The organism is Actinoplanes sp. NPDC051859, assembly GCF_044452725.1.
In the GTDB taxonomy this organism is placed as follows: domain Bacteria; phylum Actinomycetota; class Actinomycetes; order Mycobacteriales; family Micromonosporaceae; genus Actinoplanes.
This window is the reverse complement of the sequence record NZ_JBITBX010000002.1, coordinates 1-57,671: the sequence shown is the minus strand read 5'-3', so window position 1 is coordinate 57,671 and position 57,671 is coordinate 1. Positions and strand designations below refer to the sequence as shown.

45 protein-coding genes, 1 rRNA gene and 1 pseudogene (1 of these 47 running past the window's edge) are annotated in these 57,671 nt (G+C 70.1%); 14 read left to right on the top strand and 33 right to left on the bottom strand.

The annotated features are described in order from the left end of the window. Positions 1-265, top strand: partial view of a DUF4870 domain-containing protein gene (locus ACIA1L_RS04120; protein WP_396071047.1) — the final stretch only. It extends 401 nt beyond the left edge of the window; only the last 265 of its 666 coding nucleotides appear in the window; its start codon lies beyond the left edge, outside the window; the stop codon is at positions 263-265. Between the two features lie 21 nt (positions 266-286). On the opposite strand, the gene ACIA1L_RS04115 is transcribed toward ACIA1L_RS04120, so the two are convergent. Both ACIA1L_RS04115 and hemW read right to left on the bottom strand, forming a co-directional pair. Then, entirely contained in the window at positions 287-2,104 is a 1,818-nt protein-coding gene (locus ACIA1L_RS04115; RefSeq protein ID WP_396071046.1) for a S8 family serine peptidase, read from the bottom strand. Between the two features lie 70 nt (positions 2,105-2,174). Further along, entirely contained in the window at positions 2,175-3,374 is a 1,200-nt protein-coding gene (gene hemW, locus ACIA1L_RS04110; RefSeq protein ID WP_396071045.1) for a radical SAM family heme chaperone HemW, read from the bottom strand. A gap of 36 nt (positions 3,375-3,410) precedes the next feature. On the opposite strand from hemW, the gene ACIA1L_RS04105 reads away from it, so the two are divergent. The 3 genes from ACIA1L_RS04105 to ACIA1L_RS04095 all read left to right on the top strand — a co-directional run bounded on the left by ACIA1L_RS04105 (position 3,411) and on the right by ACIA1L_RS04095 (position 6,832). Beyond that, on the top strand, positions 3,411-4,181 hold the full coding sequence (locus tag ACIA1L_RS04105; protein WP_396071044.1) for an enoyl-CoA hydratase-related protein: 771 nt from the start codon (positions 3,411-3,413) through the stop codon (positions 4,179-4,181). A 51-nt stretch (positions 4,182-4,232) separates the two neighbouring features. Then, positions 4,233-5,069: a hypothetical protein gene (locus ACIA1L_RS04100; protein ID WP_396071043.1), complete on the top strand. Its 837-nt coding sequence runs from the start codon at positions 4,233-4,235 to the stop codon at positions 5,067-5,069. 128 nt (positions 5,070-5,197) lie between these two features. Then, positions 5,198-6,832, top strand: coding sequence for a PAS domain-containing protein (locus ACIA1L_RS04095; RefSeq protein WP_396071042.1), 1,635 nt, complete (start codon positions 5,198-5,200; stop codon positions 6,830-6,832). Positions 6,833-7,026: 194 nt separating this feature from the next. On the opposite strand, the gene ACIA1L_RS04090 is transcribed toward ACIA1L_RS04095, so the two are convergent. From ACIA1L_RS04090 to ACIA1L_RS04075, 4 genes are all read right to left on the bottom strand, one after another. After that, entirely contained in the window at positions 7,027-7,305 is a 279-nt protein-coding gene (locus ACIA1L_RS04090) for a GlsB/YeaQ/YmgE family stress response membrane protein (RefSeq protein ID WP_396071041.1), read from the bottom strand. A gap of 285 nt (positions 7,306-7,590) precedes the next feature. Then, positions 7,591-9,471 (bottom strand): translation elongation factor 4, encoded by a 1,881-nt coding sequence (lepA, locus tag ACIA1L_RS04085; protein ID WP_396071040.1) that lies wholly within the window; start codon positions 9,469-9,471, stop codon positions 7,591-7,593. Positions 9,472-9,682: 211 nt separating this feature from the next. Beyond that, on the bottom strand, positions 9,683-10,564 hold the full coding sequence (locus ACIA1L_RS04080; RefSeq protein ID WP_396071039.1) for an MOSC domain-containing protein: 882 nt from the start codon (positions 10,562-10,564) through the stop codon (positions 9,683-9,685). A gap of 244 nt (positions 10,565-10,808) precedes the next feature. Next, positions 10,809-11,342 (bottom strand): DUF4240 domain-containing protein, encoded by a 534-nt coding sequence (locus ACIA1L_RS04075; protein ID WP_396071038.1) that lies wholly within the window; start codon positions 11,340-11,342, stop codon positions 10,809-10,811. 52 nt (positions 11,343-11,394) lie between these two features. Here ACIA1L_RS04075 and ACIA1L_RS04070 point away from each other — a divergent pair, with 52 nt between their 5' ends. The 5 genes from ACIA1L_RS04070 (at position 11,395) to ACIA1L_RS04050 (ending at position 15,967) form a co-directional block, all read left to right on the top strand. Further along, on the top strand, positions 11,395-12,357 hold the full coding sequence (locus tag ACIA1L_RS04070) for a phosphotransferase family protein (protein ID WP_396071037.1): 963 nt from the start codon (positions 11,395-11,397) through the stop codon (positions 12,355-12,357). 180 nt (positions 12,358-12,537) lie between these two features. Next, positions 12,538-12,804, top strand: a complete 267-nt coding sequence (rpsT, locus tag ACIA1L_RS04065) for a 30S ribosomal protein S20 (RefSeq protein ID WP_071810155.1) — start codon at positions 12,538-12,540, stop codon at positions 12,802-12,804. 551 nt (positions 12,805-13,355) lie between these two features. Further along, positions 13,356-14,330: a DNA polymerase III subunit delta gene (gene holA, locus ACIA1L_RS04060; RefSeq protein WP_396071036.1), complete on the top strand. Its 975-nt coding sequence runs from the start codon at positions 13,356-13,358 to the stop codon at positions 14,328-14,330. Continuing rightward, positions 14,327-15,016, top strand: coding sequence for a hypothetical protein (locus tag ACIA1L_RS04055; RefSeq protein WP_396071035.1), 690 nt, complete (start codon positions 14,327-14,329; stop codon positions 15,014-15,016). Before holA ends, ACIA1L_RS04055 begins: the two co-directional genes overlap by 4 nt. 66 nt (positions 15,017-15,082) lie before the next feature. Continuing rightward, the gene (locus tag ACIA1L_RS04050) at positions 15,083-15,967 is read left to right on the top strand and encodes a RimK family alpha-L-glutamate ligase (protein ID WP_396071034.1); all 885 of its coding nucleotides are present in this window, start codon (positions 15,083-15,085) and stop codon (positions 15,965-15,967) included. 99 nt (positions 15,968-16,066) lie between these two features. On the opposite strand, the gene ACIA1L_RS04045 is transcribed toward ACIA1L_RS04050, so the two are convergent. From ACIA1L_RS04045 to ACIA1L_RS04035, 3 genes and pseudogenes are all read right to left on the bottom strand, one after another. After that, positions 16,067-16,801, bottom strand: coding sequence for an SDR family oxidoreductase (locus ACIA1L_RS04045; protein ID WP_396071033.1), 735 nt, complete (start codon positions 16,799-16,801; stop codon positions 16,067-16,069). A 91-nt stretch (positions 16,802-16,892) separates the two neighbouring features. Then, positions 16,893-19,301 carry a ComEC/Rec2 family competence protein gene (locus ACIA1L_RS04040; protein WP_396071032.1) on the bottom strand — a complete coding sequence of 803 codons (2,409 nt, stop codon included), beginning with the start codon at positions 19,299-19,301 and terminating at the stop codon, positions 16,893-16,895. Further along, positions 19,298-19,936: pseudogene (locus ACIA1L_RS04035) on the bottom strand (ComEA family DNA-binding protein); the annotation flags it as partial. The pseudogene ACIA1L_RS04035 and the gene ACIA1L_RS04040, both read right to left, overlap by 4 nt. Positions 19,937-20,691: 755 nt before the next feature. Here ACIA1L_RS04035 and ACIA1L_RS04030 point away from each other — a divergent pair. Together ACIA1L_RS04030 and ACIA1L_RS04025 are read left to right on the top strand one after the other, a co-directional pair. Beyond that, positions 20,692-21,480 (top strand): putative protein N(5)-glutamine methyltransferase, encoded by a 789-nt coding sequence (locus ACIA1L_RS04030; RefSeq protein WP_396071031.1) that lies wholly within the window; start codon positions 20,692-20,694, stop codon positions 21,478-21,480. 57 nt (positions 21,481-21,537) lie between these two features. Further along, a complete protein-coding gene (locus tag ACIA1L_RS04025; protein ID WP_396071030.1) occupies positions 21,538-22,542 on the top strand; it encodes a hypothetical protein in 1,005 nt (334 codons plus the stop codon). On the opposite strand, the gene ACIA1L_RS04020 is transcribed toward ACIA1L_RS04025, so the two are convergent. From ACIA1L_RS04020 to ACIA1L_RS03940, 17 genes are all read right to left on the bottom strand, one after another. Beyond that, positions 22,539-23,390, bottom strand: a complete 852-nt coding sequence (locus tag ACIA1L_RS04020; protein WP_396071029.1) for a DegV family protein — start codon at positions 23,388-23,390, stop codon at positions 22,539-22,541. The two genes, ACIA1L_RS04025 and ACIA1L_RS04020, sit on opposite strands and share 4 nt — an antisense overlap. 24 nt (positions 23,391-23,414) lie before the next feature. Continuing rightward, the gene (locus tag ACIA1L_RS04015) at positions 23,415-23,837 is read right to left on the bottom strand and encodes a hypothetical protein (RefSeq protein WP_396071028.1); all 423 of its coding nucleotides are present in this window, start codon (positions 23,835-23,837) and stop codon (positions 23,415-23,417) included. A 63-nt stretch (positions 23,838-23,900) separates the two neighbouring features. Continuing rightward, positions 23,901-24,539 carry a histidine phosphatase family protein gene (locus ACIA1L_RS04010; protein WP_396071027.1) on the bottom strand — a complete coding sequence of 213 codons (639 nt, stop codon included), beginning with the start codon at positions 24,537-24,539 and terminating at the stop codon, positions 23,901-23,903. Beyond that, complete coding sequence (gene rsfS, locus ACIA1L_RS04005; RefSeq protein WP_396071026.1) at positions 24,536-24,934, bottom strand: ribosome silencing factor; 399 nt, start codon at positions 24,932-24,934, stop codon at positions 24,536-24,538. The genes ACIA1L_RS04010 and rsfS overlap by 4 nt, the downstream gene beginning before the upstream one ends. Positions 24,935-25,022: 88 nt before the next feature. Then, on the bottom strand, positions 25,023-25,607 hold the full coding sequence (gene nadD, locus ACIA1L_RS04000; RefSeq protein ID WP_396071025.1) for a nicotinate-nucleotide adenylyltransferase: 585 nt from the start codon (positions 25,605-25,607) through the stop codon (positions 25,023-25,025). A 26-nt stretch (positions 25,608-25,633) separates the two neighbouring features. Then, positions 25,634-27,121, bottom strand: coding sequence for an ATP-binding protein (locus ACIA1L_RS03995; RefSeq protein WP_396071024.1), 1,488 nt, complete (start codon positions 27,119-27,121; stop codon positions 25,634-25,636). 41 nt (positions 27,122-27,162) lie between these two features. After that, complete coding sequence (gene pepN, locus ACIA1L_RS03990; RefSeq protein WP_396071023.1) at positions 27,163-29,676, bottom strand: aminopeptidase N; 2,514 nt, start codon at positions 29,674-29,676, stop codon at positions 27,163-27,165. 30 nt (positions 29,677-29,706) lie between these two features. Next, positions 29,707-31,209: a GTPase ObgE gene (gene obgE / locus ACIA1L_RS03985; protein ID WP_396071022.1), complete on the bottom strand. Its 1,503-nt coding sequence runs from the start codon at positions 31,207-31,209 to the stop codon at positions 29,707-29,709. A gap of 96 nt (positions 31,210-31,305) precedes the next feature. After that, positions 31,306-31,572 carry a 50S ribosomal protein L27 gene (gene rpmA / locus ACIA1L_RS03980; RefSeq protein ID WP_015619591.1) on the bottom strand — a complete coding sequence of 89 codons (267 nt, stop codon included), beginning with the start codon at positions 31,570-31,572 and terminating at the stop codon, positions 31,306-31,308. 12 nt (positions 31,573-31,584) lie between these two features. Beyond that, positions 31,585-31,899 carry a 50S ribosomal protein L21 gene (gene rplU / locus ACIA1L_RS03975; protein WP_396071021.1) on the bottom strand — a complete coding sequence of 105 codons (315 nt, stop codon included), beginning with the start codon at positions 31,897-31,899 and terminating at the stop codon, positions 31,585-31,587. Positions 31,900-32,064: 165 nt separating this feature from the next. Then, the gene (locus ACIA1L_RS03970; RefSeq protein WP_396071020.1) at positions 32,065-32,586 is read right to left on the bottom strand and encodes a hypothetical protein; all 522 of its coding nucleotides are present in this window, start codon (positions 32,584-32,586) and stop codon (positions 32,065-32,067) included. Positions 32,587-32,686: 100 nt separating this feature from the next. Continuing rightward, positions 32,687-35,812, bottom strand: coding sequence for an Rne/Rng family ribonuclease (locus tag ACIA1L_RS03965; RefSeq protein ID WP_396071019.1), 3,126 nt, complete (start codon positions 35,810-35,812; stop codon positions 32,687-32,689). Between the two features lie 135 nt (positions 35,813-35,947). Continuing rightward, on the bottom strand, positions 35,948-36,682 hold the full coding sequence (locus tag ACIA1L_RS03960; RefSeq protein ID WP_396071018.1) for a TIGR03936 family radical SAM-associated protein: 735 nt from the start codon (positions 36,680-36,682) through the stop codon (positions 35,948-35,950). Positions 36,683-36,733: 51 nt separating this feature from the next. After that, positions 36,734-38,722 carry a TIGR03960 family B12-binding radical SAM protein gene (locus ACIA1L_RS03955; protein WP_396071017.1) on the bottom strand — a complete coding sequence of 663 codons (1,989 nt, stop codon included), beginning with the start codon at positions 38,720-38,722 and terminating at the stop codon, positions 36,734-36,736. A gap of 20 nt (positions 38,723-38,742) precedes the next feature. After that, on the bottom strand, positions 38,743-39,087 hold the full coding sequence (locus ACIA1L_RS03950) for an STAS domain-containing protein (RefSeq protein ID WP_396071016.1): 345 nt from the start codon (positions 39,085-39,087) through the stop codon (positions 38,743-38,745). Then, positions 39,087-41,588, bottom strand: coding sequence for a SpoIIE family protein phosphatase (locus tag ACIA1L_RS03945; RefSeq protein WP_396071015.1), 2,502 nt, complete (start codon positions 41,586-41,588; stop codon positions 39,087-39,089). Before ACIA1L_RS03945 ends, ACIA1L_RS03950 begins: the two co-directional genes overlap by 1 nt. 5 nt (positions 41,589-41,593) lie before the next feature. Further along, on the bottom strand, positions 41,594-42,385 hold the full coding sequence (locus ACIA1L_RS03940) for an alpha/beta fold hydrolase (RefSeq protein ID WP_396071014.1): 792 nt from the start codon (positions 42,383-42,385) through the stop codon (positions 41,594-41,596). A 1,670-nt stretch (positions 42,386-44,055) separates the two neighbouring features. Between ACIA1L_RS03940 and ACIA1L_RS03935 the strand changes: the two genes are divergently transcribed. Next, positions 44,056-44,586 carry a hypothetical protein gene (locus ACIA1L_RS03935; protein WP_396071013.1) on the top strand — a complete coding sequence of 177 codons (531 nt, stop codon included), beginning with the start codon at positions 44,056-44,058 and terminating at the stop codon, positions 44,584-44,586. On the opposite strand, the gene ACIA1L_RS03930 is transcribed toward ACIA1L_RS03935, so the two are convergent. From ACIA1L_RS03930 to ndk, 3 genes are all read right to left on the bottom strand, one after another. Continuing rightward, a complete protein-coding gene (locus ACIA1L_RS03930) occupies positions 44,583-45,260 on the bottom strand; it encodes a lysophospholipid acyltransferase family protein (RefSeq protein ID WP_396071754.1) in 678 nt (225 codons plus the stop codon). The genes ACIA1L_RS03935 and ACIA1L_RS03930 overlap by 4 nt on opposite strands. A 145-nt stretch (positions 45,261-45,405) precedes the next feature. Then, complete coding sequence (gene ileS, locus ACIA1L_RS03925; RefSeq protein WP_396071012.1) at positions 45,406-48,519, bottom strand: isoleucine--tRNA ligase; 3,114 nt, start codon at positions 48,517-48,519, stop codon at positions 45,406-45,408. A 308-nt stretch (positions 48,520-48,827) separates the two neighbouring features. Beyond that, complete coding sequence (gene ndk / locus ACIA1L_RS03920; protein ID WP_396071011.1) at positions 48,828-49,247, bottom strand: nucleoside-diphosphate kinase; 420 nt, start codon at positions 49,245-49,247, stop codon at positions 48,828-48,830. 226 nt (positions 49,248-49,473) lie between these two features. Here ndk and ACIA1L_RS03915 point away from each other — a divergent pair, with 226 nt between their 5' ends. Further along, positions 49,474-51,990 carry a VOC family protein gene (locus ACIA1L_RS03915; protein ID WP_396071010.1) on the top strand — a complete coding sequence of 839 codons (2,517 nt, stop codon included), beginning with the start codon at positions 49,474-49,476 and terminating at the stop codon, positions 51,988-51,990. Positions 51,991-52,317: 327 nt separating this feature from the next. Here the strand turns inward: ACIA1L_RS03915 and ACIA1L_RS03910 are convergent, their stop codons facing one another. The 3 genes from ACIA1L_RS03910 to ACIA1L_RS03900 are packed head-to-tail and all read right to left on the bottom strand — an operon-like array spanning position 52,318 to position 56,706. Further along, on the bottom strand, positions 52,318-52,692 hold the full coding sequence (locus ACIA1L_RS03910; protein WP_396071753.1) for a DUF4233 domain-containing protein: 375 nt from the start codon (positions 52,690-52,692) through the stop codon (positions 52,318-52,320). Positions 52,693-52,718: 26 nt separating this feature from the next. Continuing rightward, positions 52,719-54,044 carry a bifunctional folylpolyglutamate synthase/dihydrofolate synthase gene (locus tag ACIA1L_RS03905; protein WP_396071009.1) on the bottom strand — a complete coding sequence of 442 codons (1,326 nt, stop codon included), beginning with the start codon at positions 54,042-54,044 and terminating at the stop codon, positions 52,719-52,721. A gap of 22 nt (positions 54,045-54,066) precedes the next feature. Next, a complete protein-coding gene (locus tag ACIA1L_RS03900; protein ID WP_396071008.1) occupies positions 54,067-56,706 on the bottom strand; it encodes a valine--tRNA ligase in 2,640 nt (879 codons plus the stop codon). A gap of 79 nt (positions 56,707-56,785) precedes the next feature. Between ACIA1L_RS03900 and ACIA1L_RS03895 the strand changes: the two genes are divergently transcribed. Then, a complete protein-coding gene (locus tag ACIA1L_RS03895; RefSeq protein ID WP_396071007.1) occupies positions 56,786-57,454 on the top strand; it encodes a hypothetical protein in 669 nt (222 codons plus the stop codon). A gap of 123 nt (positions 57,455-57,577) precedes the next feature. Here the strand turns inward: ACIA1L_RS03895 and rrf are convergent. After that, a 5S ribosomal RNA gene (gene rrf, locus ACIA1L_RS03890) occupies positions 57,578-57,671 on the bottom strand; the annotation flags it as partial.

The following is a 57,671-nucleotide window of genomic DNA, read 5'->3' as shown; positions in this document are numbered from 1 at the left end:
CGGCTGGATCGCGCCGCTGATTGCCCTGCTGGCGCGCGGCAACCAGTCGCCGTACGTGCGGGCCGAGGCGGTCAAGGCGCTGAACTTCCAGATCCTCTGGTCGATCATCGCGCTGGTCGGCTGGATCCTCGTCTGCATCGTGATCGGCGTCTTCATCGGCATCGCGGCCTGGCTGGTCGCCACGATCGTCGGCGTGATCGCCGGGGTGAAGGCGAACAACAACGAGCCGTACAACTACCCGATGACGATCTCGATCATCAAGTAGCGCGGCGTCGGGCGGTCCGGTTCAGTCGAGCCGGATCGCCCGACTCAGCTGGACCGCCCGGCCGTCGTGGTCGGTGCCCTGAACCAGGATCGTGCCCGTCCGCGCGGACTGCACCGGCAGCACCGCCACCGACACGTCGTCGCCGACGGTCACTTTCACGGTCGCCAGGATGACGGTTTTCGCCGCCTTGCCCTGCCCGTACGATTCCCGGACCGTGAGCGCGCTGCCCGGGAGCAGCGAGGTGCCCTGCACGACGATCTTGACCTTCTTCGGCACTGCTGTCCGGCTCAGCGACAGCGCGGCGGGCGTCCAGCGCGCCCGGCCGGTCGCGGTGACCCGGGCCGACTTGCCGCCCGGCCCGTAAGCCTCCACCGCGTAGGTGTGGTTGACACCTCCGGAGACCCGGTCGGTGTAGGTGGTGCCGACCAGATTGCCCAACGACACCCCGTCCCGGAAGATCTGATAGCCGGTCAGCGGCGCGGTCGCCGTGCCCCGCACCGGCGCCCAACTCACCCGCAGCGCCTCCGCCAACGGCGCCACCATCAGCGCGGTGGGCGCGGCGGGCGCCGTCAGAAGCGGCGGCGTCCGCACCGGTGCCGGGGTCACCGTCTTCGTCGGGCTCGGTGTCGGCGCCTTCGTCGGCGCCTTCGTGGGCGCAAGCGTCTTAGTGGGCGCAGGCGTCTTCGTCGGCGCAGGCGTCTTCGTCGGCGCAGGCGTCTTCGTCGGCGCAGGCGTCGGTGTCTTCGTGGGAGCCGCAGTCGGCGTGGGGGTCGGAGCGGGCGTCGGCACCGTGGGCGTGGGCGCCGGCACCGCCGGCCACTCGACCCCCGTGAGCAGCCGGTACGGGTTGATCAACCCGTAGCCGTACCCGTTGTCGAAGCCCGGCGCGCCCAGGTCGGTCGCCGTCTCGATCAGCGCGGCTCGGGCCTGCGCGGGGGTGGCCGTGGGATGCGCCGCCCGCCACAACGCCACGGCGGCGGCCACGTGCGCGCTCGCCGTCGACGTACCGCTCTTGGACACGTACGGCACGGCCGGGTCCGCATGCGTCGAGTCCATGCTGAAGATCCCGGAGCCCGGGGCGGCAACGGTCGCTGTTCCGCTGGTGTTGCTGAAGTCGGCGACGGCACCCGTCGATTCGGTGGCCGCCACCGCGATGACGCCCGCGGACGAGGCCGGCCACATCGCCGTGTTGCCGCTCTTCCGGTTGTTGCCGTTGGCCGCTACCACCACCGCACCCTTGCGGTTGGCGTAGTTGACCGCGTTGACGTACAGCTCGTTGTACGCCCCGGCCACCGACAGGTTGATCACTGTGGCGCCGTGGTCGGCGGCGTACACGATGGACCGGGCGATGTCGTCGGGCTGGCTGGTGCCGGTGGCGTCGATCACCCGGATCGGCAGGATCTGCACGCCGGCGGCGATGCCCGCGATGCCTTTGCCGTTGCCGGCGACCGCCCCGATGATGCCCGCGACGTGGGTGCCGTGCCCGTTCGGGTCGACGCAGCCGTTCGCCGCGCTGTACCTGTCGCCGACTTCGTCGTGGCCCAGGTCGCAGCGGATCTGCCCGGGCGCCCAGTCTTCCTCGGTCACGCTGACGCCGCTGTCGATCACGGCGACGAGCTGCCCGGCGGTTGCCGCCGCGGGCAGGTCATCAATGTGCAGCGCGTCGTTGTTCCACAGGTGGTTGCGATAGGTGTCGTCGGTCACACCCGCAGGGGAAACAGGGGCAGCCTCAGGGACGGTGGCCGGCGAAGCGAGCGCGGCGGCGCCAGGGGTGGTCGCGCCCAGCACGAGGAGACCGCCCGCGAGGATCACGGTCAGCCGCCCGGTGATGACGCGCATCGCCTGCCTCCCGTCGCCGCGGGAGCTTCCCGCGCCTCCGGTAGATCGGCAGCCAGCGCGCGCACCAGAGTCAAACCAGGTCGCGAATCACCGCATCTGCCAGCAACCGACCACGCAGCGTCAGGACGGCCCGGCCTTCTCCGTACGGAACAGGCTCCAGCAGGCCGTCCGCCAGCGCCTGCCCGGCCCCCGCAGGGTCGGTCAGCGCGAACGGCAACCCGTCGGCAAGCCGCAGCCGCAACATGACCTCCTCGATCCGACGGTCCTCGGCGCTCAACAGCTCCCGCGCCTGCCCCGGCGAGACCCCTTCAGCCAGCTTCTTCGCGTACGCGGAAGGGTGTTTGACGTTCCACCAGCGCACCCCGCCGACGTGGCTGTGCGCACCCGGCCCGAGCCCCCACCAGTCGCCGCCGGTCCAGTAGAGCCGGTTGTGCCGGCAGCGCGCGGCCTCGGACGTCGCCCAGTTGGACACCTCGTACCAGGAGAAACCCGCCGCCGTGAGGGCCTGCTCGGCCGCCAGGTAGCGGTCCGCCGCGACGTCGTCCTCCGGGTACGGCAGCTCGCCCCGGCGCATCCGCCCCGCCATCCGCGTCCCGTCCTCGACGATCAGCGAGTACGCGCTCACATGATCCACCCCGGCCGCGATCACCGCGGCCAGCGAGGCGGCGAAATCGTCCGCAGTCTCCCCCGGCGTCCCATAGATCAGGTCGAGGTTGACGTGGTCGAAGCCGGCCTCGCGAGCCTCCTGCGCGGCCCGCGGCGCCCGCCCCGCGGTGTGCTTCCGGTCCAGGATCGCCAGGACGCCGGGCGACGCCGACTGCATGCCCAGCGAGATGCGCGTGAAGCCCGCCTTGCGCAGCGCCTGCAGGGAGGCGGGCGTGACCGATTCGGGGTTGGCCTCGGTGGTGATCTCCGCGTCCGCGGTCAGGCCCCAGGTGCGGTCGATGCCGTCCAGGATCCGGCCCAGGTCGGCGGGGCTCAGCAGCGTAGGCGTGCCGCCACCCACGAACACCGTGTCGACTGGCGCGCGCAGGATCCCGCCGGCCAGCTTCAGCTCCTGCAGGACCGTGTCCGCGTACTCGTCGCGGCTTGCCCCACCGCCCAACTCGCTCGCCGTGTACGTGTTGAAGTCGCAGTAGCCGCAGCGGCTCGCACAGAACGGCACGTGTACGTACACGCCGAAGCCACGCCGTCCGACCGCGCGCACCGCGTCGGCGGGGAGCGAGCCGTCGGCCGGTACGGGCTCACCGTCGGGCAGGGGTCCAGGCATCTGCCAAGTGTGCACGGGGGCCGTTAGGGTTCGGTCATGGCTCTGGTCCGTACCGAAACCGTCGCCGGGGTAACGACCCTGACGCTGGACAGCCCCTCGAACCGCAACGCGCTGTCCTCCGCCCTCATGACCGACCTGTTGGACGGCCTCGGTGCCGCCCTCACCGACGCCGCGGTCCGCGCGGTGGTGATCTCCCATACCGGGCCGGTGTTCTGTTCCGGCGCTGACCTGAAGGAGACCGCCGAGGCCCGCGCGAACGGCCGGGTGCCCGCCGAGCTGCTGGCCGACGTGCTCGCCGCGATCTGGGAGTTCCCCAAGCCCGTGGTTGCCCGGGTGGGCGGTCCGGCGCGCGCGGGCGGGCTGGGTCTGGTCGCCGCGGCCGACATCGCCGTGTGCACCACGGAGTCGACGTTCGCCTTCTCCGAGGTGCGCCTGGGCGTCATCCCGGCCGTGATCAGTGCCACAGTTCTGCCGCGGCTTTCGCCCCGCGCCGCCACCGAGCTGTACCTCACCGGCAACGTGTTCGACGGCGCGCGGGCCGAGCAGATCGGCTTGGTCACCGCCGCGGTCGCACCCGATGCGCTGGATGCGGCGATCAGCTCGTACTGCGACGCGCTGGTCAAGGGTGGCCCGCTCGCCCTGGCTGGCGCCAAGCAGCTGCTGCGCCGCCCGCCGGCGACGTCGATCCGGGCTGAGCTCGCGGACCTCTCGGACCGTTCGGCGGCGTACTTCAAGTCCGCCGAGGGTGTCGAAGGAGTGACGGCATTTCGGGAAAAGCGCCCGGCGACCTGGGTGCCGGTCACCTAGGAACCGCCGGATCGTTGACTACGCTTGTCGTCCGACGACGAGGAGGTGCCGATGAAGCGCAAGCCAATCGCAATAGCTGCGGTGGTCGTGCTCGTCGGCGCCCTCGGCCTCTTCGCCGTCAGCCGGTCCTTCACCGGCGGCCTCCAGCTCCCCCGCCTCGGCCCGGAGTGCACGGTCCGGGCTGACGGCGAGGTCACCCTCGACGCGGTCCAGATGGCGAACGCGGCGACGATCACCGCGGTCGGCCTGCGGCGCAAGATGCCTGAGCGGGCCGTGGTGGTGGCGCTGGCTACCGCCTTCCAGGAGTCCAAGCTGGAAAATCTGGACAGCGGTGACCGCGATTCGGTCGGCCTCTTCCAGCAGCGGCCCAGCCAGGGCTGGGGCACGCCGGAGAAGATCCAGGACCCCCGGTACGCCGCGAACAAGTTCTACTCCGCCCTGAAGAAGGTCAAGGGCTGGAAAGACATGCGGGTCACCGACGCGGCGCAGAAGGTGCAACGGTCGGCTTATCCCAACGCGTACGAGAAGTGGGCCGACGAGTCCGAAGTGCTCGCCCGCGCGCTGACCGGCCGGGCCACCGGCGCGGTCGAGTGCACGGTCGACAGCAAGCCCGCCCTGCGCGGAGCCGCCGCCGCGGCAGCCCTGGCCGAAGTCTTCACGCTCGACTGGGGTGTGGAGGCGACGGCGGCAGAGCTCAGCTGGTCGGTGGAGAACCCGGACTCCGGCTGGCGGTATGCCCACTGGCTCGTCTCGCATGCCAAGACCACCGGCCTCGAACGGGTACGTTTCGCCGATCGGGAGTGGACCGCACCGGACGGAAAGTGGCAGCCGGTAACCGGCGATCGACGGGTCGGCAATGACACCGTGGTCGCCGAGGTTTTTGACTGACCTGCGACGATTCCCGATGTGTTCGCGCCTTGACCGGCAGGTCCGGCAGCCCGTTCGCGACCGCCTGTCCATAGCGCTGCGTATACATCGACATGGACAGACAGCGACCGTGCTGGTACTAGTTAGTCGTGCTCCAAGCCCTGGAATGGATCCTGTTGGGAGCCGCGAGCGTCGGAGCCTTCATCGTCGGGTTGAGTCGGCACCGGCCGGCCCGCATCGCCCCCTGGCTCCTGCTCGCCGCCTCCATCGCCTGCCTCGCCGTCGGTGACGTCTGCTACGCGCTCGACGCCCGAGGGTCGGCCTCGCTCTGCTACCTGACGATGTTCGTCTTCGTGGGACTTGCGCTCCTGCAGTTCACCCGCCGCGGCGCACTGCTGATGAGCCGCGCCAGGTTGATCGACATCCTCGCGGCGGCGTGCGCGGCCCTGCTGGTCCTGTGGGTTTTCATCCTGGGCGGCAGCAGCAGCGTCGCCACCCTCTCCGCCTCCGACGTGATAGGCGCCCTCCTGCTCATCGGTGTCACCGTCCGCCTGGCCGCGGCGGTCTGGTTCAACTTCTCCGCGCTGCTGCTCTGCACAGGCGCCGTGGCGATGTTCGCCAGCGACGTCGCGTACGGCCTGCACCCCGCCTGGCACACCGAGCTCGGCTACGTGGTGCTCTACCTCAGCTGGGGCGCGGCCGCCCTGCATCCGTCGATGGTCCGGCTCACCACCCCGATCCCCACCCGCCCGGCACCCTGGAACGGCAGGTGGGCGGCGCTGCTGGGGGTCTCGGTCGCCACCCCGCCGGCGGTCCTGCTGATCGAGGCCACCTCGGGCACGGTCACCGACGGCGTCGTCATCGCGGTCACCGCGGCCATCACCCTGGTGCTGACGATCACCCGCCTCGCCGACTCGGTCACCCTCAACAGTCAGGCCCTGATCCGCGAACGCGCCCTCCGCGAAGCCAGCGCGGCCCTGGTCGCCGCCGCCGACGAATCCGCCGTCGACCGGGCAGTCCGCGCTGCGGTGGCGAAGCTGATGCCGGCCATCGACCTCACGAAGGTGGTCTTCGCCACGGACGACCGCCAGCTCGCCCTCGAAGCGCTCCCGCCGGCAAGTTCGCGTACCCGTAGCTGGTCGGTGGATTCCCCCGGCTGCGGCGGCCCCACCACGTTGGTCTGTCCTCTCTGGCTGGAACCGCTCGCCGTGGCCCGGCCGAGCGGTGGCGCCCTGGTGCTGGAAGGCAACCGCGACACCTTGGCCGTCAGCCGCGACGCCCTCGAAGTCCTCGCCGGCCAGGCCGCCCTCGCACTCGACCGCATCACCCTCGTCGACGCGGTCGGCCGCCGCGACAGCGACCTCTACCTGCGCGCGGTCATCCGCAACACCGCCGACCTCATGCTGGTCATCGACGACGACCAGGCCATCCGGTACGCCAGCCCGGCTCTCCGCGAGCTCCTGGGCACACCGGACCTGCCGCCGTTCGCCACGCTCCTCGACCTGGTCCACCCGGACGACACCAGCCAGGTCCGCCGGGCGCTGCGCGAAGTAGGCGACGGCGTCCTCTACTGCGCACTCCGCCGCGCCGACGCCACCCAGGTCCTGGTCGAAGCCACCTATCGTGACCTCCGCAGCGACCGTCTCGTGCAAGGTTTCGTCGTCACCATGCGCGACGTGACCGCCGCCCACGACCCGGTCGAACAAATCCCCCACCAGGACCACCTCGACGCCCTCCCCGCTTGGGTGAACCGCCGCAGCGCCCGGCACAAATTCCGCTACTGAAAACCCTGATCCCATAAGTACGGACACCGCCCGGCCCCGTGCCACACCGCCCGACCCAGGACTTGTCCCAGGCTCTGCCGGGCGCGCCGGGCTGACCTGCCGGGCAGGCCGCACACACGAGAACGCCGGGCCCCGAACGGGGCCCGGCGTTCTGCGGCACTTCTTGTTCCGTCCAGCCCCCGAGGGGCCTGGGGTCAGCGGCGGCTGTAGCCGCGGCGACCGCCGATGCCGACGACCAGCGCCACACCCAGCGCGGCGAGAACCACCTGGAACAGCAGCTCGGTCCAGTCAACGCCACCCGTGTCGGCAACCCCGGCGGCGCGGGCGATCACGGTGCCCAGCAGCGCGGCGACGACACCGATGACCATGGTCAGCCAGATCGGAATGTTCTGCTTGCCCGGTACGACCAGGCGACCCAGGGCGCCGATGATCAGACCGACGATGAGCGCGGTGATGATGCCAGTGACAGTCATGGAGTTCCTCCTCGGGGGTGGTGCAAGTTCGTTGCGTCCGTCGAACGGCAGAGTTCCCGAGCACTCGAAAAACCAAACCGCCGATTCGGCAACAAACTCCTGACCAGACCCCGTCTGCGGACCCCGGCAAGAACCGTCGCTGCAGCTCGCGCCCTTCACCACCGGCACGCAAAATTCGGCCGAGAACCCACCTCGAAAGGGGTGACCGACCCGTTGCCGGGATGCACTGAGCGCCACCCCACGGCTGCGAGATGGCGCTCGACGTCACTGTGCGGGCGGCGCGTGCTACTTCTTGGCGCTGCCCTTGGTGTCGGGGGTGTCCGAGGTCGACAGTGCGGCGATGAAGGCCTCCTGCGGCACCTCCACCCGGCCGACCATCTTCATCCGCTTCTTGCCTTCCTTCTGCTTCTCGAGCAGCTTGCGCTTCCGGCTGATGTCACCGCCGTAGCACTTGGCGAGCACGTCCTTGCGGATAGCGCGGATGGTCTCGCGGGCGATGATCCGGCTGCCGATCGCGGCCTGGATCGGCACCTCGAACTGCTGGCGCGGGATCAGTTTCTGCAGCTTGGCCGCGATGGTGATGCCGTAGTTGTAAGCCTTGTCCTTGTGCACGATGGCACTAAACGCGTCGACCGGTTCGCCGTGCAGCAGGATGTCGACCTTCACCAGGTCGGCCACCTGCTCGCCGGACGGCTCGTAGTCGAGGGAGGCGTACCCCTTGGTCTTGCTCTTGAGCTGGTCGAAGAAGTCGAAGATGATCTCCGCCAGCGGCAGGGTGTAGCGCAGCTCAACCCGCTCGGACGACAGGTATTCCATGCCGAGCAAGCTGCCCCGGCGGCTCTGGCACAGCTCCATGACCGCGCCGACGTACTCGTTGGGCACCAGCACCGTAGCCCGCACGACCGGCTCGTGGATCTCAGCGATCTTGCCCGCCGGGAACTCACTCGGGTTGGTGACCACGACCTCCTGCATGTCCTCGGTCACCACCTGATAGATCACGTTGGGAGCGGTGGAGATGAGGTCGAGGTTGAACTCGCGCTCCAGCCGCTCCGAGATGATCTCCAGGTGCAGCAGTCCGAGGAAGCCGCACCGGAAGCCGAACCCGAGCGCCGTGGAGGTCTCCGGCTCGTAGACCAGGGCCGCGTCGTTGAGCTTGAGCTTGTCGAGCGCGTCCCGCAGCGCCGGGTAGTCGGAGCCGTCGATCGGGTAGAGGCCCGAGTAGACCATCGGCCGCGGGTCCTTGTAGCCGCCGAGGGCTTCCTTGGCCGGGCGGGCGTTGCCGGTGACGGTGTCGCCGACCCGGGACTGCCGCACGTCCTTCACGCCGGTGATCAGGTAGCCGACCTCGCCGACCCCGAGCGCCCCGGCCTTCTCCATCTCGGGCGAGACGACGCCGATCTCCAGCAGCTCGTGCACGGCGCCGGTCGACATCATCTTGATCTTGTCGCGGGCCTCGATCCGCCCGTCGATCACCCGGACATAGGTCACGACGCCGCGGTACACGTCGTAGACGGAGTCAAAGATCATCGCCCGCGCGGGCGCATCGGCCGCGCCGACCGGCGGCTGGAACTGCCGGACGATCTCGTCCAGTAGATGCTCCACACCCACACCGGTCTTGCCCGAGACTTTCAGCACATCACTGGTCTCGCACCCGATCAGCTTGGCGAGCTCCTCGGCGTACTTCTCCGGCTGGGCGGCCGGAAGATCGATCTTGTTCAGCACGGGAATGATGTGCAGATCGTTCTCCATAGCCAGATACAGGTTGGCCAGGGTCTGCGCCTCGATCCCCTGCGCGGCGTCGACGAGAAGGACAGCCCCCTCACACGCGGCCAGGCTGCGGGACACCTCGTAGGTGAAGTCCACGTGCCCGGGAGTATCGATCATGTTGAGCACCGCAGACTGGCCCTGCTGGTCGCCGTTGCGAACCTCCCAGGGCATCCGCACGGCCTGGCTCTTGATCGTGATGCCACGCTCACGCTCGATGTCCATGCGGTCGAGGTACTGCGCGCGCATCTGCCGCGGGTCGACCACCCCGGTGATCTGCAACATCCGGTCGGCCAAGGTCGACTTGCCGTGGTCGATGTGCGCAATGATGCAGAAGTTCCGGATCCGACCCGGATCGGTCGCTCCGATGATGTTCACGCCGGGGTCGAGCGGTCCAGGCACGTTCGTCCGTTCTGATCGATCAGGTCATTCCTGCTGTCTGGGCAACCGGCTCCGAAGCCGGTCCCCCTATCGTCCCACGTCGCGAACCCACCCCGGACAAGACCCGATCCTCCGGCCCACCCTGCCCGGACCACGCCGCCCGCAGTCCACCCGTTCAGACCCGATCCTCCGGCCCACGCTGCCCGGACCACGCCGCCCGCAGCCGACCCGCTCAGACCCGATCCAGAGCCCGATGCGGCACGGCAACCGGAAGCTCGACCGTCACGCCATCCCCGGGCCGCACCACCCCGCCGCGCAAGACCACCGCCATGATCCCGGCTCTTCGGATCGGAGTGCCGTCAGCGCCCTTGCCCAGCACCCGCTTGAGCAGCCCAGGCTGAAAGTTGTTGATCTGCTGACAAGGATTCCGCAGCCCCGTCACCACGACAGCCGGCCGCTCATCACCCCGCACGGCCCGCGTTTCCTCTGCCGCAACCACAGCAGCCAACACTGCGATCGCATCAGCAGCCGCACCCTCGAGCACCACCCGCCGACCAACATCGACCACCTCCATCGCCCCCGCAGCACCACCACTTCCCGCCGCACCGCCCGCCCCCATACCGGGACGGTCCGCCGCACCACTCGCGCCCGCATCCAGCCCGCCTACCGCACGATCTACTCCTGTACCCGAAGTGTCTGGTCCCGCGCCCGGGCCTTCTGCTCCCGTGCCCAGACCGTGGACCTCCCGCGGCTCGCGAGCACCGAGCGAGGGTTCGGCGGGCTGGGCGCCGAAGCGGAGAATCGTTCCACAAGGGAGTGACAGCAGGTCGATGCCAGCGGTGGTCACGTTCTCCCCTAGCCCACCCTGCGGCACGGCATGGCCGAGCTCACGCACCTCCTCGAGCAGCTCGGCCTGAATCAGGTGGACCTGCCGAAGGTTCGGCTGACCCGGATCGACCGCGACCCGGCTGCGATGACGGACCGTGACACCGGCATGCGCATCACCGCGCACTCCCCAGCCCACGACCAGCTCAATAGCCGCCCGTGGCGGCTTACTGAACGAATGCGTGTCGTCGCTGTGCACGCCAGCGACAACCCCCTGCGGAATACTCACGTCGAACCACTTCCTCCCCGCCGCCGCACGAGCGGCCGCAATGCGCGCACGGCCGAGTCTCGGGTGCATCGCACGGCACGCCCAGCCCTGTCGGCTCTGCTCCGGCGCTTCCGGGCACAGCGCCGCAGCCCGGCGCCGCTGGCTTTGTGTGCGGGACTGCGGTTGTCGGAGCTGTTGGCGTCCAGAGGCAGGGGCAGGCTGACGCGACCAGTGCTGACCACGCGACGCCCTTGTCCCGCCGGCTCTACTCGGGCGCCTCCAGGAACAGCGAGGACAGGCGGGGCAGGCGGCGTTGCATCTCCTCTTCGTCGTCGAAGTCCCAGAGCATCGATGCGTCCAGGCGGGCCGGTGCGGTGTCGGCAGGTGGCAACTCGTCGCTCGTGGCCTCGCGGTAGGCAGCCTGGGGAATCGTGAGGATCTCCTCCGCTTCGAAGACCGCGCCGGTGGTGGCGGCGGATCGCACCGCGGGCAGGTCGGCGAGGGAGTCGGGGTCGCGGACGGCACGGGCCAGGACCTCGCGGCCATGGGCGATGAGCCAGCCGCGGAAGTGGTCGAAACCGTCGTCTGAGCAGCCGCCGTTGATCAGGTAGGCCGCTGCCCACAAATCCTCTTTGCCGGAGGCGGCCAGGACCTTGTCGAGGTGTCGGGCCCACGCCACGATCTCGGCGGGATCACGCCGGGCCAGGTCGGCAATGGCCCGATGCGCGACCTCGTCGGGCGAGCCCGGCCGGTCGGCGGTCGCCCGGTCGATGACCGCCCAGAAGTCGTCCGTTCTCATGGCGACAGCCAACCAGAGGGGTACGACAAACCTGTGGAGGCAGGATGGGGACATGCGCCCGCCATCGCTGCCTGAGGTTGCTTACGGAGCTACCGCCGTACGCCCGCCTTGGGGGGATTTGCCGTTGCCGTTGCGGGCCGCGATCGAGGCGCGACTCGGCGGCAGGGTGACCGCCGCGACCACCGCGGGTGGGGGTTTCACCAGGGCATTCGCGGCCGTCGTCGAGACCGCGGCCGGCGACCGTGCGTTTCTCAAGGCGGCACCTTGGGCCACCCCGGCAGCCGATGCGTACGCCCGTGAGGCACTCGTCACAGCCACGCTGCCCGCACAGGTACGCGCCGCGCGACCACGCTGGACACTCGACATCGCAGGGTATTTCGTGCTGTGCCTGGATCCGATCGATGGCCGCGTGCCGGAGCTGCCCTGGAGTCCGACCGCACTCACGGCAGCGTTGGCGGCGTGGGACACGGCCGCGGCTGCGCTGACCCACCCGTCGATGCCCGGATTGCCGCAGCTCAGCGACATCGTGCGGGATGAGTTGTCCTGGTGGTCAGCGAGTGTCGCCGGGCGCGCGCCCCTGCCAACCGCGCCGACCTGGGTCCGCGACCACCTGGCCGAGCTGGCCGCCTTGGAGCGGAGGCTGCCGGCCCTGGTCGCCGGCTCCCACATGCTCCATGGCGACCTGCGCATCGACAACATCATGATCGATGTGTACGGGCAAGCCTGGCTCTGTGACTGGACGTGGCCGTGTCTCGGCGCACCCTGGTTCGACACGGTGACGCTGCTGGTCACGGCGTACGCCAGCGGCCATGACGTTGATCGCATGCTCGCGGCCCGAGACGTCCCGACAGCCGTCGTGGACGGGGCGTTGGCGGCCCTAAGCGGCTACTGGCTGACCCGTGCCGCGGGAGGTCCGAGCTCCGCCTCGCCGCACAGCCGCCAGCACCAGAAATTCAGCGGCGAACAGGCGCTGGCCTGGCTCGCGTCGCGCCGAAACTGGGACGCTCAGCCCTAGGCCGTCCCCTGGCGGCCCACAGCGCGACGGACTCGGCCCTCAGCGGCTGTGCCGGCTCGGTTTGGGTGGGCCGGAGCAGGCCTGATACATTGGTTCGTCGCGTGTGGTGACGTGCTGCTGCTCGCTTTCGTTACCACCGTCCGAGTACATCATCCGAACTAGTCAGGACAAGGCTGTCGCGTGGCGAACATCAAGTCCCAGATCAAGCGCAACCGGCAGAACGAGAAGGCCCGGCTGCGCAACAAGTCGGTCAAGTCGTCGCTGAAGACCGTGATTCGCAAGCTGAACGAGGCGAGCGAGGCCGGCAACACCGAGACGGCCACCGCGCTGCTGCGGGACGCCTCGCGCCAGCTCGACAAGGCCGTGAGCAAGGGCGTCATCCACAAGAACCAGGCGGCGAACCGCAAGTCGGCCATCGCCAAGCGGGTCGCCTCGCTGTCTGCCTGATCACTGGCTACCACGGTCGCGCCTCGGCGTGATCGGGTCATGGATCACACCTCCGGGCACCGCCGGACCTCCGGGTCCAGCGGTGCCTGAGTTGTTTCCGCACACGGCGGCGTAGGCGCAGGTTCCGCCGGACAAGTCGCCGCTCTGAGTTCATGGCTTGCGTTGGCGCCTCCAGGGGGCCTTCACTGCGGTCTTGGTCTCGCGCGACCCGGCCGGATGGGGCATGCGGAGGTCGGGACGGCAGCGGCGGGCCTGTGTGCCACGGGACGTAGCGGTGTCCGTACGGTAAAAGATCTTCAAAGCGCCAACAGGGCGGATCGGAACACGCCCGGATTAGGCCTTGTGTTTGGTTTGACCCCCGGCTATCGGTCGGGATGTGTGTCGAATCACGTTCGGCTCGGACGGCGGACGTCCCGCCTGATCGAGGCGGGGACGCAGCCGGCAAGCATGGCGGGTTGCCGATATGTCTGGTTTCGCATTCGATGATCAGATCGCTGCGCGCAGGAGTGAGGATCGCGGAAGTGCCGGACCAGCATGCAAAGATTCTGTACGTGAACAGCGCGCCCCCCACCCCCCTCGTTCTGGTTCTCGGTGACGAGGAGCTGCTGGCCGCCCGTGCGGTCACCGCGACGGTCGATGCGGCGCGGGAGCAGGACCCTGGCGCTGACGTCCGGGAGTACGAAGCCGGTCAACTCTCCGCTGGCGAAGTGGCCGAGATGCTCAGCCCGTCCCTGTTTGGTGGGCGGCGGGTGCTGGTCGTGCGGGCCGGGCAGGACGCGCGCAAGGACCTGGTGTCCGCTCTGTTGGCTTATGCGAAGAGCCCGGATCCTGAGGTGACGCTGGTCGTCACCCACCTCGGCGGGGCCAAGGGCAAGGCGTTCGCGGATGGGCTGAAGTCCGCGGGGGCCGCCGTGGTGCCGGCGGTCAAACTCAAGGGCGACCGGGAGCGGATCGCGTTCGTGCGGGACGAGTTCCGGCGGCACGGCGGGCGCTGCGACGAGGCAGCCGCCGCCGCCCTCCTCCAAGCGGTCGGCACCGACCTGCGCGAGATCGCCGCAGCCTGCTCACAGCTGCTCGCCGACACCGACGGCAAGATCAACGCCGCGGTGGTCGCCCGCTACTACAAGGGCCGGGCCGAGGTCAGCGGGTTCGCCGTGGCCGACGCCGCGATGATCGGCGATGTGCCGGGGGCGTTGGAGGCCCTGCGGTGGGCGCTGCATGTCGGCGTGGACCCGGTGCCGATCGCGGACGCGCTCGCCGACGGGGTGCGGACCGTTGCGCGGGTGGCCTCCGCGGGGCGCGGCAATCCCTATCAGCTGGCTAGCTCGCTCGGCATGCCCGCGTGGAAAATCCAGAAGGCGCAGGAACGCAGCCGGGGCTGGAGCCCGGAAGGCCTGGTCGACGCGATGCGCGCCGCCGCCGACTGCAACGCTGCGGTGAAGGGCGGCGCCGAGGACCGAGGTTACGCCCTGGAGCAGGCAGTCTTCGCGGTGGCGCAGGCCCGCCGGTCCGGCGGTGCCCGATGAGTCGGTCCCGCCGCGCCGGGCTGTCCCGCGACGAGGTACGCCGCCAGCCGCTGTACGCGCGAATGCTGGGCCTGCAATACCTCGCCCCCAGCGGTTTCCTCTGTTTCGTTTTCCTCGAAGGCGCTGTCGCGCTCGGCATCCTGCTCGCGCTGGCGGAGCTGGTCAGCTGGTGGGGAGTGCTGGTGCTGCCGGCCACCGTCGCGGTAATGGTCAAGTTGAACGATGTGGTGGCCGGCGCGCTCACCAAGCCTCAGGTGCGACCGACCATAGTGGCGCCGCGCAGCGCGCCGGATGCGGGACTGGGTCTGTGGGACGGCGCGGACATCGCTCCGGACACTGGGGGGTTGGGCGCGGAAACGGTCCGGCTCTCCCGACCGCTCGTCGCTGAGGCGACCGAGCCGCCCGCGGACCTCGGCCGGTTCGCAGGCCACGTCAGCCACGACGGATCCCCACGCTTCTCCCTTCCCGGCGACGGCGATCTCCCTGGTCGTAGCGATACACGGCCGGGTTGGACGCCACGCGCGCCTACCGCGCCGACGGGTGCCGGCGGCCCCATTTCGGCGTCCGGGCCGGATGTCGGCGAGCCGGGCCTCCTGCATGACCCGCGCGCGGTACAGCAGTGGACCAACCACCTGGAAGAGCAGCAGCAGCGCGCCCGCCAATCGGCAGCCCGCCGCTACGAATAACGGTTGAGCGCTCCCGCCCGGAAAATCGCGGGCGCGCGGAAGCCGTACCAGGTACAAGATCTCTTTATGATCCACGAGCAGAACGAAACCCGGATTGCCCTCGTCACGGCGGACCTGTTCCCCGACCTGTACATCGACGACCACCCGCTCCGCGATGCACTGCTCGCGCGCGGCGCGACCGTGGACGCGGTCCGCTGGGATGATCCGGCCGCCGACTGGGACGGCTACGACCTGGTCGTCCTGCGGTCGCCCTGGGACTACCAGGGACGGCATGACGAGTTCCTCGCCTGGACGCGTACGGTGCCGAGGCTGGTCAACCCGGCCGACATCGTCGCGTGGAACACCGACAAGCACTATCTGAGCGAGCTGGCCGCCGCCGGGTTGCCCATCACTCCCACGGCCTTCGTCGAACCCGGCGAGACGTGGACGCCCCCGGAGTCGGGCGAGTGGGTCATCAAGCCGACTGTCAGCGCGGGCAGCCGCGACACCGGCCGGTACGCCCTGCCCGAGGACCTGCCCGCGGCGCAGGCACACGTGGAACGGCTGTCCGCTGCCGGGCGTACGTCGATGATCCAGCCGTATCTCGCGGCGGTCGACACCGCGGGTGAAACGGCGCTGCTGTGCTTCCCGGACGAGACCGGCGCGATGACGTTCAGCCACGCCATTCGCAAGGGTGCGCTGCTGACCGAACGTGGTGAACGCACCGGCGAATATCAGGAAGAGATCACCCCGCGCATCCCCACCGAGCCGGAGCTGAAGCTCGCCGAGGAGGTCCTGAGGGAGGTGCCGGGTGGCGCGGAACGGCTGCTCTACGCCCGGATCGATCTCGTTCCTGGCGCAGACGGCACGCCGTTGCTGCTCGAGCTGGAACTAACCGAGCCGACACTGTTCCTGCGGTACGCGGACGGCGCGGCTGAGCGGCTTGCCGATGCCGTGCTGCGCCGGGTCTGACCGCTGTCATGGTCGTCACCTCGAATCGGAGTGGTGGCCGATCGCTTCTTCGCTGAGCGCCCCGAACAGCTGCGACCGCGACCGCGGCGGCAGAGGCGGTCAGAACTGCTGATCGCTGAGCCACTGGTCGAAGGTTTGGCCGCCGCGGGCGCCCGGTCCGGTCGGGAGGAGGCCGCCCCGGGACATCGGCCCCGGAACCCACAGCGGAAGCACCGGACGCCGTCGTGCACCGCCCGCGGCGATGAGCCGGCGCGCCATCGCGACCAACGATTCCTCGCGCGGCCCGGCCAGGTCGCCTGCCATGGCCTGCGGTTCGCCGGCAGCGAGGGCGACCAGGGCCTCGGCGACCTCGCGGACCGCGATCGGCTGCACCGTCATCTTCGGCACGACCGCGACCGGGCCGGGAACCTGCGCGAGCAGCTGTCCCGCAAACTCGTGGAACTGCGTCGCCCGCAACACGCTCCAGGGCACCCCGCCGGTGCGAACGACCGCCTCCTGGTGCAGCTTTCCCTGGTAGTAGCCGGTCTTGACGCGGTCGATCCCGACGATCGAGAGTGCCACGTGGTGCCGCACCCCGGCCCGGGCGGCCGCACCGAGCAGGTTTCGGCTGGCCCGCTCGAAGAAGTCGACGGCGACCTGGCGCCGCATCGTCGTGATGTTGCTGACGTCGATGACGGCTTCCACTTCGGCCAACGCCGCGTCGAGACCAGCGCCGGTGAGCAGGTCGGTCCCGCGCGACCGGGCCAGCACCACCGGCTCATGGCCCGCGGCGGCAAGCACCTGCACCACGTGCCTACCGGTCAGGCCGGTGCCACCCGCGACTGCCACCTTCATCGTTGCGCTCCCTTCACCGAAACTCGCTGTGGACCAGGGACGAACCACCCCCGGTCAATGTGACACCGGATCCACGTTTCCGTGAGCCGGATCACGAGGTGGGTGGGTCGCCGCGGGCGACGACCGCGAGGCCGTCGTCCGTCACGACAACGGCCAGATCACCCCCTTCATCCGTACGCAGTACGCGCGCACCGCCCCGCGCCAACCGCGACAGCAACGCCCCATTCGGGTGCCCGTAGTCATTTCCGCGCCCGACTGACACCAGCGCCACCGCCGGATCCACCGCGTCGACAAACTCGGACGACTGGTACGCGCTGCCGTGGTGCGCCACCTTCAACACATCAGCCCGCAGTGCCCCCGCTCCGAACCGGCCGAGTAGGTCTTCCTGTTCTTCGGTCTCCGCGTCGCCAGGCAGCAACACTGTCCGTCCAGCCACCTGGGCGGACAGCACCAACGAGTTGTTGTTCGGATCCGAGTTGGTGCCATGCGCCGGCGCAACCGGGCCCAGAACGGCCACGGCGAGACCGCCAGCGTCGAATGTCCAGCCCGGACCCACTGCGGTGACTGGTGTCCGGGCGGCAGCAGCTTGGGCGAGGACCGCGGTACGCCCTCCGGCCGGCTCGGGCCAGTCGGGGGTTACCACCGCCGCGACCGTACGGCCCCGGAACACGCCCGCTAGCCCACCGATGTGGTCGATGTGGAAATGGCTGACAACGAACAGCACCACCTCGCGTACGCCGAGCCGCCGCAGGCACCGGTCGACCGCAGCCGGATCGGGCCCGGCATCGACAACGACCGCCCGTCCCTGCCCCGCCGGCAACACCACGGCGTCTCCCTGCCCCACCGCGCACGCGACCACAATCCAGCGCGACGGCGGCCAACCGGAGGCCAGCAACCGTACGGGAAAGGCGCCGAGCACCGCTCCGGCGGTGACAATCGCGACCAGCTTCCGCACGACGGGTCTGCGGGCCGCGATCAGCAGCGCGATCGTGAGCGCCGCCAGCAGCAGCGCACCGGCCAGACCACCGGGCCAGGGCACTGCCCCGGCCGGCAAGCGGGCGCCGTGCGTGGCGACGAGCACCAGCCAACGCGCGGGCCACTGCCCTAGCCACGCCGCAAACTCGGCTCCGGCAGGCCACACGGGCGACAGCACGGCGGCCGAAACCCCCAACAGGGTCGCCGGTGCGATGGCCGGGACCACCAGCAGGTTCGCCGGTACGGCCACCAGGCTGACGTTGCCCGAGATCGCCGCTACGACCGGCCCACAGGCAACCTGGGCAGCGGCTGGAACCGCCAGCGCATCGGCCGCCACCACGGGCCAGCCGCGGTGCCGCAACGCCTCCCGCCAGCCTGGTGCGATCAGCAGCAAACCTGCGGTGGCTAGTACGGACAGGGCGAAACCCACGTCACCGGCGAGCTCAGGATCGACGATAACCAGCGCAGCCACCCCGGCCGCCAAAGCGGGGACCGCGGCGCGCGGACGTCCCATGGCAAGTCCGAGCAGTGCGATCGCACCCATCGCCGCAGCTCGCACGACACTCGGGGAGGGGCGGGCGAGAATGACGAAACCGACCAGCGCGAGCGCACACACCAGTGCTGTCAGAACCGGCCCGGCGCGGGCCCACCGCACGAGGAACAGCACGACGCCGAGGATGATCGCCACGTTGGCGCCGCTGACGGCATTGAGATGCGTCATGCCGGTTGCCCGGAAGTCCTCTTCGAGGGTGGGATCCATCCGGCTCGTGTCCCCTACGACGAGGCCCGGCAGGAGTCCGCCGACATCGTCCGGTAACGGCGCGCAGGCTCGCTGCAGACCTGCTCGCAGCGCGCCAGCTAGCCGCTGCGCCGGTGATGACCGGCCGGTGAGCAGGGGTGGGTCCTTAACGGACAGGACGGCCACGCGCAGGTCGCCGCCGCGAGGTGCCAGCAGTCGCCCGGTGACTGCGGCTCGTTGGCCGGGCAGGAGCGGTCGCCAGGCGGGGTCCGCTCCGAGGACGAGGGCTCGCGCTGACAGTCGGAGCGAGGCACCGTCCTCGGGATGAATCGCGGTCAGCTCGATGGGAATGAGGTAGGTGGCCGGGAGGCCGGGTGAGCCGCGGAGCGCGCGGGGGTCATCCCGCACGATCAGTTCCACGCGGGCGGTGGCGCCGGCGTCGACGAGGGCGGCCAACGGACCAGCCTCGCGCACAGCGACTCGGGCAGCCGTGGCGGCAGCGCCGCAGCCGGCCCCGAGCAACGCCGACACCAGCACGAACCGCGCAGCCCGCCAGCGCGAGCGACCGCGGATGGGCATGCGACCACTCGTCCGCTGCCGCTCCGGCCACCTTGGCAGGAGAGTGAGGGCTGCAAGAACGAATGCGGCGGCCGCGATGCCGAGGCCGGTGCGAAACGACAGGTAGAGGCAGGACAGGGCAGCTAGCCACACCGCGATGGCGAATCCGCCTAGCCGCGGGTCCGGCAATGACCCGGCGACCCGGTCCGGATCGGCTGGCCCTGTCATACGGACACCAGTTCTTTGAGTTGCTCGTAGCGCGCGGTGCCGATGCCGTCGACTTTGCGGAGGTCGGTAATGGCGCGGAAGCCGCCTTGGGCGTCGCGGGCGTCGAGGATGCGTTGGGCGAGGACCGGGCCGACGCCGGGGAGGGTGTCGAGGTCTGCCAGCGTGGCGGTATTGAGGTTGAGGGGCCCACTGGCCGGGCTGCTACCGCCAGCGGCCGGAAGGGCGGCGCCCGGGGGCAGGGGGACGCCCACCATGATGAGCTCGCCGTCGACCACCTTGCGTGCCAGATTGAGCGAGGCGATGTCGACGCCGGGCTTGGCCCCGCCGGCGGCCCGGACCGCGTCGGCGACGCGCGCACCCGCAGCGAGCTCCACCAGGCCCGGTTTGTGCACTTTGCCGCCGACAGCGACGACCACCTCGGCCGGCCGGGACGACGCCGGAGCGCTCCCGACGAGGGACCCGGTGCCGGCCAAACCGGCGGCAACAGCAGGGTCCGCGGTGGGGGCAGCAGCGGCGGGGGCGACCGGGTCGATTCGGGGCCGCGCCCGCCAGGCCAGCAGCGCCGCGATCACCACGACCACGAGCGCGACGGCCGCGAGCGCCTTGATGCCTCGCCGCCCAGGGTCGAAAGCGCCGAGGCGTGCACGAGCGCCACCGCCAAAAGCGCCGCGCGCACCTGCGCCACCGCCAAAAGCGCCGCGCGCACCTGCGCCACCGCCAAAAGCGCCGGGGCCGTCGAGCGAAGCGGCCTCGCTTTCGGGCGGGTCCGGCCAGGCGACGCGAGAGTGCGGGGACCCGCTCCAAGCCGGCCGATAAGCGAGATCATCCAGCATCGAAGCCGAGCCACCCAGCGCAGGCCGACCGGCGGAAGCGGCGGTGGAAGCGGCTACCAGAGCAGACGGAGCAGTCGAACCCGCGACCACACCAGGCGAGGCAGTCGCAGCGGACACCCGATCGGCCGCGGACGGCAAAGAGACGTCATCCGGCCAGCCAGGAGCATCATGCGGCCACCCCGGAACAGCATCCGCCCAGCCAGGAACAACATCCGCCCAACTCAGGACGCTCCCTGACGAAGGCATATCCCCGGACAAGGGACCGGCCCCAGAGGAGAGTGCACCCCCACGCAAAAGAGCACTCCCAGAGGAGACTGCACCCCCGAGCGGAAGGACAGTCGAGGAAGTAGCCCCCGATGAAGGAGCACCATCAAACGGAACGGCACACCCGGACGCGACGGATGGCGGTGGCAGGACCGTTCTCAGCCGGTCGCGCACCGCCTCTTCGAGGAACTCGGGGAAACTCGCCTCACGCACCCGGCGACCGTAGGGTTTCGTCGTCATTATCCGCGCCGCCGCCTGTGGACAACGGCGCATTGTGGACAACCGGGAGATCGATGAGTTCTGTGCTACGACCGGAGCTAGCCGAGGCCGTCACCCGCCTACGCGCCGCCGGCTGTGTCTTCGCTGAGGAGGAGGCCGCGGTGCTCGACGAGGCCGCCACCAGCGTCGCTGAGCTGGCGGAGCTGGTACGCCGCCGCGCCGAAGGCGAACCCCTGGAACAGGTCGTCGGGTACGCCGATTTCTGCGGCATCCGAGTCCGCCTTCGCCCCGGCGTCTTCGTCCCCCGACTCCGCAGCGAACTCCTGGTACGACTGGCTACGACACAAGCCGCCACCGCAGCGGGCGGGATCGTCGTCGACCTGTGTTGCGGCTCCGGCGCCCTGGGTCTGGCCGTACGCACCGCAACTCCCCAGATCGAGCTGCACGCCGCCGACAGCGATCCGGTAGCGGTCGCCTGCGCAGGGGAAAATCTGGGCAGCAACGTATACCGGGGTGATCTTTTCGAGGCGTTGCCCGGCGAGCTACGGGGCCGGGTCGGCATCTTGCTGGCGAATGTTCCGTACGTAGCTACCCGCCACATACCTTTCCTCCCCGCTGAGGCCCGGCTGCATGAGCCGCATACCGCGCTGGATGGCGGCCCGGACGGCTTGGACGTCTTCCGTGCTGTGGTCGGTGCCGCAGCCGAGTGGCTCGGCCCCGGCGGTGTGCTGTTGTCGGAGCTCACCGAGGACCAGATCGGACCCGCGGTCGCCGCGGTGCGGGCGGCGGGTCTCGATCCGGCGACCCACACGGACGAGGAGCTGGCAGCGACGGTCGTGACAGCCACCCGAGGGAGGCGGTAGGGTCGGCGCCCATCGACCGAGCGGAAGGGCATCAGCGCCGTGGGTTTGCTGCGGAGGATGGCCCGGGCCCGGCTGGCCGGGCAGGTCGTGAAACGGCTGCGCCGGGCCGGCGTGTCGGACGCCCGCTACCATTCCGCCTCGTTCACCGTGCGATTTGTGCGCCCCGGCGACGAGGAGCCGACTGTGCTGCGGCTCAGCGAGGTGCGCCGGGGCGGGATCGACGAGGCCGTGGCCGGGTTGTTGCGGGCGCCTGGTTCGCCGGCGACCTGGGCGGAGGCACGCCCGCTGCTGCGTCCGGTGCTGCGCGGCGCGACACCGCCCGCGGATGTCTCGGCGCCGCTGCGCCGGGCGGTATTGCCGTTTCTGGCCGAGTTCGTCGTGGTGGATCAGCCCGACACGATGACGTTCGTGAGTGCCCCGCACGGCTGGGGCGTCACGGACGACGAGGTCTTCGCCGCAGCGCGGGCCAATCTGTCGGGGGCGAAGCTGCTCGGGGCCGCGGATCAGCCGGTGGTGGTGCAGTTCGTGGACGACGGCGACGCGTACTGGACCTCGCACCTGCTGCTCGACGGCTGGCTCGCCGGGCTGGCTGAGCAGGTCGGCGGTTCTCCGGTCGCTTTCGCGCCCGAGCGGGGGACGCTGCTGGTCACCGCGGACGGCAGCGATCATCTGCCGGAGTTGTTCGCCCGGGCCGAGGCGATCTTCTTGCGCTCGCCGCGGGCCATCACCCCGATGGCGTACGCCTCGGACGAGCGCGGCCGTACGGTGCCCTATTCGGTGGAGCCGGGTTCGCCATTCTGGACGTGTGTTCGCCGGGCGGAGGCCGTGCTGGCTTCCTGGGGCTACGCGCGTCAGGCCGAGCAGCTGCCGTTGGCCGCCGAGCTGCTGATCACTCCGGACGGCCGCACGCTGGCGCTGTGGCCGACGAACGGTCCGGCCTTGTTGCCGAAGGCCGACGAGGTGCAGTACGGCGACACGGTCGTGTCCTGGTCTGAGCTCAGCGACCGGCTCACCGCGCAGGGCCTCGACCCGGAGCGCTGGCGCGCCGACTGCTGGCCCTAAACGTTGCGGCGGTGCACCACGACGCCGGCGACGCCGGGGCCGACGTGGGCCGCCACGACCGCACCGATCTCGGTGAGGTAGCAGTCGCGGAGCCGGTCGCCGAGGCGGGCCGAGACGGCGTCGGCGAGGGCGGCTGCCCGGTCGGGTGCGCCCAGGTGGTGGACGGCGATGTCGGCCTCGCCGTCGCCGGAGGCTTCCACTGCCAGGTCGACGAGCCGGCTGAGCGCGCGGCCGGCCGTGCGGACTTTGTCGCGGACGACGATGGCGCCGTCGACCACGTGCAGGATGGGTTTGACGGACAGTGCCGTGCCGAGCAGGGCTGAGGCGGCTCCGATGCGCCCGCCGCGGCGCAGGAACTCGAGAGTGTCCACATAGAACAGTGTGCTGACGCGTGCGGCATGGTCGGCTGCTGCGTCGCGTACGGAAGCGAGGGTTTCGCCTTTTTCTGCCGCGGCGGCCGCGGCCAGTGCCGCGAAGCCCAACCCCATGCCGGTGGTTTGGCTGTCGACGACCTGGACGTGCGGGCCGAGGGCGGCCGCGGCGAGCGCGGCCGCCTCGAAGGTCCCGGACAATTTCGCGGACAGATGCACGGAGACGATGCCGTCCGCCCCGGCGTCCAGAATTTTCCGGTACGCGCGGGCGAACTGCTCCGGAGCGGGTCGTGAGGTGCTGACGGCGGCGCGCCGGGCGCTGAGCGCGCGGGCGACCTCGGCGGGGGAAATTTCCTCCCCTTCGAGCCCTTCGGCGCCGTTGATGACGACGGTGAGGGGTACGACGGTCAGGTCGTAGGTGCCGTGCAACTCGGACGGCAAGTACGCGGTGGAGTCGGTGACGACCGCGACGGGCATGCGGGCACCGTAGCGGATCCGCGCCTAGTTCGCGCGGATAGCGGTGACCATGAACGGCGTGCCCTGCTGGCAGGTGCTCATCATGCCGGGTTCGGAGCGGCCGGTGACGGTGACTTTCGTGCCGACCTTGGCCGTGTTCCGCACCGATTCCTGGTCGAAGATCAGCAGGTTGTCGTCGATGAGCAGGCAGTTGGGTTCGACGCCGGCGGTGATGGTGCCGGTGATGGTCCGGCTGCCCTTCTGGACCGGCGGCTTGGCGCTCGGCGCTCCGGGGCTAGGTGCGGCGGAGCTGGGTGCGGCGGAAGGCGGCGTGGCGGAGGGCGCGCCGGGAGCCGAGGCAGCGGGGGCACCCACGGGGACGTCGGTGGTGGTGCCGCCGTTGGCGCAGCCCGCGACGGTCAGCGCGGCGACGGCGGTGGCGGCGAGAGTCATCCGTTGAATGATCATGATGACTTGGACGCTACCGCGGCCCGATCCGTTCCGCCCGCTGGCGGAACGGATCGATCGGGTTCAGATCGGCGACGGGACGGGGCGGTCCGCGAACGGTCCGACGTTGTAGGCGGCGAGCTGCCAGCCGAGGGTCTCGCTGTGGGTCAGCTCGACCCAGTGGCAGTTCTGCAGGACGCGCAGGGTGCGCAGCTGCTCCCGGGGCCAGCCCAGCAGGTGCCCGATGCCGTACCGGGCGGCGCCGCCGTGGGTCGCCACCACCACGGTGCTTCCGGCGGGCGCGGCGTCGACCGCGGCCTGCAGGGCGTCGCCGACTCGCTTGCCCAGGTCGTCGAGGGTTTCGACGCCGCCGCCGACCACGTCGGCGCCGGCCCGCCAGGCCGCATGCTCGTCGGGGCGGGTCTCGGCAACCTCGGTCATGGTCAGGCCTTGCCAGGATCCGAAGTGGCGCTCGCGCAACCGGTCGTCGTGCTGGACGGAGAGGCCGGTGAGCGCGGCGAGCGCGGCGGCGGTGTCCGAGGCGCGGCGCAGGTCACTGCTGACGAGCGCGCCGGGACGCAGCCGGACCAGCAGTTCGGCTGCGTCGACGGCCTGCTGCTCGCCCACGGCGTTCAGCGGGACGTCGGTCTGTCCCTGGACTCGGCCGGCGGCGTTCCAGTCGGTGTTGCCGTGCCGCCAGACGACGAGGCGGGTTGTGGTCATGCGGCGCCGGAGGAGTCGGCTTCGGCCAGGTCCCGGTCGACGAACGGGATGGTCGGGCAGTCCTTCCACAGCTTGTCGAGGGCGTAGAACTCCCGCTCCTCGTCATGCTGGACGTGGACCACGATGTCGACGTAGTCGAGCAGCACCCAGCGGCCCTGCCGTTCGCCTTCGCGGCGGACCGGCTTGGCCTTCTCGGGCAGGCCGAGCAGGGCTTCCTCGATGGCGTCGACGACGGAGGCCACCTGGCGTTCGTTGGACGCCGACGCGATAACGAAGGCGTCGGTGATGTAGAGCTGCTCGGCGACGTCGATGAGGACGATGTCCTGCGCCTTCTTGTCGGCAGCGGCCTGCGCCGCCGTCAGCGCGAGCTCGCGGGCGCGATCGGTGACGGGCACCGGTCTCCAATCGTTCGATGTGCAGAAGGTTCTAGCGTCTCACACCGGGCGGGCAACCCGAGTCGGACAAAGTCCCATAAAAAGGTTGTTACTCGCGGTAGAGCCGCCGTTTGGCGATGTACTGCACCACACCATCGGGTACGAGGTACCAGACCGGCTGGCCCTGGGCGACCCGCGCTCGGCAGTCACTCGACGAGATCGCCATCGCCGGCACCTCCACCAGGGTGACCGAATCATCCGGAAGATGGTCGTCCGACAGCTCGAACCCGGGCCGGGTGACCCCCACGAAATGCGCCAACGACAACATCTCCAGCGCGTCCTTCCACGACAGGATCTTGGCTAACGCGTCGGCCCCCGTGATGAAGAACAGCTCGGCGTCCGGCCCGTGGAAGGCGTGCAGATCCCGCAGCGTATCCACGGTGTAGGTCGGCCCGTCCCGGTCGATGTCGGCCCGGCTCACGTGAAAGTGCGGGTTGGACGCGGTCGCCACGACGGTCATCAGGTAGCGGTCCTCAGCCGGGCTGACCTGCCCTTTCTGCCATGGCTGACCGGTCGGCACGAAGACCACCTCGTCCAACTCGAACCGGCTCTGCACCTCACTCGCCGCCACCAGGTGACCGTGGTGGATCGGGTCGAAGGTGCCGCCCATGATCCCGATCCGTCGCCGCCGCATCGGCGCATCCTAGATCAAAGGCCAGATCAGCCGTCGAGCCGCTTGCGTACGGCCGACAGCAGATCCTCAGCCGTGAACGGCTTCTCCAACAGCGCCACGCCGGGATCAAGGGTGCCCTTGGAGGCGAGCACCGGTTGCGCGTAGCCGGACATGAAGAGGACCCGGGTGTCCGGCCGCGCATCGGTGATCCGCTCGGCCAGTTCCTTCCCCAGCATGCCGGGCATCACGACGTCGCTGACCAGCAGGTCGATCACGCCCTCATGCAGCCGGGCCAGTTCCAGCGCAGTCGCGCCACCGTCCGCGGACAGCACCCGGTAGCCCGCGCCGGACAAGATGCGGTCCACCACGTCACGCAGGGCCGACTCGTCATCGACGACCAGCAGGGTCTCCCCGCTGCCGGCCGTAGCGGCGGGCTGATGCTGCGGCTCCGGTTCCGGCTTCGCGCCCTCCGAGACGGGCAGCAGCACGGTCACCGTAGTGCCGACGCCGGGCTCGGAGGCGAGGCTGACGCTGCCGCCAGCCTGGGTGACGATGCCGTAGACGGTGGCGAGCCCCAGCCCGGCCGCCTCGTGGTTCGGCTTCGTGGTGAAGAACGGCTCGAAGGCGCGCTCGACCACCTCGTGGGACATCCCGCGGCCGGAGTCGGAGATCCGCAGCCGGACATAATCCCCGGCTGCAAGTTCTGGATGCTCGTCTGCAGCCAGGTGGGAGCACGCCGTATCGATCACCAGGTTGCCCCCCGACGGCATGGCGTCGCGCGCGTTACCGGCCAGGCTGAGCAGCAGTTGCTCAATCTGCGCCGGATCGCAGGTGACCGCCGGGAGGGTGTCGGCGGGCCGGAGAATCAGCCGCACATCCTTGCCGATCTCCTTGCGCAGGGCGTTCTCGGCCGACTCGACCGCCCGGTTCAGGTCCATCACCTGCGGGCGGATCACCTCCCGCCGGGCGAACTTCAGCAGCTGGGAGGTGAGTCCGGTGCCGCGCTCCCCCGCCTTGATCACCTGGCGGGCGTCCGCCGCAATCGTCTTCACATCCGGCGCCGGCGCCTCGGTCTCCTCCACGACAAAATTCGCGTAGTTGACGATCACGCCCAGCAGATTGTTGAAGTCGTGCGCGACCCCGCCGGCCAGCTTGCCGAGCGCCTCCAGCCGCGCGCTGCGCTGACCGAGTGCCTCTGCCTTGAGCTGGTTACGCCCAGTGACATCGCGGATCATCGCGATGGTCAGCCGGCCGTCCGGGGTGTTCAGGTGGCCCAACGACGCCTCGGCCGGGAACTCCACGCCGTCGTGCCGGCGCGCCTGCACGACCACGGTGCCGGTCGAGCCGGTGAACGCACCGCGTACCGAATCGGTCAGCAGCACCTCGGCGTCCCGCCCGACCAGCTCGTCCCGCGACCAGCCGAAGATCTTCTCCGCCCGGTCGTTGACCAGGACGATACGTTCGGAGTCCAGCACCACGATCGCGTCCGGGGCGGCCTGAAGCACTCCCCCGCACAGCTCCTCGGACCATTCCACTTGCCGAGGCTATCGGCTGCAACCGGAGGCTAGCGGCCGAATCACACACCCCGGGCCAGCAACGCACGGCGAACATCGTCGTCGCCATCCGTGACGACGCGGCGCACGATCGACGGCACGCCTTCGGCCGCCAACAGCTCCGCGGCCAGCTCCCGCGTCCGCGGCGCGACCACCACCGCCGGGTACGCGGCAACGGCCACCCGCTCCCCGCTCATCCCGGTACGCCGTTCGACCAACCCCACCACCTCGGCGAAGTACCGCTCGACGTAGGGGGCGACGAGGTCCAGCTGCTCGGGCTGCCAGAAGCCGCGCGCGGTGGCCTCCAGAATGCGGTTGGACGCTTCCGAGTCGTGCAGGATCAACTCCCACGCCCGAGCCTTGGCCTCGGCGTCGGGCAGCGCGGCCCGGCACTTGGCCGCCGCCTGCTCACCCAGGGCGCTACGGTCGGCCGCCAGCTCCGCCTCAATCCGGTCCGCGCCCGCCGTGCCCAGCACCACCAGGCGGTACAGGATCAGCCAGCGCAGGTCCGCGTCCACGGCCACACCCTCGGGCACGTTCTCCCCGACCAGCCAGCCGTTCAGGCGTACGGTGTCGATGCTCGCGCCGATCAGGCCGCGCACTCCCGCGAGCTGCCGCGAACTGCCCGGCTCGGCCGCGGCCACCAGTCGGTCGCAGGCCTGGGCCAGCAGCTCCAACGCGGCCGGCCGGGTCTCCGGCGTCGGATAGCGGTCCACCAGCGCCCGGCTCATCTGCAGCACGTCCTCCACCACGGTCACCTCCCGCTCGACCGGCAGGGCCGCCAGCACCAGCGTGACCAGCTCAGCCACCGGCCGCTCCGCGTCGGTGACGGCGTCCAACACCGCACCCCAGACCAACGCCCGGGTCAACGAGTCCGCCAACAGCGGCAGGATCATCGGTACGGCGTCAGCCGAGGCGGCATCCAGCCGGACCTTCGCGTACGTGAGGTCGCCGTCGTTGACGAGCAGCAGATCGGCGACGGGTTCCCCGGTGAGCTCGGGCAGCGGCGTGCGGCCGTTGTCCCGCTCCGGATCCACCTCCACCTCGAGCAGCCGGCGCTGGGTGACCACACCGTCGGCGCCGTGGTCGTAGAGCCCGACACAAAGTTTGTGCGGCCGCAGCGTCGGATACTCGTCGGGGGCTGTCTGCACCAGCGTGACCTGGGCGTACCGGCCGTCGTCGGTGCGCTCGACCTCGGCGCGCAGGGTGTTGAGCTGGGCGCGGCGCAGCCACACCTCGGCCCAGGCGGTCAGGTCGCGGCCGCTCGCCCGGGAGATCGCGCCGAGCAGGTCGGCCAGGGTCGCGTTTCCGTACGCGTGCGCCGCGAAGTGCTCGTTGAGCCCGGCCATGAACGCCTTGTCGCCGACGTAGGCGACCAGCTGACGCAGGACCGCGGCGCCCTTCGCGTACGAAATGCCGTCGAAGTTGAGCAGTGCGAGGGCGGTGTCGTCGACGTCGCTGGGCGCCACCGGATGGGTCGACGGGCGCTGGTCGGCGCGCATGCCCCAGGCCTTGCGCTGCATCGCGAACGTCGTCCAGGTCTCGGTGAACTGGGTCGCCTCGGCGGCGATCCGGGTGCCGAGGTACTCGGCGAACGACTCGTTCAGCCACAGGTCGTCCCACCAGGCCATGGTGACCAGGTCGCCGAACCACTGGTGGGCCATCTCGTGGGCGATCACCATGGCCCGGGTCTCGCGCTCCGCGTCGGTCACCGCGGACCGGAAGATGAACTCGTCCCGGAAGACGACGATGCCCGGATTCTCCATCGCGCCGAAGTTGAACTCGGGCACGAACGCCTGCCCGTAGTGGCCGAACGGGTACCGCACGTCGAACAGCTCGTGATAGCGGTCGAAGCACTGCTTGGTGACCGTGAACAGCTCCTCCGCCTGCGCATCCAGGTGCTCGGCGAGCGCCTGCCGGCAGTACAGCGCGAGCGGAATGCCGTCGTGCTCGTCGGTCCGCACGTGGTACGGCCCCGCGACCAGCGAGATCAGGTACGTCGACAGCGGCTTCGTCGGCGCGAACTGCCACCGCCCGCCGGCTGCGGCACCCGCCTGCTCGCCGTTGGCCGCCACCAGCCAGCCATCGGGTGCAACGACGTTCAATGTAACCGGCGCCTTCAGGTCGGGCTGGTCAAAGCAGGGGAAGATCCGGCGCGCGCCGTCGAGAAACATGTGCGCGTACAGGTAGACCCGCTGGTCAGCGGGGTCCACGAAGCGGTGCAGACCCTCGCCGGTGTTCGAGTAGCGCATCTGGCCCTCGACCACCAGCTCGTTGACCGCCGCGAGACCGGTCAACGCCAGCCGCTCGTCCGCCAGCGCCGACGCCGCCAGCGGCACACCGTTGAGCGTCGCGGACACCAACTCCGCGGGCTCCAGCTCCACGAATGCGTCGCTGCCGGGCGTGGCATCGAAGCCGAGCACCGTCCGTGAGAAGAACGTGTCACCGCCCCCGGTGAGGTCGAGGGCGATGTCGTACCCGGTCACGGTGATCGTGGCAGCTCGGGCGGTAGCCTCGGCGCGCGTCAAACTCGGCATGCCGAACATCATGGCTCATCGAGCCACGACCTACGCGCCCGCGTCCTCTTCCTCGTCATCGGTGATCAAGACAGGCTTAGCGGACATCGCGACCGTGGTGACGGTGCCGTCTTCGTCCATGTGCAGGAGCTCGTCGTCCGAGCGGACCCGGCGAGCCTTGCGGGCCGCGAGTCGCTGGGCGGCGGTGAGGCGGTTGGGGTCTTCCTCGAGGCGGGAGTCGGTGCCGCGTGGGCCGGAGACGTAGTCGCCGCTGTTCGGCTGCCAGTCGAACTCCTGCTCAGCGATGCGGACGGGATCGCCGGCCTTGGCGCCCTTCTTGGCTAGGGCTGCCTCGACGCCGAGGCGCTCCAGCCGGTCCGCGAGGTAGCCGATCGCCTCGTCGTTGTCGAAGTTCGTCTGCTTGATCCAGCGCTCGACCTGGATGCCGCGCACCACGAACACGCCGTCGGCGTCCTGCTCGATGGTGAAGCCCTTCTCGTCGACCGCACGCGGGCGGACGATGGCGCGGGTCGGCTCGGGCTCCGGCTTGGCGAGCCGGTGCGCGGCGACGGCCTCGGCGAGGGCGTACAGGAACTCCTTGAGGCCTTCGCGGGTGATCGCGCTGACCTCGAAGACGCGCAGGCCGCGGGCCTCCAGGTCGGGGCGGACCATCTCGGCGAGGTCGCGGCCGTCCGGGATGTCGATCTTGTTGAGGACGACCATCCGGGGCCGGTCCGCCAACCCGCCGTACGCGCTCAGCTCCGCCTCGATGGCGTCCAGGTCGGCGATCGGGTCACGCTCGATCTCCAGCGCCGCCGCATCCAGGACGTGGACCAGCACGGAGGTGCGCTCGATGTGCCGCAGGAACTCCAGCCCGAGGCCCTTGCCGGTGGCCGCCCCGGGGATCAGGCCGGGCACGTCGGCGACCGTGAAGATGTTCTCGCCGGCCTGCACCACCCCGAGGTTGGGCACCAACGTGGTGAACGGATAGTCGGCGATCTTCGGCTTGGCGGCGGAGATGACCGAGATCAGCGAGGACTTGCCAGCCGACGGGAAGCCGACCAGGCCGACGTCGGCGACGCTCTTGAGCTCCAGCACCACGTCGAGGTGGTCGCCGGGCTCGCCCAGCTCGGCGAAGCCGGGCACCTTGCGGCGGGTGTTGGCCAGCGAGGCGTTGCCGCGCCCGCCCCGACCGCCGCGGGCCGCTTCGAAGGTGGTGCCCTCGCCGATCAGGTCGGCGATGACTTCGCCGTCCGGGGTCTGCACGACCGTGCCGTCCGGCACCTTGATCACGAGGTCGCCGCCGTTGGCGCCGTCCCGGTTGTCACCCATCCCGCCGACGCCGTTCGTCGCCTTGATGTGCGGGCGGAAGTGGAAATCGAGCAGCGTGTGCTGCTGCGGGTCGACGACGAGGGTGATGCCTCCGCCGTGCCCGCCGTTGCCACCGTCAGGGCCACCGAGCGGCTTGAACTTCTCCCGCTTCACGGACACACAGCCGTGACCGCCGTCACCTGCCTGCAGGTGCAGCACTACCCGGTCGACGAACGTAGCCACTTCGGCACTCCCACTACTGCTGGATCTGAACAAAGACAGCGGGCCGCGGACCCCGGAAGGTCCACGGCCCGCTGCGACGCTGCGTGAGCGGCGGTCTTACTCGGCCGCTGCCGCGACCGGCACGATGCTGATGGTCTTGCGACCACGCTTGTGACCGAAGAGCACGTTGCCCGCGGCGAGCGCGAACAGCGTGTCGTCGCCACCGCGGCCGACCAGGTCGCCCGGGTGGAACTTCGTGCCGCGCTGGCGGACGATGATCTCGCCGGCGTTGACCAGCTGGCCGCCGAACCGCTTCACACCGAGCCGCTGAGCGGCGGAGTCACGGCCGTTCCGCGAGCTTGATGCACCCTTTTTGTGAGCCATGGCGGTTCGCCCCTACTTCCCGCTGGAGATGCCGGTCACCTTCACCAGCGTCAGCGGCTGGCGGTGCCCCTGGCGCTTGTGGTAGCCGGTCTTGTTCTTGAACTTGTGGATCCGGATCTTCGGACCCTTGGTGTGCTCGGCGATCTCGCCGGACACCGTCACCTTGGCAAGCTTGGCCGCATCGGTCACCAGGTTGTCACCGTCGACGAGGAGGACCGCGGCGAGCTTGAGCGCATCGCCGGGCGCACCCGCGAGCTTCTCGACCTCGATGACGTCGCCCTCGGCAACCTTGTACTGCTTGCCGCCGGTCTTGACGATCGCGTACATCGGACGCGGACTCCCTGAGACTTACGCAGCGGAACATCGCTGCTTGGCGGATGTAACTCGTGGTCCCGGCGCGGAAAATGACTCGCGCACGAGAACACGGCGCTTGAAAAAGCGCCGACAGATAGCGTACTTCATCAGCGGCGCGTCGCCCAAACCGGGGAGCGCTCAGGCGGTACCGCAGGCCTTGGCCAGGGTTTCCTGCAGCCCGGCGAACTTGTCCGGGTCGAGCTTGCGAACGTCACCCTCCAACGCCGAGACCTCTTTACCCATCGCCGACAGGGCCTGCTTGAGGTCCGACTCCGAAGCGAGCTTCGCCATGTCGTTCAGCGCAGCCGCGTAGTTCTGCACGTCCCGGTTGGTCTTCTGCTGCGCCTTGGTCACCGCGGCCTTGTCCTGCGACGTCTCGGCGTCGATGAGCAGTTTCAGGTCCTCGGCGAACTTCTTGGCGGCCTCGCTGCCCGTCCGCGCCGCCTGATCGCAGATCGCCTTGGAGTTGCCCTTCAGCGCGACGTCACCGCCTGCTCCCGCAGAGCCCGCCGGGGCGGGAGTGGCACTGCCACCCGGAGCCGCGGATGCCGCCTGAGAAGCAGGCGCAGCAGCGGGCTGATCGTCGGACTTGTCGGCAGAGCAGGCGCCGAGCAGGAGAACGGCGCCGCTCAGGGCGGTGGCGCACAGCAGGCGTCGCATGATGATCCGGGCTCCTTGTGGCCAGGGCGGGGCGGGAAAACTGAGGGTACACACGCCGAAAGGCCCCGGTGGCGCACCGGGGCCTTTCGATCTGTAGCCGTTACGGGCGGGTCCGCCGCCGGGAGCCGCCGCGCCGCGAGCGCCTGCGGCCGCCCGCGCCGGCACCGACCGGCTCGTCGTCCTCGTCATCGTCGTCGTCCGCAGCGTCCGGGTCGTCGGCCCCGGTCAGCTGCATCGGCTCCTCGGCGTACGAGGTGCCGTTCGTTTCGTAGCGGGAGAGGTCGTAGCCGCTGATGTCGTAGTCGTCGTCAGCCGCGCTGGTGGTGACCTGCGGCGTTCGGGTGATCACGCCAGACCCGGCCGGCGGGAGACCAGCCGTCTCGGCCACCGGGTCCTCGGTCACGTGCGGCATCTCCGCAGCGGCCACGTCGGTCTGCGGAGTCTCGACCTGCGGCGCCTCGAGCGGGGCCGTGTCGCTGCCGCCACCCCGGCGCCGCCGAGACCGCGAAGAGGAACCGGACGAAGCCTGCGGGGCCGGCGAGGACGGCGCCTCGGTCCGGGCCGCCGCGGCGACGGCCTTGACCTGGTTGGCCGCGCCGCTACCGCCGTTACCGCCATTGCCACCGCTGCCGGGCGAACGCTTCTCCGCCACGGGCTCGGTGTGAATGACCAGGCCACGGCCCTTGCAGTGCTCACAGTTCTCACTGAAAGCCTCGAGCAGCCCGGCGCCGATCCGCTTACGGGTCATCTGCACCAGGCCCAGCGACGTGATCTCGGTGACCTGGTGCTTGGTCCGGTCCCGGCCCAGGCACTCGGTGAGCCGGCGCAGCACCAGCTCACGGTTGCTCTCCAACACCATGTCGATGAAGTCGATGACCACGATGCCACCGAGGTCACGCAGGCGCAGCTGCCGTACGGTCTCCTCGGCCGCCTCCAGGTTGTTGCGGGTGACCGTCTCTTCCAGGTTGCCGCCCGCACCGGTGTACTTACCGGTGTTGACGTCGACGACGGTCATCGCCTCAGTCCGGTCGATCACCAGGTGTCCGCCGGAGGGCAGGAACACCTTGCGGTCGAGCCCCTTGAGGATCTGCTCGTCGATCCGCTTGTCGGCGAAGACGTCCCCCGTGCCGGTGTGCCGGTGCAGGCGCTCCTTCAGGTCCGGGGAGACCGACTCGAGATAGTCCTCGATTTCGTCGTACGCCCGCTCGCCCTGCACGATCAGCTCGCGGAAGTCTTCGTTGAAGAGGTCCCGGACGACCCGGATGACCAGGTCGGGCTCTTCCGAGAGGGGCCGCGGCGCGTTGCCCTCGGCGGCCTTGGCCTGGATGTCCTCCCACTGCGCCTGCAGGCGCCGGACGTCGCGCTCGAGCTCTTCTTCCGAGGCGCCTTCCGCAGCCGTCCGCACGATGACGCCCGCGCCGTCCGGCACGAGCTTCTTCAGCACGTCACGCAGGCGCTTGCGCTCGTTGTCGGGCAGCTTGCGGCTGATGCCGGAGGCGTTGCCGTTGGGCACGTAGACCAGGTGCCGGCCGGAGAGCGCGATGTGGCTGCTGAGCCGGGCGCCCTTGTGCCCGATCGGGTCCTTGGTGACCTGCACCAGCACCGAGTCGCCGGAACGCAGCGCCTGCTCGATGGAGCGGGCCCGGCCTTCCAGCCCGGTGGCGTCCCAGTTGACCTCGCCGGCGTACAGCACGGCGTTGCGGCCGCGGCCGACGTCGACGAACGCGGCTTCCATGCTCGGCAGCACGTTCTGCACCTTGCCGAGGTAGACGTTGCCGACCATGGTGCCGGAGGTGGACCGCGAGACGTAGTGCTCGACCAGGATGCCGTCTTCGAGCACGGCGATCTGGGTGCGGTCCGGCTTCTGCCGGACGACCATGACCCGGTCGACCGCCTCGCGGCGGGCCAGGAACTCCGACTCGCTCAGGATCGGCGGGCGGGTGCGGCGCTGCTCGCGGCCGTCCCGGCGACGCTGGCGCTTGGCCTCCAGCCGGGTCGAGCCCGACACGCCCTGCACCTCATCGCTGCGGCGCGGCTCGCGCACCCGCACGACGGTGTGCACGCCGTCCTCGACCCCGCCGGTCTCGGTGTCGCCGGAACCCTTGCGGCGGCGCCGGCGCCGGCGGCGGGTGACCCCGTCGCCCTCGTCGGTTTCCTCGTCTTCGCTGTCCGTCTCGGCCTCGGCCTCGGCAGCGCCGTTCTCGTCGGTCTCGTCGCCCTCGTCGGCCGGTCCCTTGCCCCGGCCCCGGCCACGACGGCCCCGGCGGCGACGCCGGCGGCCCGCCTCCTCGTCGTCTTCGTCCTCGTCGGCGGCGCCGTCCTCGACGTCGTCGGCGGTCTCGTCGGCTTCTTCCAGCGCGGGCTGCTCGGCGACGGCCTCGTCGACCTCCGCTGCGGCGCCGCGGCGCCGACGCCGGCTCCTGCGGACACCCTCGGCGGGTTCTTCCTCCGCTGTCTCGGCGACAGCGTCGGCCTCGACCGGCGTCGCAGCAGCCGGCTCCAGCACCGGCTCAGTGACGGCGGCAGCGGTGGTGCCGCGCCGGGTGCGGCGCAGCGCGGGCGCCGGCTCAGCGTCGGGCTCCGGCGGCATGAAGAGTACGGCCGGAGGCAGCGCGGCCTTCCGGCTCCGCCGACGGGTGGGGGCCTCCTCGACGAGCTCGTCGTCCAGGGGCAGCACGCCGACCACCGGCACCGCGGCGGAGGTCTGCTCCGCGACCGGCTCGGTGACCTGCTCGTCTTCCTCTTCTTCGACTGCTTCGGCGACCAGGCTGTCCGGCTCCGGTGCCGGTGCCGGTGTCGCCACGACCGGGATCGGCAGCTCCTCCGGGGCGGCGGCGGGAACTGCCTTCTTCCGGGCGCGACTGCGGGTGGCCTTCACCGGGGTGGGAGCCTCGGCCGCATCGGCGTCGGCAGGAGTATCAGCCTCCGGGGCGGCGGCTGCCGGAGCGGCCTTCTTCCGCGCACGGCTGCGGGTCGCCTTCACCGGGGCGGGAGCTTCGGCAGCCGCGGCCGCGTCGACGGCGTTCGCCGCCTCGTCGGCCGCTCCGGGCTCGGCGCCCGGCGCATCGACCGGGACGGTCACGGACGTGTCAGCCGCCGCGACCGCCTTGCGGCGCGGGGCCCGCGTCCGGCGAGCGGGCGCAGCGGTGGTGCTGTCGGCGGCATCGACGGAAGGAGGTGCGGACACCTCTTCCCGTTCACCGCCCTGTGGCTCGTTTTCGAGCATCGGGCGCTCTCCAGTTCTGGCGGTCCCGGGCGCGGGTGAGCGCTGCCACGCAGGATCGCCGCAAGTTTTTCGCGGACCCGACCCTCATCGGCCGGGCTTGGCGAAGTCTGCCAACGCGGGCACCGGCCGAAACGGCTAGCGCCCTCCGATGGGTGCGTCCTCGCGATCCGCGTCCAACGGATCGACGATCTCCCCCTGCGGGGTGAGCGAGCCCTGGGCCAGCCGGGTCACCCGTGGGGGCACCGGCGGCTCCAGGCCGGCCACCACGCGCAGGCCGGACAGGACGTCATCGGGCCGCACGGCGGGCGTAACCTGCCGCACGACAAGGTCGATTATCGCACACGGCGCCGCCGCCGCCGGAGAAGGTGCGTCAGACTCCTCGCCCAGCACGCAGGATGCAACCGCTTTTCGCGCGTCGAACGAGCGCTTGCCCTGCTTCGTCATGCGCTCGACCAGCACCTCCTCCGCAGCGAGGAAGGCGTCGACCGCCTTCGCCGCGACCTCCGGGGAGATCTCCGGCAGTTCGAGCCGCCACTGGGACGCGTCGATGCGGTCGGCCAGGCTGCCCTCGGAAGCAGCGACGGCGTCGAGCACGTCGAGGCCGGGCGACAGCGCGGCGTCCAGCGCGGCCCGCAGAGCGGTCGGGTCGACCTCGGCCTGCAGGCCGATCTCCAGGTACTCCGCTTCACTGCCGACACCGGTGGGCGCGGCGCTCGCGTACGAGATCTTGGGGTGCGGGGTGAAGCCTTGCGAGAAGGCGATGGGTACGCCCGCACGCCGCAACGCCCGCTCGAACGCGCGCGCGAAGTCGCGGTGCGAGGTGAAGCGCAGCGGTCCACGTTTCGCGTACCGGATGCGGATGCGCTGCACGACCGGGGCTTGGCCGCCGACCGGCTGATTCTTCGGGGGAATGACGAACTCCTAGACGGGGAGCCGCAGAGGGCTGCCTTCAGGCGTGCTTTGGGCGGCGGGCGGGGCGGTCGGATGGTTCACCGGGGTCAGGGGGAGAAGCTTCTTGCCGGTGGGCCCGATCTGGATCTCGGTGTCCATCGACGGGCAGACGCCGCAGTCGAAGCACGGCGTCCAGCGGCAGTCGTCCTGCTCGTACTCGCTCTTGGAGTCCATCCAGTCCTGCCAGAGCCAGTCCTTGTCGAGACCGGAGTCGAGGTGGTCCCAGGGCAGGACCTCGAGTTCCTCGCGCTCGCGGGTGGTGAACCAGTCCAGGTCGACGCCGAAGTCGGGCAGGACCTCGGCCGCGGACTCGACCCAGCGGGAGTACGAGAAGTGCTCCGACCAGCCGTCGAACCGCTGGCCCTTGTCCCAGGCGCGCCGGATGACCGCACCGACCCGGCGGTCGCCGCGCGAGAGCAGGCCTTCGATCAGTGACGGCTCGCCGTCGTGGTAGCGGTAGCCGATGGCCCGGCCCAGCGACCGGTCGCTGTTGATCTCCTGCTTGAGCAGCTTGAGCCGGTGGTCGATGACCTCCGGGCGGTCCATCGGCGCCCACTGGAACGGGGTGTGCGGCTTGGGCACGAACCCGCCGATCGACACCGTGCAGCGGATGTCCTTGGTGCCCGCGGCCTCGCGACCGGCCCGGATCACCTCGTGCGCCATCTGCGCGATTTCGAGCACGTCCTCGTCGGTCTCGGTGGGCAGGCCGCACATGAAGTACAGCTTCACCTGCCGCCAGCCGTTCGAGTACGCCGTGACGACCGTCCGGATCAGGTCTTCCTTGGTCACCATCTTGTTGATGACCTTGCGGATCCGCTCGGAACCACCCTCGGGGGCGAACGTCAGGCCGGTCCGGCGCCCGTTGCGGGACAGCTCCTGGGCCAGGTCGATGTTGAAGGCGTCGACCCGGGTCGAGGGCAGCGACAGCGACACGTTGGTGTCGGCGTACTGCTCGGCCAGGCCGGAGCACATGTCACCGATCTCGGAGTGGTCGGCGCTGGAGAGTGACAGCAGGCCCACCTCGGAGTAGCCGGAGAACTCCAGGCCCTCCTTGACCATCTGGCCGACCGTGGTGATCGACCGCTCCCGCACCGGCCGGGTGATCATGCCCGCCTGGCAGAACCGGCAGCCGCGCGTACACCCGCGGAAGATCTCCACCGCGTAGCGCTCGTGGACCGTCTCGGCCAGCGGGACCAGCGGCTTCTTCGGGTACGGCCAGGCGTCCAGGTCCATCGTCGTGCGCTTCGCCACCCGGAACGGCACGTCGGGCCGGTTGGGCACGACCCGCTGGATCCGGCCATCGGGCAGGTAGTCCACGTCGTAGAAGCGCGGAACATAGATGCTTTCGGTACGCGCGAGGCGCAGCAGGATCTCGTCCCGCCCGCCTGGGCAGCCCTCAGCCTTCCACTCCCGGATGATCCCGGTGATTTCGAGGACGGCTTCTTCGCCGTCACCGAGCACCGCAGCGTCGATGAAGTCGGCGATCGGCTCAGGGTTGAACGAGGCGTGGCCGCCGGCCAGCACGATCGGGTCCTCGACGGTCCGGTCGGCGCTGTTCAGCGGGATCCCGGCCAGGTCGAGCGCGGAGAGCATGTTGGTGTAGCCCAGCTCGGTGGCGAACGACAGCCCGAGCACGTCGAAGGCCCGGACCGGCCGGTGCGCATCAACCGTGAACTGCGGGACGCCGGCCTCCTTCATCAGCGCCTCGAGGTCCGGCCACACCGAGTACGTCCGCTCGGCCAGCACGTCCGGCTGCTCGTTCAGCACCTCGTAGAGGATCTGCACGCCCTGGTTGGGCAGCCCCACCTCGTACGCGTCCGGATACATCAAAGCCCACCGAACGGTGGTCGCGTCCCAGTCCTTGACGACGGCGCCGAGCTCCCCACCCACGTACTGGATCGGCTTGCTGACCCGCGGCAGCAACTGCTCGAGCTGCGGAAAGACTGAAGAGACGCTCATGGGGCTCCAGGGTACGCGGACTAGCCGCGCAATTCCTCCGCGGCCCGGCTCAGGTCGGTGCTCACCAAATCATCCCGGAATGCGCAGAGTTGCAGAGTCATCCGGGCCGCCCCGGTCTCCCCCACCACCAACCGGATCGGCGTACCCGCGGAATCCATGTCGCCGACGATGGTGTCCAACAGCCGCACCCCGGCGCTGTCCAGGAACGAAACGGCGGTGAGATCGATCAGCACGGCTCCGGCCCGACCGGTGTGCCGCACGATTTCGCGGGTGAGCTCGGGCGCATTGGCCAGGTCGATCTCACCGGCGAGCCGGACCAGCTCGGCGTCGCCGAACTTCGAGAAGGTCACCCATTTGTCGGTCATCATGCCACCCGCCGGGCCCGCCGCATGGTCACCGTGGTTCCTTCCGTACGGTCGAACGTCACGTCATCCATCACCCGGTGGATCAGCTGGAGCCCCCGGCCCCGGAACATCTCGTCGCCGGTGACCACCCACCGACCGCGGTCGGCGACCCGCACCTCGACAGTGCCGGCCGACACCTCCGCGCTGATGTCGACCACCCCGAACGGATCGTCGCGGTAGCCGTGCTCGATGGCGTTCGCGACCGCTTCCGAGCAGGCCAACAACACAGCCTGGGTGCTTTCCTCGTCGACCTCGTGCGACGCCAGCCAGCCACGCATGTCCTTGCGCAGCAGCGCGATCTGCACCGGATCCGCCCCGATCGTGCGTTCCAGGCGTTCCTCGGTGCCGAGAGCCAGGCAGAGCAGGCACACGTCGTCGTGGTGCTCCCGACCGACCAGGCTTTCCGCCAGGCCGGCGGTCAGCCCCGGCAGCGGCGAGTCGCGGCGGCCCGCGTACGCCCGGGCCAGCATTTCGAAGCCGGCGTCGATGCGCCGGTGCCGGCGCTCGATCAGCCCGTCGGTGTAGAGCAGCAGCCGGCTGCCCGCCGCCAGCCGCACCCGGTGCTCGTCGCGGATCCGCCGCCCGGCCCGGCTGCCCAACGCCCCGGAGCGGCCCTCGAGCAGATAGGTCGGCGCGGCACCCGGCTCGGCGAGCAACGGCGGCAGGTGCCCGGCGCAGGCGTACGTCAGCTCGCTGGTGCTCAGGTCGACCTCGCAGTAGACGACGGTCGCCATCCGCGCCGACTCGACCCGGTCCACGAACCGGTCCAGCCGTTCGAGCAGCCGAGCCGGGCCAGCCTCAGCCGAGGCGAGTGCCCGAATGGCGCTGCGCAGCTGACCCATGGTGGTCGCGGCGTCGATGCCCCGGCCGACCACGTCGCCGACGACGACGGCCAGCTTGTCGCTCGTGATCAGGAACGCGTCGAACCAGTCCCCGCCGACCTCGAGATCGTGGGCGGCGGCCTGATAGTGCGTCTCCACCGCGAAGCGCGGATCGTTGGGCAGGTCGCTGGCGAGCAAGCTGCGCTGCAATGTCCGGGCAACGGCCCGTTCCTGCTCGTAGAGCCGGGCGTTTTCCAACGCCAACCCGGCCCGGTCGGCCAGGTCGGTCAGGAAGCCGGCCTCAGCGGCAGCAGCCCGGCGGCCGGGCGCCATCCGCAGCGCCAGCGTGCCCAGGACTTTGCCGCCGGCGGTCAACGGCAGGACGGCGTAATCCGTGTCCGGGTCGGTGTCGGCCAGATCAGCTTTGCCGTGCCCGCTGACCACGGCGACGCGCTGCGCCAGCCGGACCGGGTCGGGCACAGGTCCGCCGGACTCGGCCTGTAGCCCCGCCGGCCCGACTTGCAGGCGTACGGCCGCCCACTCGGCGATCTCCGGAACGAGGCGGTCGACCAGGCGGCGTGCCCGGAGCATGAGTCGGGGCACCTCGTCGAGCGCCCGGGTGGTTTCGGCGAGGAAGGTGGCCCGTTCCTCGCGGCGCCGGGCGTCGTCGTAGAGGCGGGCCCGGTCCAGTGCCTGACCGGCCTGGTGTCCGAGCAGGCGTACCACCCGGAGCTCACTGTCGGTGAGTTCCCGTTCTTCGACGAAGGCAAAGCAGAGCACCCCGAGCACGTCGGCCCCGATGGACTCGCCCGCGAAGCCTGCGGTGAGCGGCAGCAGGACGACCGTGCCGTGGCCCGCTTCGCGCATCACGCCGGCCAGCTCCGGGAAGTGCCGTTCGGCCTGCACCACGGAACCGATCACGTGCAGGTCACCGCGCCGTGCCACCTCGGCGACCGGCAGCGGCGAGCCGAGCGGGATGTCTTCGGCGACGAGGGCACCCCGGCCGGTGCCGGCGAGGGCGCGCAGCTGTTCCCGGTCCGGGTCGAGCAACCACACCCGGGCGTCGGTGGCACCGAAAGCGAAGCCGGGCGCCCGTGCCACCGCCTCGCCGACCTCGACGGCGGTGGGTGCCGCGGCCAGGTCCGCGACCACCTGTTGCAGGGCACCGACCCGCTGCTCGGAGGCCTCGGCCGCTCGCCGCGCGGCGAGCAGTTCCTTCTCGTAGCCGCGGCGCTCGGTGGCATTGAACACGGTGGTCCGCACGACCCGGGGCAAGCCCGACGGGTCCCGCCCGAGGATCGAGTTGACCAGGATGGGCAGCCGGCGCCCATCGGCACGGACCAGCTCGAAGGCCATCTCGTGCACGTCGTCCTGCATGCTCAGCAGCGGGGCGTAGTGCGTCTCGTAGTAGATCTTGTCGCCGGGACTGAGCAGATCCCGGAACCGCCGGTGGCCGATCAGCTCGGCGCGGTCGAACCCGGTCCAGTTCAGGAACGTCTCGTTGACCTTCACGATCGTGCCGTCCGGCAACATCGTCAGATAGCCGCACGGCGCATGCTCGTAGAGGTCCCCGGGATCCTCATCCCAGGGCACCCGCACATCCTGCGTCACGTCCGGCCCACCACCGCCGTTGTCCGTCATCGCCGTCAGAGATAAGCCTTGATCGCCGCGACGGTCTCGGCGGGCGCGCTCAGATTCGGGCAGTGGCCGGTCGCGTTCATGGACACCAGTGTGCTCCCCTCGAGGTGCTCATGCACGTAGTCACCGACCGCCGCCGAGGCGATGACATCGTCGGCGCACTGCAAGATCAACGCAGGGGTACGCAGTTTCGGCAGGTCGTCCCGGTTGTCCGAGAGAAACGTGACGCGCGCGAACTTCTTGGCGATCTCCGGATCGGTGGCGCAGAAGCTGTTCGTCAGTTCCGTCCCCAGCTCCGGACGGTCCGGGTTGCCCATGATGACCGGAGCCATCGCACTCGACCAGCCCAGATAATTGCTGTCCAGCGACTCCAGCATGGCCTCGATGTCGGCGGGGCCGAACCCACCGGTGTAACCCTCGTCATCGATGTAGCGCGGCGAAGGCCCGATCAACACCAGCTTGGCGAACCGTTCCGGCTCCCGGATCGCGGCGAGCACTCCGATCATCGCGCTGACCGAGTGCCCCACGAAGATCACGTCCCACAGGTCGAGGTCGTGCACGATCTCCAGCACGTCAGAGGCATACCCGTCGAGGCTCGAATAGCGCCCGTCGTCATACGCCTTGAGGTCGGACCGCCCCGCACCGACATGATCGAACAGCACCACCCGATGGGTGCCGGCGAACTCGGGCGCAACGAACCGCCACATGTTCTGGTCGCAACCGAAGCCGTGCGCGAACAGCATCGGCTGCCCACCGGCGACCCCGGTCTCGTGGATGGCGTGTCTCTGAGTCGTACTCATCTCCGTCTCACCACCGGGTCACCATACGACTCCGGACCGTCCCGCACATCGCCCCCTCTGTCCGTCTTTCCGGCGCAGACCGCCCGATCGTCCGATGCACGGTCCGCCGCCGGGCGGTGATCGAGCGGATGGGCGGACTGGCAAACCGGTTCTAACCTGGGCCTCGAACAGCAACCCCGGGAGGAGATCGACGGATGACCGACCAGCAGCCGGACCACCCGGCCGCGCCCGAATCCGCCGGCGACCCGGTCCCGCCCCACAGCACCCCGGCTTCATCCCCCACCGACTCGACCACCCCGCCACCCACCACCACGGCCCCGCCACCCCCGGATCCCCCGGCCGCGGCCACCGCCCCTGCCGCCCCAGAGCCCTCGTCGACGGCACCGCCTTCCGCCCCGGAGCCTCCGACCAACGCCGCTGCCGCCCCGGAACCTCCGACCGCGGCCGCCGCACCTGCCGCCCCGGAACCCCCAACCGCGGCCGCCGCACCCGCCGCCCCGGAACCCCCAACCGCGGCCGCAGCCGCCCCGGAGCCCCAGACCCCGGCTCTGCCTGCCACTCCGGAACCCGGCGCGGCTGTCGCAAAGATTCCGCCCGTTCCGCTAGCTGCCGCGGCCGAGTTCAGGCCTGATCCCGCATCGGCCACGCACAAGCCAGCGAGTCCGGCGAGCGGTGAGCCCCTGGCGGGCGACGCCCCCGGCACCGCACCCGTGCCGCAGCGGTGGAGCGGTTCCGCGGCCGTTCCGCCACCGACGCCCAAGAAGTCCTGGTGGGAGCGCCGCCACCCCACACCTGCCGACCCTCCGCCCGCACCGGTGGACCCGTGGGCAACGGATGACTGGTCGACCAGCCCACCGGTCGACCCCTGGGCCGACCAGGACACTCCCCTGGATCTCCTGGAACCCTTCCCGGAAGCAATGCCCCCCACCCGGGTAGAGGCACCCCTGCCGCCCACCCGCATGGACGCGCTACTGCCACCCACCCGCGCGGACGCACCCCTGCCACCCACCCGCGCGGACGCACCCCTGCCGCCCACCCGCATGGACGCGCTACTGCCACCCGCCCGCGTGGACGCACCTGCAGCGCCGTTCGCCCAGGCGGGCACAGCACCGGCACCGACCAGGACGGATCCGTCCGCCGCTGCAACCGCAGCCCCATCGATCGAGCCGCGCCGCCATTGGTGGGGCGGCCGCCGCCGCGTCAAACCGAGCGCACCCACCGACCTCCAGCACGCCGGCACGCCCGGCTACCCCAACCCGGCAACGGCCCGGCCAACGGCCCCCACGCCACCCGCACCCGCGGCGCCAATCTGGTCCAAGCCCACCGGACAGCCACACTCTCCTGCCGGACAGCCGCATCCCCCTGCCGGACAGCCGCGGCCCACCCCTGCCGGACAGCAGTGGCCCGCGCCTGCCACACAGCCAAGGCCCACCTCTGCTCAGCCAAGGCCCACCTCTGCTGCACAGTCTCGGCCCGCCCCTGCCGCGCCGCAGGCCTATCTGGACCGGGCGCGCCCGCTGCCTCCTCCACCGCCCGGAAAGAAGGCGAAGAAACGACAAAAGGAACAGCGGCCGGCCGCCAAAGGCCCGCTGGCGCCATCGCCCGTACGCCCGCCGCAACGCCCACTCCCCCCGCCGCGCCGCAAGCGCCGGTGGGGCCGCAAACTGGTCATGACCGCTCTGCTGAGCGCGCTGTGCTGCTGCGGCGTACCCGGCTATTTTCTCTGGCCCGCGGCCCGGCAGTACCCGGTCTCAGCGGTCCTCCCGCAGCAGATCGCCGACCTCGAGTTGCGCGACGACGCGGCTGGCCGACGGGCCACCGACCGGCTCGCTGAGCAGGTCGGCGCAGCCGGCCCGCTCACGTCCGGCGACACCTTCGCCGGCCAGTACGCCGACGGTGCCGGAAAACGGGTCACCATCTTCGGCACCACCGGACTGCGCCTGACCCCGGAGAGCGACGTCGAGGCCGAGTTGGCGCACCTGACCGACGCCTACAAGCTCAAGGAAGTCCAGTCCTTCGACCTGGGCGAGACGGGCGTGCACGAGCGGTGCGCCGCTGGTCGCCACCAGGGCGCGGCGATAGTGGTCTGTGCGTGGGCAGACTTCGGCAGCATGGCTACGGTGCTGCTGACCCGGCGCTCCCTGAGCGAGAGCGCCGACCTCACCGCGGTGTTCCGAGACTCGGTGCTGGCCCGCGGCTAGCTCTCGGCGCGCGGCGGGGCGTAGCGGGGCACGTACTCCTGACCGGTCAGCTTCTGGATTTCGGCCATGACTTCGTCGGTGAGCGTCCGCAGCGCGGTGCGGTCGTCGTCTCGGCCGATCGTCTCGATCGGCTTGCCGAATTTGACCGTGACCTCGCCCTTGCCCTGGCCCCACTTCGGATAGGGCCGGCCGATCGGCTGCACCTTCTCCGTGCCGATCATGCCGACCGGGATGATCGGCACACCGGCCGCGACGGCAAGCCGGGCCGCGCCCGTACGCCCGCGGTAGAGCCTGCCGTCCGGTGAGCGCGTGCCCTCGGGGTAGACAGCGACCAGGTCGCCCGACTTGAGCACCGGGATGGCGCCGTCGAAGGCGGTGAGGGCGGCGCGGCCGCCGCCGCGCTCGACCTTGATCGCGCCGAGACCCTTCATCATGAACTTGGTGAGGGTGCCGCTCACGCCGCCGCCGCGGAAATACTCCGCCTTGGCCCAGAAAGCGATGTGTCGCGGCACGACGGAGCCGAGAAACAGCTCGTCGGCGACCGACAGGTGGTTTCCGGCGAAGATGGCGCCGCCGGTGGCGGGGATGTTCTCGAGGCCTTCGACGCGGGGGCGCCAGCCGATGATCATCGCCTTGCCGACAGTGATTTTGCCGATCGAGTAGAGCAGCGGCAACGTGTTCCTCCGGCGGGACATGCAGATGTGAAAGTGGGGGGCGGTAGGACGATATCCGACGCCGCCGGGGAAACCCCCATCGATCTGGGAAGCAGGCTCGGCATTTACCGCGTAAGACGGCAAATGCCGAGCTGCACTCGGCTTCCTAGGCGCGTACCACCGACACCGTGACGGTCTCGCCGTCGCCCACCTCGCCGGCGAAGCCCTCGGTCAGCGCGCCGAAGGTCAACGCCGTGGTCAGCGTCTCCGCAGCGACAAAGTCGCGGTGCGCCTCCACTGCGGCCGCGACCGCCTCGCTCGCGGCGACCGTGAGCGTGATGCGGTCGGAGACGTCCAGGTCCGCGTCCCGCCGGGCCTGCTGCACGACGCGGATCACGTCGCGGGCCAGGCCTTCGGCCGCGAGTTCCGCGGTGACCTCGGTGTCGAGAACGACCACACCGCGGTCGCCGGGCAGCGGCGCGGAGTGCTCCACGTCGGCAGCGACGAGCTTCAGCTCGTACTCGCCTTCCTGGAGGGTCACTCCGGCCGTGACCGGCAGGCCGTCGACCAGCTCCCAGTCGCCGGCCTTGACGGCCTTGATCACCTGCTGCACCTGCTTGCCCAGGCGCGGCCCCAGGGCCCGCGGGACCACGGTCAAAACCTGGCGACAGTACGCGGTCAGATCGGTGCTGAGCTCCACCTCCTTGACGTTGACCTCGTCGGCGATCAGGTCCTGGAACGCGCGGAGTCGCTCGGCGTCGGGCGTCGCCACAGTCAGCTTGGCCAGCGGCAGGCGCACCCGCAGAGCCCGAGCCTTACGCAACGACAGCGCCGCCGATGCGACCTCGCGGATCGCGTCCATCGACGCCACCAGGTCATGATCAGCCGGGTACGCGTCCGCCGACGGCCAGTCGGTCAGGTGCACCGACCGGCCCCCGGTGAGCCCCCGCCAGATCTCCTCGGCGGTCAGCGGGGCGAGCGGCGCGACGACCTGGCACAGCACCTCGAGCACGGTGGCCAGCGTGTCGAACGCGTCGGCGTCACCGGCCCAGAAGCGGTCCCGGGAGCGGCGCACGTACCAGTTGGTGAGCGCGTCGAGGTAGGACCGCACCGCGCCCGCCGCACCCGAGATGTCGTACTCGTCCATCCGGGTGCCGACCTCGGTCACCAGCTCGTTGGTCTTCGCCAGGACGTAGCGGTCAAGCAGGTGCGTCGAGTCGGTCCGACCGGTCGCGGTGTGACCGGACGCGTTCGCGTACAGGCTGAAGAAGTACCAGACGTTCCACAGCGGGAGCAGCACCTGCCGGACCGAGTCGCGGATCGCGGTCTCGGTCACCGGCATGTCCCCACCGCGCAGCACCGGCGACGACATGAGCATCCACCGCATCGCGTCCGAGCCGTACTGGTCGAACACCCCGTAAACGTCGGGGTAGTTGCGCAGGCTCTTGGACATCTTGCGCCCGTCCTCGCCCAGCAGGATGCCGTGGCTGAGGCAGTTGCGGAACGCCGGCCGGTCGAACAACGCCGTGGCAAGCACGTGCATGGTGTAGAACCAGCCGCGGGTCTGCCCGATGTATTCGACGATGAAGTCGCCCGGGTAGTGGTGCTCGAACCAGTCCTTATTCTCGAACGGGTAGTGCACCTGCGCAAACGGCATCGACCCCGACTCGAACCAGCAGTCGAGGACCTCCGGCACCCGACGCATGGTCGACTGCCCGGTCGGGTCGTCCGGGTTCGGGCGGGTCAGCTCATCCACGTACGGGCGGTGCAGGTCGGTGACCTTGACCCCGAAGTCGCGCTCCATCTCTTCGAAGGAGCCGTACACGTCGACGCGCGGGTAGTTCGGGTCGTCCGACTTCCACACCGGGATCGGCGAGCCCCAGAACCGGTTCCGGGAGATCGACCAGTCCCGGGCGTTCGCCAGCCACTTGCCGAACGAGCCGTCCTTGATGTGCCCGGGCGTCCAGGTGATCTCCTGGTTCAGCTCGACCATCCGGTCCCGGAACTGCGTCACCGCCACCAACCACGACGACACCGCCTTGTAGACCAGCGGGGTCGCACAGCGCCAGCAGTGCGGGTACGAGTGCGTGTAGCCCTCGTGCCGCAGCACCAGCCCGCGGCCCTTGAGGTCGGCGATGATCGGCTTGTTCGCCTCGAAGACCTGCACGCCCTCCCACGGCCCGACCAGCGCGGTGAACCGGGTGTGCTCGTCCACTGTCACGATCGTCGGGATGCCGGCCGCGTTGCAGACGTTCTGGTCGTCCTCACCGAACGCGGGCGCCTGATGCACGACGCCCGTGCCGTCCTCGTCGCTGACGTAGTCGGCCGCGAGCACCTGGAAGGCGTTCTCCCCGGCCTGCTCCACCAGGAAGTCGAACATCGGGGTGTAGCGACGCCCGGCCAGCTCACTGCCGCGCACCGTGCCGACCTGCTCGTACCCGTCCAGCTCCTTGGCGTAGGCAGCCACCCGGCCGGCGCCGAAGATCAGCTTGTGGCCGTCCTTCTCCAGCACGGCATAGTCGATGTCCGGGCCGACCGCGAGCGCGAGGTTCGACGGCAGCGTCCACGGCGTGGTCGTCCACACCGCGATGTCCTCGCCGGTCTCCAACCGGAAAGTGACGGTCAGCGCCGGATCGGTCCGGTCGCGGTAGACGTCGTCCATCCGCGTCTCGGTGTTCGACAGCGGCGTCTCACAGCGGAAGCAGTACGCGAGCACCCGGAAGCCCTCGTACACCAGGCCCTTGTCGTGCAGGGTCTTGAACGCCCACATGACCGACTCCATGTAACTGGGGTCGAGGGTCTTGTAGTCGTTGCCGAAGTCGACCCACCGGGCCTGCCGCGTGACGTAACGCTCCCAATCCTTCGTGTACGCCAGCACGGACGTCCGACAAGCCTCGTTGAACTTGTCGAGGCCCAGCTCGAGGATCTGCGCCTTGGTGGTGATGCCGAGCTGCTTCTCGGCCTCCACCTCGGCGGGCAGCCCGTGGGTGTCCCACCCGAACCGCCGCTCGACCCGCTTGCCGCGCATCGTCTGATAGCGCGGCACCACGTCCTTGACGTAGCCGGTGAACAGGTGTCCATAATGCGGCAGCCCGTTGGCGAACGGCGGGCCGTCGTAGAAGACGTACTCGTTGCTGCCGTTCTGCCCGGCCGGGCGCTGCTCGACGGAGGCCTCGAAGGTCTTGTCGGCCGTCCAGTGCTCGAGCACAGCCCGCTCCACCGCGGGCAGGTCAGGGCTCGCGGGAACGCCGGCGGCGTCGGTGTGCTGGGGATAAGCCATCGGTGGTACGCCTTCCTCGCAGGTCACGTGGACTGCGAGGACGAACTCGGCTGAGCCCGCGGTACCACCTCGCTTGGCGGTCGCTCGTTTCCTGGGCGACTACCCGCTCGTTCCCCGGCATGTCTACGGGCCGGCGCCGCCCGGTTCTACTGAGACCCGGATCACCCGGGGCCGTTCTTCCGGAGACTCCCCGGTGATGGCCGGATCGACGTCTTGCCACCCACGATACCCCGCCGCGCGACCGCTTTATCGGCCGCCGGGCGGCCTGACGGCCGTCGCCCGGTCCGGGCGACGGCCGTGGGGAAACGTCAGAGGTTCGGGAACCAGATCGCCAGTTCGCGCTTGGCGCTGTCCGGCGAGTCGGAAGCGTGGACCAGGTTCTCCCGGTTGGACAGGGAGAGGTCGCCGCGGATCGTGCCGGCAGCGGCCTTGCGCCCGTCGGTGGCACCCACCAGGGTCCGGACGACCGAGATCACCTCGTCGCCGGAGAGCACCGCGGCGACCAGCGGACCGCCGGTCATGAAGTCTTTCAGCGGCGGGTAGAAGGCCTTGTCCACGTGCTCGGCGTAGTGCTCGTCGGCCAGCTTCGCGTCCATGGTGCGCAACTCGAGTGCCTCGACGACGAGGCCCTTACGCTCGAAGCGGCCGAGGATCTCCCCGAGCAGACCGCGCCGCAGCGCATCGGGCTTGACGAGCACGAGCGTGCGCTCGGCAGGGCTGGTGGACACGAAAACGGCCTCCTGATCGTGGTCTGCACCCGACCGGGTCGACACCCGGCGAGTCGGTGGGTAAGCCGGCGTAGAGGTGCCTGCTCCCGGCGGGCAACGCGACACGCCGGGCGCCGCCGAACCGGGATATCAGCCTATCGGTACCGCGTCGGCCACGAGCGACAACCGCCCTTCCACGGGTACGCCGCGCTCCGTAACCTGACTAATAGTCCCCGGGAGGTCCACAGTGGCGAACCACAACGGCCGGCCGATCGCACCGGCCCGCAAGCTCGTGGCCGCGATGGTCGGCACCATCGCCGTCTTCGTCATGGTCTTCGGGCTCGGCATGTCGAGCTGGGCCATCGTGGCGCTGGGCGTAGCCATGTTGGCCCTCGCCATCGGCATCGGCATGCTCAACGTGGTGCGCCGCGGGGCCCGTGCCTGGATCTCCGGCACCGCCCAGGTCAAGGCCGTTTCCGAACCCCCAGCCACCGCCGTGTACGGCCGCGCCGAGATCTTGATCCTGATCCTCGCCCCCGGCCTCCCCGCCGCCGAAGTCACCGTCCGCGACCCTCGCGTCCCGGTCGCCAAATGGCCCCACCCGGGCGACATGCTCCCCGTCACGGTCGACGTCGACGACATGCGCCGAGTAAAGATCGACTGGGACGAAGCCGACCACCACCAGTCGGCCCCACCCCCCGCCTTCTACGACGAAGATCTGCCCGACGACGACCTGCTGGGCGGCGAGCCGGAGCCGCCGCCCTGGACCACCCGCGACCGCCAGTGGGGCCGCGGCCCCGACGAGCCCCCACCCCCGCCTGCCCCGGGCACCACTGAACAGGACGACCTCCCCCCACCACCCCTACCCGGCACCCCGGCCAATGACACCCCCGGCGCCGTCATCCTCGAAGGTCAGCTCGTCGACGGCGACTACCCCCAGCCCCTCCCCCGCCGAGCCGCCACGGCGACCGCCCCGCCGCCTTCCCGCACCACTGTCGACCCGGCAACGGCACCCATGGCTCCCACCGAAAGCCCCGCGACCCGCGACGAGGCACCGGCCGCTGCATACTCCGCCCCGCAATCCCCCGGCAGCCGCGAAGCGACCGCGACCGCCCGAAGCGCCACGACCACGGCCGCCCCCACCCGACCTGCGGACTCCCGCCCCCGGCCGCGCCCACGACCCCGATCGGCCTCTCCCGACGAGTCGATCCCGGCTACCGAGCACTCCTCGGCACCCCCGAAGCCCGCCCGCTCCGACCGCGAGGCTCCTGCGCCCCACCCGGCCTTCCCCGGCCCCACGACTCCTCCCCCGACCGGGTCATCAGCGTCCCCTGAGTCGGCCCTGCCCTCGCCTTCTCAGGAGTTCAGTCACGAGGCCGCATCCGCCCGGCCCCCGGCCGCCCGAAAATCCACCGACGACGACATCGACCTCTCGTTGGATGCCACCACCCCCGCACCCACAGACGACGACCTGCTGGGCACTCTCGAACCACCGCCCTGGCAGCAGCGCACCGCTCCGACCGAGCCGCAAACGCCATCCGGGAACGCCACCCACGACAGCTCCGAAACACAGTCAGCCCGGATCAGGCCCGCCGCAGCTTCCCCGAAGGTTGACTCGACCAGCGCAACCGCTGCTGACCCTGGCCCGTCGACCCCCGCCACCGCTGAAGGTGGCCCGGCTAGCTCAGGCGCCGCTGAAGGTGGCCCGGCTAGCTCAGGCTCGGCTGAAGGTGGTCCGGCGAGCTCAGGCGCCGCTCAGCATGGCCCAGCTACGCCGGCCGCCGCTGAACGTGGTCCGACGAGTTCAGCCGCCGCTCAGCCAGGCCATGCTGCACAGGCCGCCGCTCAGCCTGCCCCCGACGCTTCTCCGACCGGTCCAGCGCCGGCTGGCTCGACGCAGGCCACCGGCCTGGCCGCCGCCGTCGCCGCCGGTGTAGCCGCCCTCAGCAGCGCCTTTCGCTCCCGCACCAGAGAAGAGCCGCCCGGCCCTACCCCGTCCGCTACCTCGTCAGCACCGCCGCCCGGCACAGCCCCGATCCCAGGACAGCGTCCACAGCCGGCGCGCCCCGACCACCCGGGCCAGCGGCCACAGCAGTCGCGCCCAGACCGCCCGGAGTCTGGTCAGCAGCCTTCCGGCCAGCCGGACGTCTATCCGCAGCCCGGCCAGGAGGGCCACGCCGAGCCGGTCTCCGCTCCACGTGCCGGCGAAGAACCCCCATCGCAGCGGCCTGTTCCGCACCAAGATTTCCGGAGCGTCCCCGGTCGTGGATCCAGCGAGCCGGGTTCAGGCAGCCGAACAGTTCGCCAGCCGGGCCTCGATGAAGGTTTCGCTCCGGACGACCGCACCGACGAGGTGATTACCGCCTACCCGGGCGCGCGTCCCGGTCCTGCCGGGGCAATCCACGGCGTCGGTATCACCGTACTCGTCACCGACCTGGCCCGTTCGATCGCCTTCTACCGGGAAATGCTCGGCTTCCTGGAGATCGACGCCGGTGCCGGCAGCGCCGTTCTAGCCTCAGGCGACACCCGCCTCGTCCTCCGCACGGTCCCTGACCTGTCTGCGGTTGCCGGTCGTCTCATCCACCTCAACCTGGAAGTAGGCGACGTAGAGGCGGTCTACGAGGAGCTCCAACGCAAAGGTGTCACCTTCACCCACGGCCCTCGACCCGTCAACCGAGGCGACAAGTTGGAGCTGTGGGCGGCCTCATTCCACGACCCCGACGAACACAACATCGCCATCACCCAATGGAAGTCCATCCGCTGAGCCAACCACCGAGTGCCATCCACCACGACTATCGCCAGCCGCAAGCCGCGCACCGCACTGCCGCACCGCTCAGCCGACCACCACCTGCCGCGCACCGCACTGCCGCCAGCCAGCCGGGCACCGGCACCGGCACCGGCAGCCGCACTGCCGCACCGCCCAGCCGACCACCACACTGCCGCCAGCCAGCCAGGCACCGGGCAACGCCAGCCGCGCACGCACTGCCGCCGGCCCTCAACGCCCAGCCGGCCACTGCCACACCGCGTAGGCGGCCTCGGCCACCGCGAGCCGTAACGTGCGCGGGCCTGCTTCAGCCGCAGCCGTCCGAGGTTACGAGCCCAGGATTGCGCGGCGGACGTGGGATGCGTACCACCATGCGGCTCCGAAGATGAGTCCGAGCGCGGCGAGTGACCAGTGCAGCAGCCCCGCGGCCAGCAGCAACGCTTGCAGCGCCGTGCCCGCCGGCCAGGCCCACGATCGCCGCATGCTGCCAGCGATCACGGCGGCGGCAACGGCGAGGCCGACCACCGCACCGATCCCCCACCCGGTCAGGTTTCCACCCATGATCCGGATCGGCTGAATGGCTAGCAGGAGCACGATCGCTTCCAGCGTGAGCGTCCCCGCTCCCAGACCTCGCACCGCTGCTCCAGGGTTGCGCAGCCCCGAGCGCTGGCCGGCATTCCCATCAGCGTCCGGCGGCGACAGCGGATCTGGCGCAGAGGCGGGCGGCGTCACTTCTTCAGCAGCTTCCGGGCGTCGGCCACCGTCACGACGGAGCCGGTGATCAGGACGGCCACGCCACTCAGTTCGCCGTCGGTGTCCTCCTCCGCGAGCACCACCGCTTCTTCGATCGCGTCGGGCATGGTGTGCGCGACGGTCACCCGGTCCTCGCCGAAAATGTTCGCGGCGGCTTCAGCGAGTTCGGCGACTGGCATGGAACGCGGGGAGCTGTTCTGGGTGACCACGATGCGGGCGGCGACCGGTTCGAGGAGCTCGAGCAGGCCAGACGCGTCCTTGTCACCGAGGACAGCCACCACCACGACCAGGTGGCGGAACGCAAACTCCTCCTCCAGCGCCGTGACCGTGGCGGCCATGCCGTGCGGGTTGTGCGCGCCGTCGAGCAGGATGGTGGGTGCGCTGCGCACGCGTTCCAGCCGTCCGGGCGAGTCGACGCTCGCGAACCCTTCCCGGACGAGCTCCACCTCGAGCTGCTTGTCGGCGCCGGCACCCAGGAAGGCCTCGACGGCGGCCAGCGCCAACGCGGCGTTCTGGGCCTGGTGGGCGCCGAAGAGCGGGAGGAACACCTCGTCGTACACGCCGCCGAGCCCCTGCAAGGTCACCAGCTGTCCACCGACTGCTTGGTCGCGGCGGACCACACCGAACTCGCTGCCTTCCCGGGCCAGGGTGGCGCCCAGGTCAGCGCAGCGTTCGAGCAGCGGCCGCATCGCCTCTTCGGTCTGCACCGCGCTGATCACGGTGGCGCCGCGGTGGATGATGCCGGCCTTCGCCCAGGCGATGTCTTCGATCGTGTCGCCGAGCCATTCGGTGTGGTCGAGCCCGATCGGGGTGATGACGCACACCCCCGCTTCGATGACGTTGGTGGCGTCTTCCTCGCCACCCAGCCCCACCTCGACGACGGCGATGTCGACGGGTGCGTCCGCAAACGCGGCGTACGCCATCGCCGTGGTCATGTCGAAGTAGGTCAGCGGTTCCTGCGCCTGCTTGTCGATGAGGTCGGCGAGCGGCGCCACCTCGTCGTACGTAGCCACGAGCCGTTCCTCGGACACCGGCTCCCCGTCGAGGCTGATCCGCTCCCGGACCGTCTCCAGGTGCGGGCTGGTGTAGCGCCCCGTGTGCAAACCGTGCGCCCGGAGCAAGCTGTCGATCATCCGTGCCGTGGACGTCTTGCCGTTGGTACCGGTCAGATGGATCGCCGGGTACGCCCGTTGCGGGCTACCCAACACGTCCATCAGGTCACGGACCTTCTGCATGTCGAAGTTGATCCGGGTGAACCCGCGGCCGTCGAGCGCGGTCACCACCTCGTCGTAGCTGCTCATCTCCAGCCTCCCCAACCGCCGCTCAGGCCGCGGGCAACGCGGTCAAAGCGGCGGCGATCCGAGCGAGGTCAGCTTCGGCGGTGGCAAGGCGATCCTTGATCTTCGCCACCACCTGCTCGGGTGCCTTGCCGACGAACGCTTCGTTGCCCAGCTTGGCCCGGCACTGCGCCGCTTCCTTCTCAGCCACCGCTCGGTCCTTCTCGAGCCGGGCCCGCTCGGCGGCGACATCGATGGTGCCGCGGGTGTCGAGGTCGACCGTGACGCCACCGGTGATCGCGAGGGTCGCCGAGGCGGCGAAGCCGTCGCCGGGAGCGTCCAACCGGGCGAGCGACCTGATCAGCGGCTCGTGGGCGTCGATACCGACGGTGCCGAGGCCGGTGAGCGCGGCACTGACCCGCTGTCCGGGACGCAGCCCCTGGTCGGAGCGGAACCGTCGGACCTCGGTAACGACCTTTTGCAGCGCCGTCAGCTCGGCCTCGGCCGCGTCGTCGATGAGCGCCTGGTCAACCACCGGCCAGGCCGCCCCGGTGACAGTCTCGGCGCCGGTCAGCACCGTCCACAGCTCTTCGGTCACGAACGGGATCACCGGGTGCAGCAGTCGCAGCAGCTGGTCGAGCACGTGCCCCAGCACCCGCCGGCTCCGCGCCGCCTCAGCCCCTTCGCCGGCGAGAATCGGCTTGCTGAGCTCGACGTACCAGTCACACACGTCGTCCCACGCGAAGTGATACAGCGTGTCGCAGACCTTCGCGTACTCGTACGTGGCGAAGAGCTCGTCCACCTCGCCGATGACGTGCTGCAGCCGGGACAGGATCCATTTGTCGACGGCGGACAGCTCACTCGGAGCCGGCAACTCGCCCTCGACCGTGGCGCCGTTCATCAGGGCGAAGCGCGTAGCGTTCCACAGCTTGTTGCAGAAGTTGCGGGAGCCCTGACACCATTCCTCGCTGATCGGCACGTCGGAGCCGGGGTTGGCACCGCGGGCCAGCGTGAAGCGGGTGGCGTCCGCGCCATATCGGTCGATCCAGTCGAGCGGGTCGACCACGTTGCCGAAGGACTTCGACATCTTCTTGCCGTGCCCATCGCGGACCATGCCGTGCAGGTTCACGACCTGGAACGGCTGCACGCCGTCCATCGCGTACAGGCCGAACATCATCATCCGAGCGACCCAGAAGAAGAGGATGTCGTAGCCGGTCACGAGCACGCTGGTCGGGTAGAACTTCGCCAGCGTCTCGGTCTGCTCGGGCCAGCCCATCGTGGAGAACGGCCACAGCGCGGACGAGAACCACGTGTCGAGCACGTCCTCGTCCTGGCGCCACCCTTCGCCGCTCGGCGGTTCCTCGTCAGGGCCGACGCAGACAATTTCGTCGTTCGGGCCATACCAGACGGGGATGCGGTGTCCCCACCACAGCTGGCGCGAGATGCACCAGTCGTGCATGTTGTCGACCCAGGCGAAGTACCGCTTCGACAGGTCTGCAGGCTCGATGGACACCCGGCCGTCCCGCACGGCGTCGCCCGCGGCCTTGGCCAGCGGCCCGGTGTTGACGAACCACTGCAACGACAGACGCGGCTCGACCGTCGTCTTGCACCGGGAGCAGTGCCCCACCGAGTGCACGTACGGCCGCTTCTCGGCGACGATCCGCCCCTGTTCCCGCAGGGCCGCCACCACCGCCGGCCGGGCCTCGTAACGGTCGAGTCCCTGGAACGGACCGGGCACGGTGACGATGGCCCGCTCGTCCATGATCGTCATGCTCGGCAGGTTGTGCCGCTGGCCGATCTCGAAGTCGTTCGGGTCGTGGGCCGGCGTCACCTTCACCGCACCCGTCCCGAAGCTGGGGTCGACGTGCTCGTCGGCCACGATCGGGATGCGCCGGCCGGTGAGCGGAAGCTCGACCTCGGTGCCGATCAGGTGCTGGTAGCGCTCGTCGTCGGGGTGCACGGCCACCGCCGTGTCGCCGAGCATGGTTTCGGCTCGTGTCGTGGCGACGACGATCGAGTTGTCTCCCTCGCCGTAGCGGATCGAGACCAGCTCGCCATCGTCGTCAGAGTGCTCCACCTCGATGTCGCTGAGCGCGGTGAGGCAGCGCGGACACCAGTTGATGATCCGGTTGGCACGATAGATCAGCTCGTCGTCGTACAGCCGCTTGAAGATGGTCTGCACGGCGCGCGACAGGCCCTCGTCCATGGTGAACCGCTCGCGGCTCCAGTCGACGGAGTCGCCGAGGCGCCGCATCTGCCCGAGGATGGCGCCACCGGACTCGGCCTTCCAATCCCAGACCTTCTCAACGAACTTCTCTCGCCCGAGATCGTGCCGGGACAGCTTCTGCGCGGCAAGCTGCCGCTCCACGACGTTCTGCGTCGCGATGCCAGCGTGGTCCATGCCGGGCAGCCATAGGACCTCGAAGCCCTGCATCCGCTTGAGCCGGCTGAGCGTGTCCTGAATGGTGTGGTCGAGGGCGTGGCCGATGTGCAGCGAGCCGGTCACGTTCGGCGGCGGGATGACGATCGAGAAGGGTGGCTTGTCGCTGGCCGGGTCCGCCGTGAAGTAGCCAGCCGATACCCAGTGCTCATACCGCCGCTGCTCTACCTCGCCCGGCTGATACTGGGCGGAAAGGCCACCGGTGGGCCGGCTGTCGGGGGTGCGGGTGTCGGTCGCTTCGGTCACTCGACAAGTCTACGGACGTCGCGGGTGTCGGCTGCGGCCGCATGGCCTGCCTGTGGATAACTGTTGTTAGGCTCGCACAATGTCCGACCGACCAGGCGAAACGCCTGCTGCCCAGGCCGAGCCGGCGGAGATCGCTGTCGAGCCGTTTCCCCTGACGGAGCCGGCGACGGAAGAGGCCGAGGACAAGGCACCCCGCACGCGGACCAAGACCATCGTGCTCAACTCACTCTTGGCGGTGAGTCTCTGCGGTGCCGCGATCATGGCGTACGCCGGTTGGCGCATCGCCACCCAGAAAGACGCCACCCTTCAGGTACCCGCCACGATCGGCTCTTTCCAGCTGAACACCAGCGAGAACGGCCGGTCGACGGCGGAATACCTGCAAACCGCCCTGTCCGCAGATGTGGACCTGGACAAAGCCGTGGGGGCGGTCTACTCCGACGGAAGTGGCAAGGACGTGCTGTTCTTTGGCGGCACCACGTTGATCTGGACTCCAGAGAGCGATCTGGATACCGCGTTCCAGCTGATCTCGGACGCGCAGGGGTCGGTAACCGAACTGCACGCCGTCGCCCCTGGCCCCCTGGGCGGCACTATGAAATGCGGCACCACCAAATCCGACGGTACGGACATGGCAGTCTGCGGCTGGGCCGATCACGGAAGCCTGGCGCTGGCAATGTTCCCGTCCCGCTCGGAGGACGACGCGTCGGCGCTGCTGCGGCAAATCCGCGACGCTACCCAAACGCGGAACTGATCTTCCGCTGTATACACGACAATGGCCGGCCCGCCCAGGCCGGCCACCTGTTCTTATTCCTGGATATGCAGAAACGCCCGCCCCGAACCCTGTAAGGGTCGGGACGGGCGTTTCTCAAGTAAAGTCCGGCGGCGTCCTACTCTCCCACACCCTCCCGAGTGCAGTACCATCGGCGCTGGAGGGCTTAGCTTCCGGGTTCGGAATGAGACCGGGCGTT

Bases quoted from the DNA above. Each gene is read 5' to 3' on its own strand.
- ACIA1L_RS03940 (WP_396071014.1), bottom strand. From the start codon at position 42,385: ATGAGTACGACTCAGAGACACGCCATCCACGAGACCGGGGTCGCCGGT.
- ACIA1L_RS04015 (WP_396071028.1), bottom strand. From the start codon at position 23,837: ATGATCATTCAACGGATGACTCTCGCCGCCACCGCCGTCGCCGCGCTG.
- ACIA1L_RS03950 (WP_396071016.1), bottom strand. From the start codon at position 39,087: ATGACCGACAAATGGGTGACCTTCTCGAAGTTCGGCGACGCCGAGCTG.
- ACIA1L_RS04090 (WP_396071041.1), bottom strand. From the start codon at position 7,305: ATGACTGTCACTGGCATCATCACCGCGCTCATCGTCGGTCTGATCATC.
- ACIA1L_RS03895 (WP_396071007.1), top strand. From the start codon at position 56,786: ATGTCCGACCGACCAGGCGAAACGCCTGCTGCCCAGGCCGAGCCGGCG.
- ACIA1L_RS04030 (WP_396071031.1), top strand. From the start codon at position 20,692: ATGAGTTCTGTGCTACGACCGGAGCTAGCCGAGGCCGTCACCCGCCTA.
- rpmA (WP_015619591.1), bottom strand. From the start codon at position 31,572: ATGGCTCACAAAAAGGGTGCATCAAGCTCGCGGAACGGCCGTGACTCC.
- ACIA1L_RS03965 (WP_396071019.1), bottom strand. From the start codon at position 35,812: ATGCTCGAAAACGAGCCACAGGGCGGTGAACGGGAAGAGGTGTCCGCA.
- ACIA1L_RS04010 (WP_396071027.1), bottom strand. From the start codon at position 24,539: ATGACCACAACCCGCCTCGTCGTCTGGCGGCACGGCAACACCGACTGG.
- ACIA1L_RS03970 (WP_396071020.1), bottom strand. From the start codon at position 32,586: ATGCGACGCCTGCTGTGCGCCACCGCCCTGAGCGGCGCCGTTCTCCTG.
- ACIA1L_RS04045 (WP_396071033.1), bottom strand. From the start codon at position 16,801: ATGAAGGTGGCAGTCGCGGGTGGCACCGGCCTGACCGGTAGGCACGTG.
- ACIA1L_RS04055 (WP_396071035.1), top strand. From the start codon at position 14,327: ATGAGTCGGTCCCGCCGCGCCGGGCTGTCCCGCGACGAGGTACGCCGC.
- ACIA1L_RS04115 (WP_396071046.1), bottom strand. From the start codon at position 2,104: ATGCGCGTCATCACCGGGCGGCTGACCGTGATCCTCGCGGGCGGTCTC.
- nadD (WP_396071025.1), bottom strand. From the start codon at position 25,607: ATGCGGCGGCGACGGATCGGGATCATGGGCGGCACCTTCGACCCGATC.
- ACIA1L_RS04020 (WP_396071029.1), bottom strand. From the start codon at position 23,390: ATGCCCGTCGCGGTCGTCACCGACTCCACCGCGTACTTGCCGTCCGAG.
- pepN (WP_396071023.1), bottom strand. From the start codon at position 29,676: ATGCCGAGTTTGACGCGCGCCGAGGCTACCGCCCGAGCTGCCACGATC.
- ileS (WP_396071012.1), bottom strand. From the start codon at position 48,519: ATGGCTTATCCCCAGCACACCGACGCCGCCGGCGTTCCCGCGAGCCCT.
- ACIA1L_RS03945 (WP_396071015.1), bottom strand. From the start codon at position 41,588: ATGACGGACAACGGCGGTGGTGGGCCGGACGTGACGCAGGATGTGCGG.
- rplU (WP_396071021.1), bottom strand. From the start codon at position 31,899: ATGTACGCGATCGTCAAGACCGGCGGCAAGCAGTACAAGGTTGCCGAG.
- ACIA1L_RS04025 (WP_396071030.1), top strand. From the start codon at position 21,538: ATGGCCCGGGCCCGGCTGGCCGGGCAGGTCGTGAAACGGCTGCGCCGG.
- ACIA1L_RS03955 (WP_396071017.1), bottom strand. From the start codon at position 38,722: ATGAGCGTCTCTTCAGTCTTTCCGCAGCTCGAGCAGTTGCTGCCGCGG.
- ACIA1L_RS04040 (WP_396071032.1), bottom strand. From the start codon at position 19,301: ATGACAGGGCCAGCCGATCCGGACCGGGTCGCCGGGTCATTGCCGGAC.
- ACIA1L_RS03905 (WP_396071009.1), bottom strand. From the start codon at position 54,044: ATGAGCAGCTACGACGAGGTGGTGACCGCGCTCGACGGCCGCGGGTTC.
- ACIA1L_RS04070 (WP_396071037.1), top strand. From the start codon at position 11,395: ATGCGCCCGCCATCGCTGCCTGAGGTTGCTTACGGAGCTACCGCCGTA.
- ACIA1L_RS04075 (WP_396071038.1), bottom strand. From the start codon at position 11,342: ATGAGAACGGACGACTTCTGGGCGGTCATCGACCGGGCGACCGCCGAC.
- ACIA1L_RS04100 (WP_396071043.1), top strand. From the start codon at position 4,233: ATGAAGCGCAAGCCAATCGCAATAGCTGCGGTGGTCGTGCTCGTCGGC.
- ACIA1L_RS03935 (WP_396071013.1), top strand. From the start codon at position 44,056: ATGACCGCTCTGCTGAGCGCGCTGTGCTGCTGCGGCGTACCCGGCTAT.
- hemW (WP_396071045.1), bottom strand. From the start codon at position 3,374: ATGCCTGGACCCCTGCCCGACGGTGAGCCCGTACCGGCCGACGGCTCG.
- ACIA1L_RS04105 (WP_396071044.1), top strand. From the start codon at position 3,411: ATGGCTCTGGTCCGTACCGAAACCGTCGCCGGGGTAACGACCCTGACG.
- ACIA1L_RS04050 (WP_396071034.1), top strand. From the start codon at position 15,083: ATGATCCACGAGCAGAACGAAACCCGGATTGCCCTCGTCACGGCGGAC.